The sequence below is a fragment of the Deinococcus marmoris DSM 12784 genome (assembly GCF_000701405.1).
In the GTDB taxonomy this organism is placed as follows: domain Bacteria; phylum Deinococcota; class Deinococci; order Deinococcales; family Deinococcaceae; genus Deinococcus; species Deinococcus marmoris.
Genome location: NZ_JNIV01000021.1, coordinates 1 through 53,497, shown reverse-complemented (window position 1 = coordinate 53,497; position 53,497 = coordinate 1). Strand labels below are relative to the sequence as shown.

The window sequence follows — 53,497 nt, the reverse complement described above, 5'->3', positions numbered from 1 at the left end:
TTTCCCGCACCAGGACGCGATTGATCGCCTCCCATGAACCGTCAGCTTCAAAACGGCGAAAGTACGAATACACCGTCTGCCACGCTGGAAAGTCATGCGGCAGGTTTCTCCAGGCAATGCCGCCCTGCAAGACGTACATGATCGCGCACAGCACCTCGTAGAGATCGACCGTGCGTGGCCGCCCTCCTGGCTTGGCAGAGGGGAGGAGTGGTTCGAGCCGCTTAAACTGGGCTTGGGTCAGGTCCGACGAGTAAGGCTTGCGTTTCACACCTCAAGCTTGCCACCGGGTCTGACCCTTTATAAACGCGCTCTGAGAGGAAGTTCTGGCCATCGCTCAGGACCTGCCCCTTCACGCTGGACGCGGCAACGGGCGAGGACCAGTCGTACTTGCGCCCCTTCGCGTAGGGATCAGTGCCTGGGGCGTCCAGGCGGTCTGTCCAGGGGTACTGCTTGCCGCCCGCATACGGACTGCCAGCGGGCAGGCTGCCATCAGGAGCGGTTACGGGTGTGTGCGTCTGGGAACAGGCGGCCAGCAACAGGGCGGTGCAACCGAGGGCAAAGGGAATGAACTTTCCAGTCATGGGTCTCCAGATCAGCCGGGCAATACGCAGATTTTGGGTCAGGGATGTAGGAGGGACGCCGCAGTATGACAGTTTTCTTACATGTGGAACGTTTAAGAACAGGGTCCGATTTCATGAGAACTGCCCACTTCCCCGTCGCGGCCTGACCGCTCGTTCGGGGTCATCCCGCCCCCGGAGGTAGTGGCAGAGTGCGGGATATGGAATACCGTGAGTTAAAAGGAACAGACCTGACCGTGAGCGCCGTGGGCTTCGGCGTGTGGACGGTGGGCACAACTTGGTGGGGTGTGAAGGACGAGGGCATGGGCAAACGCCTGCTGCGCGACGCCTTCGATGCGGGCGTGACCTACTTCGACAACGCCGACACCTACGCTTCGGGCCGCGCCGAGGAAATGCAGCGCGAGGCCCTGGGCGACGTGCGCGAGAAGATCGTGATCGGCACCAAGTTCGGCTACGACATCTACAACAACCCGGACCGTCCAGGGCAGCAGGAGCGTCCGCACGACTGGACGCCCGCCTACCTCCGCAAGGCGCTGGAGGGGAGCCTGAAACGGCTGGGCACCGATTACATCGACTTTTATCAGCTTCACAACCCGCGCGTGGACGCCATTGCGCTGGACGATCTGTGGGCCGAACTGGACAAACTGAAGTCCGAGGGCCTGATCCGCGCCTACGGCACCGCCCTAGGTCCGGCCCTGAACGAGCGGCAGATCGAGGAAGGGATTGCCACCGTGCGGGACCGCCACGCCCCCACCCAGATCATCTACAACCTGCTGGAGCAGGTGCTGGGCGAACAGATTCTCCCGGTGGCCGAAGAAGTGGGTGTGAGCATCGTGGCCCGCGTGCCACACGCCTCCGGGCTGCTGGAGGGGTACATGACGCTGGAAACGGAGTTCGAGCCGGGCGATCACCGCAACTGGCGCATGACCACCAATGCGAAGAAGAAGGCGTGGATGGAAGACGGCCTGAAGAAGGTGGAGGACCTGCAACCCTTCGTTAGCGGGCGTACCATCGGCCAGCTCGCCATTCAGTTCGCGCTGCACTCGCAGGCAATGGCGAGCGTCCTGCCCAATATCTACGACGAGAAGGGGCTGAAAGAGTACGTCGCCGCTTTCGATGCCAAGCCGCTGACTGATGATGAATACAGCGCCATCCAAAGCCTGTATCGCGACAACTTTGGCCTGACGCACGATTTACGTGGGCAGGAGGTGGCAAGGTGAGCGACGAAACTCAGACGCCTCAAACGCCCGCCACCCCGCCCGCCGGACGCCCCGCAGCCAGCACCGGATCAGCCAGTGGCCGCCCCAAGATGATGGTGGACCTCGATCCCAGTGGGCAGGTCACGGGGCGCGAGTCGGACCGCAGCAACCGCCAGTTCATGAACTACGCCTTTTTCAAGCTGGACCCCGCCTTCCGCCGATTGCCGCAGGCCGAGCGCGACGAGATCAAGGCCGAGTTCCTGGCCGCCGCCGAGGGTTGGGTCAGTGAAGCCCCGGCCAAAAAGGGCCTGATCCTGCGCCCGTACTCGCTGGTGGGCGTGCGCGGCGACGTGGATTTCATGCTGTGGCGCATCGCCTTCGACGTGCGCGAGTTCACCGAGGCGCAGGCCCGCCTCAACCGCACCCGCCTGATGGGCTACCTGACGCAGCCGTACAACTTCGTGTCCATGAACAAGCGCAGCCAGTACGTGAACCGCGTGGACGGCAGCGGGCACGGGCTGGAAGTGCTGCCGGGGCAGGGACAGTTCCTGTTCATCTACCCCTTCGTGAAAACGCGGGCGTGGTACGACCTGACGCCGCACAGCCGTCAGGGCATGATGGACGAGCATATCCACGCTTCGGTGCCGTTCAAGGGCGTGCGGATCAACACCTCTTACAGCTACGGCATTGACGATCAGGAATTCGTGGTCAGCTTTGACAGCGACTACCCGCAGGAATTCGTGGACCTCGTTCACCGCCTGCGCTACACCGAGGCCAGCATGTACACCTTGCAGGACACGCCGATGTTTACGTGTGTGAAAAAGGATTTGGCGGGGGTTCTGGGGGATCTGGCGTGAACCCCTTGCCTCAGCCCGGAAGTTATCTTAAAATATAACTTATGCACACCACCCATCTCCGCAAAGTTGGCGGCTCGGTCATGCTCACCATCCCCCCGGCACTGCTTGAACTGCTTCAGCTCAGGGCAGGCGAGGCCGTCGGTCTGACCCTGGAGGGCGATCATCTGGTCATCCTTCCCCAGCGGGGGCCGCGCTACAGCCTGAGCGAACTGCTGGCCCAGTGCGACTCCCAGGCTCCGCGCACGGCAGAGGAAGACGAGTGGCTTCAGGCTGCCCCCGTCGGGAATGAACTGCTGTAATGCGGCGCGGTGACATCTACCGGGTGAGCCTCGACCCGACGGCTGGACACGAGCAGCGCGGCACCCGCCCCGTCCTGCTGGTCTCACCCGACGCCTTCAACACGCTGACGCGAACCCCTGTCGTGTTGCCCATCACCACGGGCGGCCAGTTTGTTCGCACGCTGGGCTTCGCCGTTTCGCTGGACGGGGCAGGAACGCAGACCACCGGAATCATTCGCTGCGATCAACCGCGTGTCCTTGATCTGGCGGCACGCGGCGCAACACGGGTAGAGGGGGTGCCACAAGCCGTGATGGATGATGTGCTGGCAAAGCTGTTGACGCTGTTGCAGTGACCCCATCCACGCGGCCATTCAGCGGTTGACCTGAGCTATATCCGCTTACCCCTCTGATCCATCCAGGCTTGCGCTCCCCTGCTTGAGCGCATACAGCGCCGCCTGCCTCCAATCCTCTAGCGAGCGTAGTTCAAAGCCTTACCGGCGCCCCACCCATGTTCCCAGTGCCGCGCCGAGCGAAAAGACCAGCCCTAGCGGATAGAACCAGCCAAACATCCAGTACAAACTCAGGCCGATGTTGGCGTCCCGATTCATTTCGGGATGCAGCAGCATGAAACTGTAAATTGCAGCTCCGCCAGCCGCCGACAGCCCACCCCAGACCGCCCCTACTCGGTTGCGCCTCCGCAACCAGACAGCGAAGGCGGCCAATACTCCGACAGGTACGAGCAGCACAGGCAGCACGACGCTCAGAGAGAGCAGCGAACGCCCCAATCCCAGCCCGTCCATCATGGCAACCCGGACCACACCTGCCAGTATCCCCAGCCCTGCAATGCCTAGCATCAGCAGCGGCAGACGCAGGTCCGGGGCCAACTTCATCCCCCCGCCCCATCCAAACTGGCAATCCCGTGCTTCAAGGCGTACAGCGCCGCCTGCGTCCGGCTGTCCAGTTCCAGCTTGCTCAACAATCGGCTGACATGCGTTTTAACCGTGGCCTCGCTGACCCCCTGATCGGCAGCGATGTCGCGGTTGCTGTGGCCGCGCGCGATCAGTTGCAGCACGATGGTTTCCTTGGGGGTCAGGGTTTCGCGCATATCAATGCTGCGGAAGTCGCGGACCAGACGGCGGGCGGCCTCGGGGTGCAGGCGGACCTCCCCGCGCGCGGCGGCGTGGATGGCGTCGGCCAGCGTGTCGCTGGAAGCGTCCTTGAGCATGTAGGAAATCGCCCCAGCCTCGATTGCGCCGTTGACCTTGTGTTCCTCCAGCGTGCTGGTCAGGGCGATGACCTCGGTGTCGGGCAGGGCGCGGCGCAGGGCCTTGGTGGCCGTAATACCGTCCATCACAGGCATCATCAGGTCCATGACCACCACGTCGGGGTTCAGGCGTTGCGCCTCGGCCAGGGCTTCCTCGCCGTTGCCCGCCTCGCCCACCACTTCAATGTCGGGGTCCAGGCCCAGAAACAGGCGCAGGCCCTGGCGCACGACGGCGTGGTCATCAACGAGCAGAACGCGGACAGTGGGCGTGACTGGATCAGATGTGGACATGGTGATCTCCTTGTGAGGCGTCATTCTGAGAGGGATTCGAGGGTGAAATTGTCGCCTGGCGCGTCGATAAACACGTCCAGATCGGGGGCACTGGCAGGCGGCTGACCGGCAGGCAGACTCAGGGTTTCGCGGTCCGTGAAGCGCACGCGCACCTTCAGGCCGGGGGCGGCGCGCAGCACCACATCGCCGCTCTGAGTGCGGATGTCCAGATTGCCGCGCGTGCCAGCCGGGGCAGTCACCGTGACGTCGCCGCTGGCGGTGGTGACCGTGCCGCGCGAGAAGGCGGCGGGCAGGGTCAGCTTCACGTCGCCGCTGCCCGTTCCGGCCCCCAGCGTGCCCGTTCTGACCCCCGCCAGCGCCAGTTTCAGGTCGCCGCTGACCGTGTTGACGCGCACAGCCTCGGGAGACGCGCCGCCAGGAGCCGTGACGGCGATGGTCCCCGACGTGCTGACCAGCGCGAACGGCCCGCCTGCCTGCGCCGGAAGCGTGACCATCTGATCGCCGCTGACGCTGCGGACATTCAGCGCCCGCAGACGCAGGAACGAGAGGTCCAGCGCCTGATCCCCGCCCAGGGTGCGGGTCCTCAGGGTCAGCGGAATGCTGCGGCTGGCCTTCAAGTCAATGACGTGCTGAACGGGTTCGGGATAGGCCACGGTGACGCCGGGGCGGTCCAGCGACTGCACGCGCAGGATCAGCCCGAAGGTCAATTCTCCCCCCTCCCGGCTGGCGCTGAGCTGCACCGGATTGCGGGCGCGGTGGGTGACCTGTCCGCCCACCACCAGGGCACTTCCGGCGGGCAGCGGTCCCAGATTCAGGCTGGTGCGGTCCCCGTCGATTTTCAGGGTGGCCGTGCGCGCCAGATCGCCCTGGAGGGGGCCGTCCAGCGCCACGCTGACCGGGGTGGTCTCGGCCCCCATGCCTGGCGTCGGCTTGACCGTCACGCCCTGCCAGGCCAGCAGCGCCCCCGCGCCGGCGATCAGCAGTCCCAGCGCCATCCGCGACAGCACCGGGGGCAGGGGCCGGGTGCCGGGGCTGAGGGTCACGCCCCCACCTCTGCGGGTCTGGAGAGGACCGGTTGGGCGGGCAGGCGCAGGGTGACGGTGGTGCCCTCGCCTGCCGCACTCCTGACCTCCAGCGTGCCGCCCGCCCCCGCCGCCCGCTCACGCATGCTGCGCTGGCCCAGCGTGCCGCGCCCGGCAGCCGTGGGGTCAAACCCGCGCCCGTCGTCGCGAATGCTGATGGTCACGGCTGGGCCGTCCTGCCCTGCATCGGCCTGAGAGACAGCCAGCCAGACATTCTGCGCGCGGGCGTGCTTGACCACGTTGTGCAGCGCCTCCTGGGCCACGCGGTAGGCGGCGGCCTGGGCGTCAGGAGTCAGGGACGGTTCAAAATCCAGCCCGGCGTGAACCGTCAGACCGTGGCGGGCTTCCAGCGCGTGGGCGTGCTGCGACAGGGCGGCCACCAGCCCGCCTTCCTCCAGCGCGTCCGGGCGCAGGCTGAACAGCAGGGCCTTCATCTCCGAGACGCCGCCGTCGGCCAGCCGGATGGTGTAATCCAGGCTGGCACGGGTGCGCTCCGGGTCACGGTCCAGGGTGGCGCGGGCCGTTTTTGCGCCCAGCGAGATGCCGTACAGCGCCTGGGCCACGCTGTCGTGCAGTTCGCGGGCCAGCCGGGCGCGTTCCTGCTCCCCGGCCCGCGCCCCGGCCCGTTCGATCAGTTGCGCGGCGTGCTGCGCGGTCCCGGCGTGATCGGCGATGCTTAGAAGGAAAGCCAGTTCGTCCGCGCCGGGGCGCACGCCCGCCGGATACAGGGCGCGCAGGGTACCTCCCTCCAACGCTCCCGCCGAAACGGGCAGCGTGACCGGCAGTGTTGCCAGCGCGCCGCCGCCCTGAACCAGCCGCACATCCGCTTCACCCTGGGACGGCAGGCGGTCCAGCGGGCCAGACAGCCCTCGCCCCTGCGGACCACTCAGGGCACGCAACGTGCCGTCCGGGGCAGTCAGGGCCACCGAGAGCGCCGTGCTGGCGGCCCGCGCCTGTTCGGTCAGATCGGCCAGGGTGGCGTCCAGATCGTCGCCCAGCGCCACCCGCCCGGCAGCGCGGCGCAGGGCCACCACCTCGCGGCGGGCGGCCTCGTAGCCGGGATCGCGCGACAGCAGGGCCACCGCCAGCCGGGTCCACATCCGGCCCATCAGGTTCAGCACCCCGGCCAAGACCAGCAGGCCGCCCAGCCCCAGCGCCACCAACCCGGCAACGGCCAGCGGACTGGGCAGCAGCGTCTGTTCGCCCCAGACCACCGGGAACAGGTCGGGATACAGCGCCCACAGCGGCGACAGCAGGCCCAGCAGCGTTGCGGCAACCAGCATGGCCAGCACCACCCAGCACACCGCCGCCAGTGGCAACTGCACCACATGGAACAGCAGCGTGCGGTAGGTCAGCGGGTCCGCCAGCGTGCCGCGCAGCCACGCCAGCATTCCCCGGTACGCGGGCGGCAGGGGCGGCGGCGCAAAGGTGACACCCAGCACCCCGGCCAGCGCCCGCTGCACGTCGCCCAGACCGCCCACCAGCCACAGCGAACCCAGCAGAAAGGCCGCCCCCACCAGAAAGGCCAGGGTCAGCAGGCCGCCCACCACGCCGCCGGTGATCAGGCCCGCTGTGAACGTGCCCATCGGCAGCGCCAGAAAGATGTACAGCGCCGCGCGGTAGGTGTGGGGGTCCAGCAGATCAGACAGCACGCGCTCGCGCCGCCGTCCCTGAATCTGCCCACCGTCACCTGCCACTGGCCTCATCCGCACCATCATGCGACGAAGGTACGGCGGGCAGCAAAGAAAGGCGTCCGCCGAAAGGGGGAAGGGCAGTCAGGACCGCAGGGAGTGCTGTAGCGCCTGCCCCAACTCGGGCATATGCGTTAGACACACAAGTGTGCCATCAGCAGGGATAAACATGGCTTCAGGCTGGAGTATAGCCAGATTGCCGGGTGCTTCAGGGCAGCAGCAGCCGCGGGTTCCACTCCTGCGGGCCGCTAAACTTCACGCGCTGCTGGGGCTGCGGGCCACCGTCGCAGGGCGGAGTGGCCGCCGTCTTGCGGACCAGCGGCCACACACTGACCACTGCGCGGGCCGAGATGTCCTGCACGCCCACAGGGCCAAAAACGCGGCTGTCCAGACTTCCGCCAGAGCTGCGGTTGTCGCCCATCACGAAGTAGTGGTTAGGAGGCACTTTCACATTGGGCAAGTCCGCCCGTGTGGGCGAGGCCGCGACACTGTTGGCGAGAGAGCTACCCGTGTCGGGGCATAACATATTCCAGTACGCATGTGTTTTCGCCTCTGGCAACGGCTGACCGTTCACGCTGACCTGCCCGGCACGAATGCTGACCGTGTCGCCCGGCACGCCCACCACACGCTTGACCAGATACGGGCGGTAACGCCAGGGCAGCGGCAGCCCCCGGTAGTCACTCTTCCATTCGTAGGCCGCTGCGCGCGGCGGCTTGAACACCACGATGTCGCCCCGGTGATATTCACCCAGACCCAGCCGGTGCGCCCAGCCCTCGGCAGTGGGCAGCAGCAGGCGTTCGCCGTGACGCAGCGCAGGCATCATGCTGGCCCCGTCCACGCCCACCGAACTCGCGCCGAACTGCGTGAACAGCAGCGCAAAGACCACAGGCGCGGCCCACTCACGCCACAACCCCAGCAGCCGGTTGCTCATGGCCGGGCCTCCTGCGCCGTGGGGGCAGCGTGAACCTCTGCACGAACCGCGTAGGCTGCCCCACCCAGCGCCAGTCCCACGAACAACACGCGCAAACCCAGTCCCAGCGTGTACACCCGCGCCAGATTCAGGGCCAGCCACCACGGCGAGCCAGAATCACGCAGGGCGATTGCCCAGGCATCAACTTCATCCAGATCCTTCAATCGGGCGTCCAGCATGGATTGGTGCAGGTTGGCGTGAAGTTCGGCCCGTACATCCCGACGGATCTGGAGCGGCAACAGGCAGACGGCATGGTTCAGATACACCTCAAGCGGGGCGGGTGACTTCACCACAACCGCCGCAACGCACGGTCAAAGGCGGCGTAACCCTCGCGGCGGCGCAGCAACTCCTCGCAGCCCGCGTCGGTTAGCAGGTAAGTCTTGACTGGCGGCCCACCACGCGCAGGCTGAGTCTGAACCGCACTCAGAAATCCAGCGCGTTCCAGGCGGTGCAGGGCCGGGTATAGGCTCCCGGCATTCAATCTGATCTGCCCTTCTGTCAGCGCGTCCACTCGCTTGGCGATGTCCTGCCCGTAGCCGCCCTCCCGCTCCAACACGCTCAGCAAAATCAAATCAAGATTGCCTTTGAAAAGATTCACGTCCATATTTTTGTCCTCCACTCACAATATCAGTCTCTGATATCAGGATACGATAATGGTGGGGAAAGAACAAGCCGCCTCATTTCGGAGGCGGCCCACTTCACCTGACTTGACTCAGCCGGGAATCTTGATTTGCTGGCCCACCTTGATCAGGTCCGGGTTGCTGATGTTGTTGTAGTGGGCGATCTTCTTGTACTCGCCCACGTCGCCGTAGTACTTCTGGGCAATCGCGCCCAGCGTGTCGCCCGCCTGAACGGTGTACACGGTGTCGCCGGTGTCCTGATCCTTTTCCTTGGTCAGTTCCTTGGCACCCTCGGCCACGCGCAGACCGCTGATGTCCACGCCCGACACGCCTTCCACGGCGCGGGCCAGCTTCTCGGCCAGCCGCTGCTCGTGATCGTTGTCCACCACGCCGCGCAGGATCACGCTGTTGCCGCTTTGCAGCACGTCGATGGGATCGTCCTTCAGCTCGCCGTTGTTGCGGATGGCCTGATGGACCGCCTTGGCGATCTTGCTGCGGTCCTCCATCTCCTTGATCTCCGCGTCCATGCTGGAGGTGGCGGGGGCAGCGGTCACACGCTCAGGCTCGTCGCTGCTGCTGGCCGGGCCAGAAGTGACCGTGTTGTCGGAGGCACTGGGGCCTGCATCCTGGGGCGCTGCCGCCTGGGCCTGCTGGGGAGCTTCCTGGGCGATCAGGCCGCTGGTGTCCACCGACTTGACGCCGTTGATGCCCTCGGCCACCACCTTGACCAGACTGCCGTAGCGGTCATTGGGCACCATGCCGCTGACGGTCACGTTGCCGCCCTTCTCCTGCACCTGCAAGCCCAGATCCTTCAGACGGGGCTGCTCGTTGAGGGCGTCGTTGACTCTGTCTGCTGTGCTTTTTCCGAATGGCCACATGCCAGAAAGATTAGCGCAAGCCACAGTCTGACCGTGAAAAAATCTACGTTAGTAAAGGAACGCTCAGGACGTGGCTGCGTCAGGTTCAGGTGAGTTGCCCCGCCCCTCAGCCATCACTGGGCGTGCGCTTCTTGGGCTTGCTGGCGGCAAATTTCGCCAGCTTGGCAATCAATACGGGCGGCGTTCCGGTGAGCAGGTCACGCGAGATGGGACGGCGCTTTGCAAAGCTGTCCACCCGGTCAAACATGGTGTCAAACAGGTCACGGGGCATGTCCAGCGCCGGGGTCAGGCGCACGGTGCGCTTGCTGCTCAGGCTCAGGTTGGCCATCACGCCGGATTCGTGCAGTTCGCGCAGGGCCAGCAGGGCGGTGGCCTCGAAGACCAGTTCCTTCAACACGCCGGGCAGCGGTACGCCCAGCATCGGCTGGAACTGCATCGCCAGCAACAGACCCTGACCGCGCACGTTTTCCAGCAGGCGGGGATATTTGAGCTGGGTGGCCCGCAAACGCTCCAGGCCCACGCGCCCCAGTTCCAGGCTGCGGGCGGGCAGATCATTCTCGATCAGGTATTCCAGCGATTTCAGACCCACCGCCATCGACAGCGCGCCGCCGCCAAAGGTGTTGCTGTGGCGTTTGCTGCTCAGGCCGCCCAGCATCTTTTTATAGATGTCGTGCCGGGCAATCGTCGCGCCCACCGCCGTCATCCCGCCGCCCAGCGGCTTGGCCAGGGTGATGATATCGGGGTCCAGGCCCTGCGCCGCCGACTCGAACCAGTGGCCCGTGCGCCCCAGCCCGGTCTGAATCTCGTCGGCAATAACGATGATGCCGTGTTTGCGGCAGTATTCGCCCAGCCCGCTGAGGAAGCCGGGTGGGGGAATGTTCACGCCGCCCTCGCCCTGAATGGGTTCCACGATCACGCAGGTAATTTTATCGGGGCCGACACGCCGGATCAGCACCTTGAAAGCGTCCAGATCGCCGTAGGGCACGGTCAGCGCCCCCGGCACCAGCGGGCGGAAGATGTCCTGATATTCCGGGTTGGGCGTCAGGCTCAGGCTGCCCAGGGTCTTGCCGTGGTAGGCGCTGCCAAACGAAATCTGAAACTGCGAGCTGGGGCGGAACGCCTTGGCAAACTTGAGCGCGCCCTCCACCGCCTCGGTGCCACTGGAGCAGAAGAAGACCTGAGAATCGGCGTGGCTGGGCAGTTCGCGGGCCAGCAGACGGATCAGGTTGGCCTCCAGCGCCGCGCGCCACGGGGCGCTGGACTGCTGGGGCAGGCCCATCGAGCGGTTCAGGTCCAGAAATTGATGCAAAAATTCGGTCAGCACCGGGGGCATCTCGCCAAACGGGGTGGCCGCGTACCCGCTGGCGTTGATGCGGCGCACGCCGTCCTCGTCTTCCAGTTCCCAGGGGGTCACGCGCGCGAACGGCCCGGCCACGCCCAGGATGCCCAGCCCGTACAGCAACTCGGCATTCCCGTATTCCAGCTCCAGACGGCGGGTGTCCGGGGCGCTCAGGCGTTCGTGCAGGACATCGTCGGCGGAGATGAAGCCAGGGGGCAATTTTTGAGGCTGGTTTGAAGAAGGCGCAGACATGGGAGTCAGTGTAGACGGTGGGTGGACGCTGGACTTAACCGCTTCCCACTTCTCGCAGCAGCGCCGGAACCCCGCCCGGATAGGCAACGGCCTCCAGCCCATCGGCGCGCAGATACTTCGCCGCCAGGCCGGAACGCACCCCGCGTTCGCAGATCACCAGCAGCGGCCCCGTCTGCGGGGTCAGGCCATGCGCGCCGTCCTCGATCTGCTGCAATGAGACGGCCAGAACGGGCAACACCGTCAGCCTGTCCAGCGGCTGGGCAAAGCGCAGTTCGGGGGGGCGCAGGTCGATGACGGTCACGCCTTCGGGCAGGGGCATGGGCGCAGGATAGGCCACAGCTTCTGGCAAGGGGCACATTCCGCCCGGAGGACTCGGTTATGCTGCTCTTTATGGAAGAAGTGACCCCACAGGAAGGACAGAGTCGCGTGCAACAGGGCGCGGTGCTGGTGGATGTACGTGAGCAGGGCGAGTACGATCAGATTCATGCCGAGGGCGCGGCGCTGTTGCCCCTCAGCGAGCTGGAAAGCCGTTTCTCGGAACTGCCGAAAGACAGGGAACTGGTCATGATCTGCCGCAGCGGCGCACGCAGCAAGCAGGCGGGCGAGTACCTGATGCAAAACGGCTACAGCAAGGTGGTCAATCTGAGCGGCGGCACGATGGCCTGGGCCGAAGCGGGCCTGCCCACCGAAGGAGAGTCGAGTTAATGGACACTGAACAGAATATCTCTGCCACCCCCGCCCCGGTGGGCGGCCTGCCCACCGAGGAGCAGGTCCGCGAGGCCCTGAAGATCGTCAAGGACCCCGAGATCCCCGTCAACGTGGTGGACCTGGGCCTGATCTACGGCGTGGACGTGCAGGAAGGCGGTCTGGTGGACATCACCATGACCCTGACCAGCGTGGGCTGCCCGGTGCAGGACCTGATCCGCGCCGACGCCGAGATGGCCGTCAGCCGTCTGGACGGCGTGACCGACGTGAACGTGGAATTCGTGTGGACGCCGCCGTGGGGACCGGACAAGATGACCGAGGACGGCAAGCGCCAGATGCGGATGTTCGGCTTCAACGTCTAGCGACTCGGATTGAAAAGAGGCGGCCCCATCTAAAGGCCGCCTCGTCTTTGTCTCGCTCCCTGGCCGAGCCGACTACCGGCGGGCAATCCCCAGGATGTTCAGAAACTGCACCAGGGCCATCGCGAATCCGGCCACGTAGGTCAGGGCGGCGGCGGTCAGCACGTTCTTTGCACCGTTCTGGCCTTCCACCGTGCCGTTCAGGCCCCGGCTGTCCAGATACACCAGCGCGCGGCGGCTGGCATCGAATTCCACGGGCAGCGTGACCACATGAAAGATCAGCGCCGCACCGAACAGGATGACGCCCAGCCACAGCAGGCCGGACAGCTTCAATAAGATGCCTGCCAGCAGCAGCCAGGGGGCAATATTCATGCCCAGGCTCAGCGGCACGGCCATCTTGCCGCGCAGCACCAGTGCGGGCATCCGCACCTTGTCCTGCATGGCGTGGCCGACTTCATGGGCCGCCACCGCCATCGCGCCGACGCTGGCGACGCCAAACACGCTCTCGCTGAGGTTGACGGTCTTCTTGCCGGGATCGTAGTGATCGGTCAGGTTGCCGGGGACAGCCTGCACTGGCACGCCCTGCAAGCCGTTCTCGTCGAGCATCATGCGGGCCACTTCCGCGCCGGTCAGGCCACGGGCGTTGCGGACCTGACCCCACTTTTTATAGGTGCGGCCCAGGTAGCCCTGGATCAGCAGGGACGCCACGAACACGATAATGATCGGAATGGTGTAGGGGCCAAGAAACATAGGGAACTTCCTCCGGGAAGTGGGGCGCGGCCCTGAAACGGGTCCGGCCAGTCCGTCGGTAACGGCGTGGGCGTCCACTCCAATCGGAGGTTTCGCCTCCCATATCTTAGCGTCCCCCACTCAGGTTTCATGAGAGGAGAGGGGCGCTGAATTGATGTGGCCCTGGGCCTACTTTGCGCCGGGGACGGGCAGTGGAACCGCCAGAGGTTGCGCCATCACACTGAACTTCAGTGCGGTGCGCTCCTCGTGCTGAACGTCCAGCTTGACGAATTCTGGCTGGGCGCACAGGTCCAGACCGTCGTTCACCAGATAGCCGCGCGCGATCGCCAGCGCCTTGACTGTCTGGTTGACGGCGGCGGGACCGATGGCCTGAATTTCCACGCTGCCCTGGGACCGCAGCAGGGCAGCAATGGCTCCGGCGATGGCGTTGGGGCGGGAAGTGGCAGAGACGCGCAGGGTTTCCAAGGCTGGGGTTCCTCCAGGAACTGAATCGCCCCGAGTCTAGGCGAAGGTGTCCTGCGGGGCAATTCCCCCGGTGGGTGCCTGCTGCATTCGCCGCCAGCCTCCGCCTTTGGAGGGACGCTGGAGCAGGGGGCGGGCAGGTAGCGTGAACCCCAACCGACAGGAGGTTAAACCCGTGGAAGAAGTTCTGGTCCCTCTATTTTTCTTTGGCAGCCTGTTCGCCTTTCCCCTGCTGCGCCGCCAGATGATCCACCGCCACCGACTGGAGCTTCTGCGTCTGGATGTCCTGGAGACCACTGCGCCCGACACTTCAGCCACGGCTCCCGACAGCGCCGCCGAACTGGCCCTGCGCCTGCCCGAACCGCACCGCCTGTACGCGCTGGCGTTGCTGTGCCGCCTTCAGGACGCCCCGGCCCATGCTCCAGAGCAGCAACCACTGGACGCCCACAGCGCCTACCTGATCCGGCAGGCCCGCAACGAGTACCTGCCCGCCACCCTGCGCGCCTACCTGAACCTGACCCCCGCTGCCCGCACCCAACTGAACGGGCGGGGCCAGGACGCCGAGGAACTGCTGCGCGAACAGTTGGAACTGATCAGCAGCGGCGTGGCCGGGGCACTGGCCCAGCACCACGCCCCCGCAGACCGGATGCTGACGCAGGGGCATTTTCTGGGAGAGCGCTTCGAGAAAGTTGCGGACCGAGTCCGGGCTTAGGCTCCCGCATCCAGCTCTTCCACCCGCACGCCCAGCAGGTGCGCCAGATCGAGAAGCTGCACCAGTTCGACGGTCACCCCTGCCAACTCACGCAAGCCCAACCGAATGCCCGCCAGCGCCGAGGCCCGCAGGTCTGCCCCGTCCATCTCTGCGCCGTGAAACTCGGTCTTGCCCAGCGTGCAGCCCCGGAAGATTGCGCCGGGCAATTTGGCGTCCATGAACACGGCCTCGGTCAGGTCACAGTCCTCCAGCCACAGATGCTTTGCTTCGACATCCGGCCACAGGGACAGCGGGGCCAGCGCGCGGGTCAGGCGGACGTGACGCAGCACCGCGCCCGGCAGTTGCAGGCCCGTCAGGCGGCAATCGGTGAACTGTACGCGTTCCAGCGCCGCTTCGGTCCATTTCGCGCCGCTGAGGTCACAGCCCTCGAAACGCACGTCCTTGAGCCGAATCAGGTTCCATTCCACGCCGCTCAGATTGACCTCGCGGAACACGACGCCCTCGAAGGAGACGGTTTGCAGCGTCCCCGCGTCCAGCGAAACACCCTCCATGACGCCGCCCCGGTACACCGATTCATCCTCTAAATCGGACGGCACCAGGGTTCGCAGCCCGCCACGCGGAAACCTGGGTGGGCTGGGAGGCTTGATTTTTAACGGCTGCCCGGTCACAGAATCAGATCCTAGAGGGTCAGGATTTCATGGCCCCTCGCCGTGACCACCAGCGTATGTTCAAACTGGGCGCTGGGTTTCCTGTCCTCGGTGATCACGGTCCAGCCGTCGGCCAGCAAGCGGGTCTCGGGGCGGCCCAGGTTGACCATCGGCTCGATGGTAAAGACCATGCCCGCCTGCAACTTGAGGCCGGTGTAGCGCGCCCCGGTGTGGTAGATGGTGGGTTCCTCGTGCAGCCGTTTGCCGATGCCGTGGCCGGTGTATTCGCGCACCACGCCGTAGCCCCGGCCTTCCGCCAGGGTCTGGATGGCGTGGCCGATGTCGCCGACGCGGGCGTTGGGGCACACCACTTCCAGGCCCGCCGCCAGCGCCTCGCGGGTGGTGTCCACCAGACCCTGAACCTCCGGGCTGACCGCGCCCACCGTGTAGGTGTAGCAGGCGTCGCCGTACATGCCTCCCAACAGCACGCCGATGTCCACACCGATGATGTCGCCGTCCTCCAGCACGCGCCCGTCGGGGATGCCGTGGCAGATCACCTCGTTGACGCTGGCGCAGATGGTGCCTGGAAAGGGATTGGTGCGCGGTCCGTAGCCCAGGTAGGCGGGAACGGCCCCTGCCTTGCGAATGTGTTCCTCGGCAATGCGGTCCAGTTCGGCCAGGGTCACGCCGGGTTTCACGAAGGGGTCAAGAACCCGGAAGGTCTCGGCCACCAGCGCCCCCGCGCGGCGCATGGTCTCGATCTCGCGGGCGGATTTCAGGGCAACGCGGCTCATAGCGAAAGAGGCTAGCACGGGGTAGGCGGGGGCTTTGGGGCGAGGAATCACGGTGGAAAGCCTGAGCGATTTGATCGCCCCTCCGGCCTGTGCGGTGGCCTGCGGGTCCGCATGGGTTCATCTGCTGGCCCCGCCTCCCCTACACTGCGCCACATGAGGCAAACCCTGTGAAAGTGGTCATCAGCGTGGACATGGAGGGCGTGTGCGGGGTGGCGTCGTGGGTGCAGGTCAGCCCGCCGGAATTCGGGGGACTGGTCAGCGGCACGGAGTATCAGGCCGCCCGCGAGCGCATGACCCGTGAGGCCGCCGCCGCCGCCGAGGGCGCGATCATGGGCGGCGCAACGGGCGTGCTGATCAACGACAGCCACGACACCATGCGGAACCTGATCCCCGAACTGCTGCCCCATGAGGTGCGCTTCACCAGCGGCAACGACAAACCGCTGAGCATGGTGCAGGGCGTGCAGGAAGAGGGCGTGGGCGCGCTGCTGTTCGTGGGCTACCACGCCCGCGCCGGAAGCCCGCTGGGGCCGCTGGCCCACACCTGGAACGGCTTTATCCGCAACGTGCGGGTGGGCGGCATCGACACCGGGGAATACGGAATCAATGCACTGCTGGCCGGGCACTACGACGTTCCGGTGGTCTTTGCCAGCGGCGACGACGTGGCGATGGCCGAGATCAGCGCCGAACTGGGCGAGGGGGTGGTCACGGTGGCGGTCAAGGAGGGGCTGAGTACCTACGCGGCCATCCACCTGCACCCCGCCGAAGCACAGAAGCGGATCCGTGAGGGGGCCGAACAGGCCGTGCGGGCGGCCAAAAATGCCCAGCCCTACACCACCCGCTGGCCCGCGCCGTGCCAGATCTCTTTCGACCATCAGGCCCGCGCCGACGCCTGCGCCCGCGTTCCCGGCGTGACGCGGGTGGACGGGGTGACGGTGGGCTGGAGCAGCGAGAATGCCTATCACCTGTTTCAGACCTTCAGGATGCTGGCGACGGTGGCGGGCGTGCGGCTGAACGGGTAGAGCCGGGGAGGGAGTAGCGCGGTGAGAACGCCGCATCCACCCCCCTCATGCCCACCCGTTACTCTGCAACCATGACCCTGCGCCCCCTGCTGACCCTCGCCGCCCTCGCCCTGACCGCCAGCGCTTCGGCAGCCACCGCCTGGGCCGGGGTGGACGCCACTACGAAGGGCTACGGCCTGCACGCAGGTCTTTCGGTGTTCCAGGTGCCCATTGTGGGGACGCTGGGGGTGGAATCGGCGGCAGAAAAAGCCTGGCGCAACACCAACGCCAACCGTTACGCGGTGGGCGCAACCCTGCGGGACATCAACGTGCCGATCACGCGGGTAGACGCCTTCGCCACGGCGGGCGCGGAATACGTGAACCGCTTCGGTGTCTACGCCGAGGGTGGGCTGCGCGGGCCGCTGCTGGGGCCAGCCGGATGGCGGGCCTTCGTGCGGACGGGCACGGCTTCTGGCTTTGGCGGGGGCGTGGGGCTGGAACTGCGCTTCTGAGCGACAGGGCAGCCATCTGACAGCAGGTTTACCCTGCCCCGAACGCCCCCAGAGCCGCCTCCAGCGTTCCCAGCCGCGCGGCGATCAATTGCCCCGGATCGCGGTTGTAGCCTCCGGCCATGACCGTCACCAGGGGAATCCGGGCGCGGGCGGCCCAGTTCAGCACCCGTTCGTCCCGCTGGCGCACCCCGCCGACGCTGAGGGCCAGTTTGCCCAACTGATCGCCCGCTAGCACGTCCGCCCCCGCCAGATAGAAGACGAAATCCGGGCGAAAGGCAGCGACGGCGGGGGCCACCTGAGAGTCCAGCACGGCCAGATACGCCGCGTCCCCGGTGCCGTCGGGCAGGGCGATATTCAGGCCCGCCGTCTCCTTGGTAAAGGGGTAATTGTTCGCGCCGTGCAGGCTGACGGTCAGCGCCCGCGCCTCGCGTTCCAGCATGGCCGCCGTGCCGTTGCCCTGATGGACGTCCAGATCGAGGATCAGAATTCGGCGGGCATGTCCGGCGTCCAGCAGCCACTGGGCGCTAATGACCACATCGTTGAGGAAGGAAAAGCCCTCGGCGTGATCGGCGTAGGCGTGGTGGGTGCCGCCGCCGAAATTGATGCCCAGACCCCTTTTCAGGGCGTCCTGTGTGGCGGCCAGGGTTGCGCCGCTGCTGCCCAGGCCGCGCTCCACCACCGCCGGAGTCCAGGGAAAGCCCAGCGCGCGTTCCTCGGTGCGGGTGACCTCTCCGTTTCGCCACCTTTCCAGATACGCCGGGTCATGCACCCGCTCGGCCAGCGCCCAGGGCAGGTCTGGGGCCTCCACCAGTGGCAGCAGTTCGCCCACCCTGGCCAGCAGTTCCAGCATGGATTCGCGCGCCATGAACTGCCGCCGGGGCGCGGGCTGCCCGGCGTAGGCAGCGCGGCGGTAGGCGGTAAAGGCGCGGAACGGATGGGCAAAGGCGGCCAAGGTGCTGACAGGCTACAGTCTGGGCATGTCCACGCTCACACAGCGCCTCGGCCTGCGCCTGCCCATCGTCCTCGCACCGATGGCGGGCGGGATCAGCACGCCAGAACTGGTGGCCGCCGTCAGCAACGCGGGCGGGCTGGGCAGCCTGGGCGCAGCGTATCTGACGCCCGCGCAGATCAGGGAGGCGGGTGCGGCAGTGCGGCGGCTGACGCAAGCGGCTTTCGCCGTGAATCTGTTCGCGCCGCACCCCACCGTGGCAACAACAGGATCAGAGGTGGAGCGGGCCGCCGCCGAACTTGCCCCCTTCCACGCTTCCCTGGGCCTGCCACCACCTGAACTGACGGCGCAGGCGAACCCAGACTTCGGCTTGCAGCTAGAGGCCGTGCTGGAGGTCTGTCCCGCCGTCCTCTCCTTTACCTTTGGGCGGCTGGACAGGCATCATCTGGACGAGTTGCGCTCACGTGGGATTCTGACGGTAGGCACCGCGACAGGGCTGGAGGAAGCGCGGCAGCTCGAAGGGGACGGCGTGGACGCCATCGTGATGCAGGGCGGCGCGGCGGGCGGCCACCGGGGCGGCTGGTCAGAAGATGAACTGGCCGACACGCTGACGCTGACCTGTGCAGCGGCGCAGAGCATTCGCATTCCCGTGATTGCAGCGGGCGGCCTGATGAGCGCGGCAGATGTGCGGGCCGTGCTAGCCGCCGGAGCCAGTCTCGCGCAGTGTGGAACGGCGTTTCTGCGGGCAGCAGAGGCCGGGACTTCCGCGCCGTACCGGGCCGCGCTGGCATCAGCGAAAACGGGCGACACCGTGCTGACCCGCGCCTTCAGCGGACGAACTGCACGGGGGCTGAGAAACGCCGTGACGGAAAGCGTGCAGCAGCCTCTTCCCTACCCGTTCCAGAACGCCCTGACCCGTTCCATGCGGGCGGCGGGAGCCAGAGCGGGCCGCGCGGACGTGCTGAGCCTGTGGGCCGGGGAGGGCGTGGCGCGCGGGCGGGCAGGTTCGGCGGCAGAGATTCTGGACTCGTTGTGCAACTGATACGGATTCCGTCTGTAACGCTCTCAAACTGGGAAAGCGCCAGTCTTTCAACTCCACGCCCGGAACCCGTTCTTCTCATTCTCGCGTCTGCTCGGATGTTCGTCGTCTTGCAAACGATTCAATCGGAGTCCTTATGAAGCTGCGTCCGCTGCGTCCCGGCGACGAGGAAAGCGCCGTGCGCTGGGGCGCGGACGAGGAATTCTGTCTCGCCATCGATTGGGAGGTCAACCTGCCACCCCAGCGCATCCGCCAGCACTGGCAGGGCATCATCAACGCATCCGAACCAGATTTTCTGCGTCTGGGAATCACGTTGGATGACCTGCTGGTGGGCTACACCGATCTGGCGCAGATCACCGCCGACAGCGCCGAGTTCGGGATCGCCATAGGTGAACGGGCGCTGTGGGGCCACGGCCTAGGCTTACAGGCTGGACGGCTGACACTGACGCACGCCTTCACCGAACTGGGAGTCCAGACCATGACCGCCGAGGCCCACGCGCCGAACTCGCGTTCGCGGGCGCTGATGGGACGGCTGGGCTTCACCCAAACGGGTCTCGGCGGTCTGGAGGAATACAGGGGCGAGCTGGTCCCCGTGGTGCGCTTCGTGCTGGAACGCGAGAACTTTGGGGGTTAAACACGGCCTATCTGTTTCCGGGACAGGATTTCTGAGAAAGTGAAGACATGAACAACCCCAAAACGAACAGGACCGCGCTGACATTGGGCCTGATCTGCGCCCTCTCGGTGTCCTGTGCGGCGTGGGCCACCCAGCCGCTTTCCAGCGCGGCCCTGCCCATTCCGGCCACGCCACCCGACCCCCGCTGGACGCTGATCTGGCAGGATGAATTCAGCGGCGCAGCGGGCACGCAGCCGGACGAACGCACCTGGAATTACGACTACGGCAACGCCGACGCGAACGGCTGGGGCAACCAGGAACTTCAGTTCTACACGCGAGACGCGGCCAACGTGCGTCTGGACGGGCAGGGGCATCTGGAAATCCGGGCGCTGAAGAACACGGCAGACCTCGCGTGCTGGCACGGCGATCCGTGCGCTTACACCTCGGCGCGGCTGACCACCAGAAACAAGGTGACGTTCACGAACGGCAGGATCGAGGCGCGCATTCAGGTGCCGCCCGGAGCCGGGTACTGGCCTGCCTTCTGGAGCCTGGGCCAGAGTGGAAAGTGGCCGGACGGCGGCGAGATCGACATCATGGAATGGCTGGGCCGCGAGCCGAACACGGTCTACGGCACCCTGCACGGTCCCGGCTATTCCGGTGCGCAGGGCCTCAGCCAGAGCAAAACGCTGGGTAGGGCCGCCTCGGACGGCTATCACACCTTCGCCGTCATCAAACGGCCACGGGAAATCGTGTGGTTGCTGGACGGCGTGCCGTATCACCGCGTCACCCCGGATGACCTGCCAGCGGGCCGCGCCTGGGTCTTTGAACAGCCGTTTTATCTGCTGCTGAATCTGGCGGTGGGCGGTCAGTGGCCTGGCCCACCAAACGCCAGCACGGTCTTTCCCGGCGTGATGAAAGTGGATTACGTGCGCGTGTGGAAGGAGAACGCTACTCCCTGACCGTGTGCCCCGCCACCCGTAAAGCGCTCACCGCGTCGCCCAGCCGCGCCCCGGACACCAGCACGTAATCGGTATCAAAGGTAGACAGGGCAAAGATGCCCACGCCCGCGTCCCGCAGCGGGTTCAGCACGCGGGCCAGAATGCCGGTCAACGTGAACTCGAAGGGACCGTGCAGCCGTAACGTCGCCCAGCCCTTCTCGACCTTCACGCCGTCTGGCACGTTCGCCGCCGCGCACACCACCGACAGTTCACCCGGCGCGCGGGTCACGCTCCAGAACTCGCCTTCAAAAGCCCAGGCAGGCGGCGCAGCGTCGGATGGAAGCTGGCACACGGCGTATTCGCCACTCAGGACAGAGAGGGTCAGAGACATGGGGAGATGCTAGCGGGGCGGAGCTGGAAGACGAACCCCTCCCCCATTCGGCCAGGGTCAGGCCCCCGCCATTCACCCGGCGCGCATTTTTAGCCCGGAGCGCACCATATGGGCATGACGAACTTCACTGATTTATCAAACACTATGGCGGACGCGGTTGAGGCCGTTTCCACAAGCATCATTTCTGTCCGTGCCGGGCGGCCCATCAGCGGCACGGTGATCGGTGACGGCCTCATCCTGACCGTGGCCCATGTGCTGCACGGCGAGGAGGTCACAGTGGTCACCCCCGACGGGCGCGAACTGAGCGCGGCGGTGGCGGGCCGTGACCCTTCCAGTGATCTGGCATTGCTGAAGGTGGAGGAGCTGGATTTACCTGCCCTGAGCGCCAGTAGCGGCGTACGCGTGGGCGAACTGCTGCTGGCGGTGGGCAGGCCACAGCACGGCGTCCAGGCCACCCTGGGGATGATGGAACGTCAACCCACGGAGGATGGCCGCTCCAGGGGGTGGCTGCCCAGCGGCGCGGCCCCCTTCCGGGGCGTCAGCGGCGGGGCGCTGGTGGACGCGCGTGGCAGTCTGGTGGGCGTGCTGAACGCGGGCGTATCGCGCGGCGAGTTGCTGGCCGTGCCTGTAGGGCTTGCCCTGAAAGTGGCTGGCCTGCTGGGCAGCACCGGGCGCGTGCCACGCGGGTATCTGGGCATTGCCACCCAGCCCGTGATGTTCCCGCAGGCAGAGGGATCAGAGTCCGAGAACGAGACCCCCACCCGTGGCCCACGCGGAGGCCGGGGCCGCGAAGGCTGGGGCGGTGGACGTGGGCGCGGCGGCTGGGGACCGGGCGGACAGGGCCGCTGGGGTCAGGGGGGAAAAGTCGGTCTGACCATCGTAAGCGTTGAAGCCGGGAGTCCCGCCGCACAGGCCGGACTGCTGGTGGGCGACGTGCTGCTGTCGCTGGACGGGGAAACCGTGCGCCGTCCACCGGAACTGCTGTGGCGCGTCCGCGAACGGGCCGGGCAGAGCGTCAGCGCCCGCATCCTGCGCGGCGGCCAGGAACAGGACGTGACGCTGGTGGTCGGCGAGCGCTGATCATGGACAAGCGCCGGTCACCCTTAGCATGGGGAATGACCGCGCCCCTGACCCTGCTGCCCAGCGTGCGGATCGCGGTGGCAAACGCGGTAATGGCCGCAGGACTGGCGGCCCTGCTGACTTCCGCAGGCTTCCCGGTCACGCCTGAGCCAGAGGAAGACGTGCTGCTCGTGGACGACTCCTGGCTGGCCGATCCCGAGGCACTGACCGATGCGCCCGCCGTGGTGGCGCTGGGATCGCCAGACTGGGCCGCGCTGCTGCCGGAACTCGTGGCCGGAGGCTGGGCGGCGTTGACCGCAGATGCCACACCCGCCGAGCTGCTGGCGGGCGTGCTGGGCGCGGCGGCGGGGCTGGCGGTGTTGCCACCGGGTCAGGTGGGCGTTCTCGAAAACCCCGATGATGCCGGGGAACCGCAGCCCCCGGACATCGCCCTGACGCCGCGCGAACTGGACGTGCTGAACCTGCTGGCCCTGGGCCTGAGCAACAAGCGGGCCGCGCGTGATCTGGGCGTGTCCGAAAGCACGGTCAAGTTTCACGTCGCCTCGCTGTATTCCAAACTGGGCGTCCAGAGCCGCGCCGGGGCAGTGGCTCGGGGCATCGGGCTGGGTCTGGTCAGCGTGTAAAGAATGCAGAGGGCGGAGGACTTTCTGTCATCTGCATTCTGCAATCTTCTAGCTTCGAGGCTGCGCGTACCGTCCGCCCGTCGCCACACCAGCGGGAAATGTGGCGTCGATGCGGGCCAGATCATCGGAGGTCAGCGTCACCTCCAGCGCGCCCAGATTCTCCTCCAGGTATTTCACGCGCTTGGTACCGGGGATGGGCACGATATTGCGCCCCCGCGCCAGCACCCAGGCCAGCGCCAGTTGCGCGGGCGTGCAGCCCTTGTCGCGCGCCATCTCCTGAACCTCGGCCACCAGATCGAGGTTTTTCTGGAAGTTCTCGCCCTGAAAGCGTGGGCTGGTACTGCGGAAGTCGTCGGGGCCGAAGTCGTCGGGGGACTTGAGCTGCCCGGTCAGGAAACCACGTCCCAGTGGGCTGTAGGGCACCAGCCCGACATTCAGGTCACGGCAGGCGGCCAGCACGCTCTCGCCAGATTCGCTGTCTTCCGGATCACGCGTCCACAGCGAATACTCGCTTTGCAGGGCAGTGATCGGGTGGGTGGCGTCGGCGCGGCGCAGCGTTTCGGCGTCCACTTCCGAAAGGCCCAGGTAGCGCACCATGCCGCGTTCCACCAGTTCACCCATCGCGCCCACGGTGTCCTCGATGGGCGTCCCCGGATCGAGGCGGTGCAGGTAGTACAGGTCCACATGATCAGTCTTCAGGCGTTTGAGGCTGGCCTCGATGGACTTGCGGACATATTCGGGCCGCCCGGACAGGGTGCGCTGCATCGGATAACCCGGCTCGCGCACGATGCCGAACTTGGTGGCCAGCACCACGCGGTCCCGCTTGCCCTTGATCTTCAGCCAGCGCCCCAGCAGTTCCTCGTTGGTGTACGGGCCGTAGATGTCGGCGGTGTCGAAAAAAGTGACGCCCAGATCCAGCGCACGGTCCAGCGTGCGGATGTTCTCGGCCTCGTCGGCATCGCCGTAGAACTCGCTCATGCCCATGCAGCCCAGGCCCAGGGCGGACACGCTCAGGTCACGGAGTTTGCGGGCGGGAAGGTCAGTGGAGGGCGGCATGGCTTCACTCTAGTCCAGCTCCCTTCTCTCCTCTGCGTATGCTGCCCCCATGCGGCTGGCCCTCTTTGGCGACATCCACGACAACCTCCCCGCGCTGGAGGCGGCGCTGACCGACATGGACATGCAGTCCCCCGACGCGCGCATCTGCCTGGGAGACGTGACGGCGGGCGGCGCGTGGCCGCGCGAGTGCCTTCAGGTGGTGGCCGCGCTGGGCTGCCCGGTGGTGTGTGGCAACGCGGACCGGGAAGCGTTTGAAGCGCCCCAGCCCCTCAAAGTGCGCGGCCTGCCCGATGAGCAGGAAATCCACGACATCGGCCAGTGGGGCGCGGCCCAGTTGACCGGAACCGAGCGCGACATCCTCCGCAGCTTTGCCCCGACAGTGGCGCTGGACGATCTGCTGTGTTTCCACGGCAGCCCGGCAAGAGACAATGAGGTGCTGGACGCCGGAACACCGTCCGAACGGCTGGAGGAACTCCGCGCAACCCACGGTCAGCAAGCCGTCTGGATCGGCGGCCACACGCACCAACCTCTGCTGCGGACACTGGACGGCTGGCGACTGCTCAACCCTGGTAGTGTGGGTCTGCCTTTCCAGAAACGTGGTGGGAAATATGTCAATCTAGCCTACGCCGAATACCTGCTGCTGGACAGCATTTCAGGTGGATGGATACCCACTTTCCGCCGCGTTTCCTATGATCTGGCCGCACTCAAAGCGGGCATCCTCGCTTCTGGGATACCCCATGCGGGGTGGCTGGCCGAGGAATGGGTAATGGGCTAATCCCCGGTCTCTAGCAACAGCTTCGGCGTGAATTTCAGGCCGTCCGCCGCCACCAGGTGCGCGGGAATGCCGCCCACATGGCGCATGGATTTCTCGACGGGAACGCCGTGCAGGTGGCCGTAGGCGATCAGCTCGGGCCGCGCCGCCTCGATCACGTCGGTCAGGGGATTGGGCGGATAGGGCGCGGAGGCGGGCGGGTAGTGCAGCATCATCAGAAAGTGGTCGCCCGGCTGCCGCAACCTGCCCGCCGCCTCCACGCTGAGGGTCAGGCGCTGGGCCTCGCGGCTGAGCAGGCGCGTGTCCTCGTCGTTCAGGGCCTGATAGCCCGGCGTGGTCCAGCCGCGCGTGCCGCACACCACCACGTTCCCGACCCGCACGGCGTCGTTGTGGACGGCCAGCATACCAGGGGGCAGCGCCGCACGCAGCTTTGAAGGCGTGGGCCACCAGTAGTCGTGGTTGCCGCGCAGCAGGATTTTCGTGCCGGGCAACTCGGCCACTTTTCCCAGATCGGTCATCGCGTCGGGCAATCGCATGGCCCACGACAGGTCACCGGGCAGCAAAACCAGATCACCGGGGCGCACCGTCTCGTGCCAGCGCTCGTAAATGGCCTCGGGATGCCCGGCCCACTGGGGACCGAAGACCGTCATGGGTTTGGGGGTCACGTAGGCCAGATGCAGATCGGCGATGGCAAAGACGCGCATGGATGGCTCCAGAAGAAGGGGCGAGGTGGCAGGGCAAAAAGAAGACCTCCCGCAGTGGGGAGGTCACCTTCTCGCGTGGTCGGGGCGAAAGGATTCGAACCTTCGACCCCGTCGTCCCGAACGACGTGCGCTACCAGGCTGCGCTACGCCCCGCCACGGCTCCTGTCCTGCTGAGGCCACGGGGGACCGCACAGCATTTCAAGTGCGTCCGGCAGTTTATCCGCCGCCCTGTGGGGTGTCAAGGCAAAACGTCGGAGGCTGCTTCACTCCTCCCCGTCATCCAGTTCCTGCTGTGCCGCCTGCTCGCTCAGTTCGCGGATGGCCGGCCAGATGGCGTCACCGCCGAAGCCCCGGCGGGCCAGGAAGGCGTATGCACTGGCCCTCGGGTCTTTCTTGCGGGAAAGCGCAGGCCAGCGGCGCTCCAGGAGTTCCAGCGCCCCGGCACGCTCGTCGTCGGGATCACGGGCCTCCAGGGTGTCCTGAATCAGGTCCTCGGCCACGCCCCGGCGTTTGAGGGTCTGGCGTACGCGAAAGCCGCCCACGCCTCGCCGGGTTCCCTCGACGCGGGCCACCTGTTCATCGTCCTGATAGCCCAGCTCCTGCACGCGCTTCAGAACCTCCTCGATCAGTTCGGGGCTGTCGCTGCGGCGTTCCAGCTTGCTGCGCAACTCGGCCTCGGTCAGCGCGCGGCCCCCCAGCGCCCGGAAAGCGTAAGCCAGCAGGGCATCGCGCAGTTCCTCCGGGGTTTTGGGGCGCACCGGACGCGCGGGCGCATCGCCTTCGGGCGGGTGGGGGCGGCGACTTCGCATCCATCCATTTTAAGGCTTGCCCAGCACCCCCAGAGCGCGTATAGTCACGAGGTTGTCTTTGCAAAGAGGCAGCCCGGCGGCAGCGGTCCAGCGTGACCCCACCCCGGTGCGTGTAGCAGGGTCAAGCCCTCTGGACGCCACGAGTTCCCCAGTGGGGGGACCGCCCCGCAGAGCGGGAGAACAAGGAGAACCAACATGGCTTTACGTCACAAATCTGCCCAGAAGCGCCACCGCCAGAGCCTCAAGCGCCGCATGATCAACCGCAGCCGCAAGAGCACCATCAAGACCTTTACCAAGAAGGCGCTGGCCGCCATCACCAACGGTGAGGACCTGAACGCCGCCCAGAGCAAGGCCGAGAGCCTGATCGACAAGGCCGCCAAGGGCAGCACCATGCACAAGAACACCGCCGCGCGCAAGAAGAGCCGTCTGGCCAAGGCCATCAACAAGGCCAAAGCCGCCCAGGAAGGCGCAGCGCAGAGCTAAGCCCCACAACAGAAGATCGGTAGGCCAGTTGGGCGGCCTACCGATCTTTTTTATGTTCCGGCGGCTCTACTTGCGCGCTTCCTTGACGTCGATGGTGCCGCTGAACTTCTCCAGATCGATGGTCAATTCGTAGTTGCCAGCGTCCCCAGTGCCCATCACGTTCAGGCCCCACTGGCCCTGGGGACACACCTGTCCAGCGATCTGCGTTCCTTTGGGATCGGTCAGACGGAAGGTGGCCTTGCCGCTGCTGACCTTGCACGAGCCGCGCACGCCGATCTCCTGGTTCTGGTCATAGACCCGGAAGTTATATTTGTTCTCTCCCGTCGCGTTGAACATGTATGTGGGGGTCAGCGTCACGTAACCCAGCCGCAGACCAAAGGTGAAAGACAACGCGGCCAGGACCAGCAGCAACACCACGACGAGCAGACGCATCGGCCCAGTCTAACGCGAAAGCCCACGCCTTTGAAAGGGAGGTCACACTCTGCCGGGGGAGCCTGCTGGGGGGGGCGCTCAGGTGGCGGCGGCCAGCAGGCGCACGCCGCGCCGGATGTCGTCGGGCGGCAGGTGCGCGAAGGCCAGCAGCACGGCAGGCTCTCCCCCGACTGCCGAGAGGGGCGCGACGGCTGACAGCGCAACGCCGCGCCGCGCCGCCGCCCCCACGGCCTGCGTTTCGCCCAGGCCAGCGGGCAGGCGGACATGAACATGCAGCCCGGAGGCCACGCCCCGGACCTCCCAGTCGGGCAGCCACTCGGCCAGGGCAGCGAGCAGCACCTCGTGCCGGTGGGCGATCAGTTGCCGCGCCCGGCGCAGATGCCGCGCGTAGGCACCACTGGCCAGCACATCGGCCAGCGCCAAGGCGTCCAGCGTACCGGGGGCGCGGTCCGTCAGCGGGCGGGTGCGGGCCAGCACGCGCAGGACCGGGGGCGGGGCCACCAGAAAACCGCTGCGGGTGGCGGGGGCCAGGCTCTTGCTGAAGCTGCCCAGCAGGATCACGCGGTCCGGGGCCAGACCCTGCATGACGGGCAGCGGGCGGCCCGTGTGGTGCAGGTCGGCGGCGTAGTCGTCTTCCAGGATAAAGGCGTTGCCGCGCCGCGCCCACACGATCAGTTCGGCGCGGCGGGCGGCCCCCAGGGTCACGCCGGTGGGGTACTGGCAGCCGGGGGTCAGGTACAGCAGGGTGGCGTCATGGGGCAGAAGCTGAGGCTGGAGTCCCCCCGCGTCCACGGCCACCGGGACCACCGCCGCCCCGGTGGCCGCCAGCGCCGCACGCGCGCCGGGATAGGTGGGGTCTTCCACCGCCGCCACCCGCCCCAGTTCCAGAAACACGCGGGCCAGGGCGTCCAGCGCGGACTGCGTGCCGCCCGTGAGCATCACCATCTCAGGCGTGACCCGCGCGCCACGCGCCGCATTCAGGTAGGCGGACAGGGCGCGGCGGGTCTCCAGCGGTCCCAGCGGATCAGAGAGCCGTCCCTCCTGCGTCCGCCTGCCCAGTCGCCCCGCCTGCCGGGCCAGCGCCGCCGTCCAGGCCGCCTCCGGGTACAGTTCCGGCACCGGCTGGCCCACGCGGAAATCCACGGTGTATTCACCCCCCGCGTCGTCCACGCCGCCCGACAGCGCGCGGGTGGCCCAGGCGCTCAGGGGCAGGTCATTCAGGTCCGGTTCGGCGGCACTCAGGGGTGCGGGCAGGCAGACCACCGTGCCGCTGCGGCCCTGCACGCGCAGATAACCCTCGGCCTCCAGACCCGCCAGCGCGTCTACCAGCGTGTTGCGCGACACGCCCAGCGCCCCGGCCAGACGGCGGTGACCGGGCAGGCGGGTTCCCCCTGGCAGCAGGCCGCCTGTTATGGCGTCGCGCAGGGTGCGGGCCACGCGGACATGCAGCGCCTCGCCGGGCAGCGGAGGGGACAGCGTCAGTTCGCCCCCCACCTCAGCCGCTTCCCGCCCGCCCAACGCCTTTATATTCAGCGCCTTCACCTTCAGCGCGAGAACTCCCGCTCCAGCCAGCGCTGGTCCCCACCCTCGGCCTCCAGCGCCTGCCCGGCCAGTTCCAGAAAACGGTCCCGCGCGGCTTGCGCCTCTATCAGGGTCAGACCGTGGACCGCCGGATCGGCCAGCAACTCGCGGATCAGTGGGTAAAGGGGCTGCTCGGGGTAGACCTTGCCTTTCACGCTCAGTTCGGCGGGCCACTTCAGCAGGTAATCCAGCGCGTAGGGACCGGGTTCCAGCACGCAGCCGCCAGGGTAGGGAATGCGGCGGGGGGCGGGGAAAGTAACGGCGGCGGGATCAGACATGGAGAAAGGGTAGCGCGGGGCGGTTGGAATGGACGGTCTGGGTGTCTTGATGATTTCCGTGGTGCGTGAGGCGGCCCCCTCCCCGGTGCCTCCGCCGCGCCCCTTACCGCAAGGGGAAATCGAGCCTCCCAGACCTCCCCGCGCTAGCCTGTCGCCCATGAAGAAGTCCGCCTCTGTCACCCTTGAACCTGCCGCCGTCCGGCGCATCGCGGGCCGCTACCCCTTTGGACATTCCGGCGATATTGCCGACGCCGACGCTGGAATTACGCCCGGCGAGGTGGTGGACGTGAAAGGCCCCGGCGGCAAGATCATCGCACGCGGCTATTTCAACCCGGACGGCGCGACGCCGCTGCGCCTGCTGACCTGGGAACGGGAGGAAATAGATCTCAAGTTCTACCGCGCCCGCGTGAGAGCCGCCCTCAAGCGCCGAGAGGGCCGGATTCTGAACACCAACGCCATGCGGGCCGTCTACGCCGAGGCCGATGACCTGCCGGGAGTGGTGGCCGACAGGTTTGGCGACGTGCTGGCCGTGCAGCTTCGCAACGCCGGGGCCGAGCGTCACCGTGACCTCATCCTCAAAGCACTCAAGGAGGTCATCGGGGCCAGCAGCGCCTACGAGCGCAGCGACACGGGCGAACGCCGCCGCGAGGGGCTGGGCATGGTGGCCGGGCCGCTGTGGGGCGAGGTGCCGGAGCGCGTGGAATTCCACGAGGACGATCTGACCCTGCACTTCGCCCCGATGGACGCACAGAAGACCGGCTTTTTTCTGGACCAGCGCGACAACCGCCGCCTGATGCGCTCGCTGGTGCGGCCCGGCGCGGGCTTTCTGGACGTGTATTCATATACCGGGGGCTTCAGCCTGCACGCGGCCAAGGCAGGGGCAAAGAGCGTGGCGGTGGACAAGGATCAGGTGGCGCTGGCCGCGCTGGAAGGGGCCGCGCGGGACAACGGCGTGAACGGCAATGTGGGCGTGCGCTGGGGCGACGCGCTGGAAATTCTGGCGGCGCTGGAACGCGAGAAACGCACCTTCGGGGCCGCCGTGCTGGACCCGCCCACCCTCGCCAAGCGGCGCGACGACGTGCCACGCGCCAAGCGCATTTTCACCGATGGCGCGGCCCACGCCCTGCGAATGCTGGAAAACGGCGGCCACCTGATGATCAGCGCCTGCGCCCATTACATCCGGGTGGATGACCTGCTGGACGCCGCCCGCGTGGCCGCCGCCGAGGCCGACTGCGACGCCGAGGTGGTGGCCGTGACGTACCAGCCCGCCGATCACCCGCACCTGCTGAGCGTGCCCGAGAGTCTGTACCTCAAGAGCATTCTGCTGAGAAAGCAAGCGTGAGCGGCCCTTTTCCCGTATGCTGATCCGTACATGAGCGCCGTGATTCATCTGCAAGCGCTGGGCCTGACCGAATACGAGGCCCGCGCGTATACCGCATTGCTGGCGCTGGGCCGCGCCGTCCCCGCCCGTGTGGCGCGGCAGGCCGGCATTCCCAGGCCCAAGATCTACGAGACGCTGGAGCGGCTGGAGGGCCGGGGGCTGGCCGCCAAGATGGGCCAGAACCCGCTGGAATACGCCCCCCTCAGCGCCCGCGAGTATCTGGCCCGCGCCCGCCGCAGCTTCGATGACCGTCTGGGCGCACTGGACCGGGACCTGTCGCGCCTGGCCCCCGATCCAGCCCCGGAAGCGGTGTATCACCTGTACGGCGAGGCGGCCATCCGCAGCCTGTGCGAGGACCTGACCCTGAACGCCCGGCGCAGCCTGTTCATGGCCGGTGAAACCAGCTTCGCGCAGGACCTGGAACGCCTGACCCCACGCGGCGTGGAACTGCGCCGCACCCACCTGACGGGCCTGCCCGGCGTCGCCGCCGAGGGCCAGCGCGCCTTTCTGCTCGCCCGCGACGGCGAGGCCGCGTTGATCGCCCATTTCATCGAGGAAGGCGGCGTGGGGCAGGCGCACGGCGTCCACACCCACAACCCGGTCATCATCCATCTGATCGAGGGTTACGTGAATCTGGCATCCCAGCAAACGGCGTCCGGCTAGGGCGTCTGGCCGGTTGGCGGCCCTGACCGTTGACAAGCTGGAAAGGCGCTGTTAAGATTGCTGAGCCTTGAAAGAGGCGAGCAGGAAAGTTCCAACAAAGATTCAACAAGAGGGGCTGTGGCGCAGTTGGGAGCGCGTCTGAATGGCATTCAGAAGGTCAGCGGTTCGAACCCGCTCAGCTCCACCAAGAAGCCCCCGCCACCGTGCGGGGCTGCTTTTTTCCTAGGTTTCCAGCAAAAACATAAGGCGATGTAGCTCAGTTGGTTAGAGCGAACGACTCATAATCGTTAGGTCCGCGGTTCAAGTCCGCGCATCGCCACCAAAGACAATAAACCCCGTCCAGTACGGGGCTTTTTTGTTTTGTGCCAGAGACTTGGGTGAGATAAAAAATGATGGACTGTGGGCTGTCCAGCATCGACTTGTGGAGCGCGATTCGCAGAACGGACCGGCAGGGGGTTTCCTGCCGAAAGAGCCAGACCCGCACCTCAACCGACTCTGAGAACGCCACATGCGCCGCCTCTGGGTTACCGGGGTTGGCCCATGAAAAGGTGAGACTCTGTCTTCGCCAGCAGCATCCGGTTCGTTTCTTCACAGGCAGCAGCTCATGTATTCCTTGACCTGGACGCCACTCGCCTACATGTCACGCTCTGTCAGAAGCCCGCAAGAGCGGTACTGACAACCTGCCCCCCATGACCATGATCGGTGCGCCTTCACCTCCCGATGAATACGCCCGCCTGCTGGACCTGGCGCACTACGAGATCCTGGATACGCCCGCCGAGGACGTCTTTGACCGGATCGCCCGGCTGGCTGCCCACCTGCTGCGCACCCCGCTGGCCTGCATCAACTTCATCGACGGGTCCCGCCAGTGGAGCAAGGCGGTCTACGGCCCCGGCCCTGGCAGCGCGCCGCGCCATGATTCGTTCTGCGCCTGGACGATCCTGGGGACAGACCCGGTGGTCATCGAGAACACCCGCGCCGATCCACGCTTCGCCCAGCACCCGGCAGTCACGGGGGAGCCGCACCTGCGGATGTATGCCGGGGCACCGCTGATCACCCCGACTGGTCACTGCATCGGGACACTGTGCGTCGCGGACTCCGGGCCGCACGCCCTGACTGCGGCTGACCTGCAAGATCTGCGTGATCTGGCCGCGCTGGTGGTAGACGAGCTGGAGCTGCGTGCCCACCACCTGGAAACGGGACGCAGACCGCACACCCAGCACCGCCGCAACGGCGAGGTGCAACGCGGACCGGACCAGACCTGGGTGCTGGACGGTCTCACGGGCCTGATGAACCTGGAGCTGTCCCCGGAAGACATGACCCTGAAAGCTGCGGCGCTGCTGGGCAACGCCCTGAACGCCGACTACATCGGTCTGCTGCTCTTTGAAGGCGAGGAACTGAGGGAGGAGGCCGCGTACCAGACCCCCCAGTTGGCCCCGGCGATGGCCGCCCTGCCCACCCCACTGCCCGAATGGTCCAGCTCGGTCACCAGAACCCTGAAAGACCTGCACCAGCCGCTGTATCTCGACGACTACCCGCTGATCCCCGGCGCGATGGGTGCGCTGGTGGCCGCCGGGGTCCAGCAGGCCGCGTGGCTGCCCCTGGGCACCCGCAACGGCGTGACCGCGATGCTGGTGGCCATGCGGCTCCGGGACAACCCGGTCATGCGCTGGCGGGGCAGTGACCAGGGGCTGCTGACAGCGGCGGGGCGCAGTGTCCGCAGCTCCCTGGACCGGCAACTGGAAGCCGAACTGGCCCACCAGCACGCAAGGCACGACGCGCTGACCGGCATCCTCAACCGCCGGGCAATGTACCAGGACCTGATCCAGCGCCACCTGAACGGGCAGCCCTTTTTGCTGGCAGAGCTGGATCTGGACGGTCTAAAGGCCCTCAATGCCCAGGAAGGCCGCGCCCAGGGCGACAAGCTGCTTCAGGTGTTTGCCCGCACGTTGAAGGTGGAACTGGGCCGGGAGGGAGAGGTCTACCGGACAGGCGGCGACGCGTTCGTGGTGCTGGCCGACACCGACGAGGAAGCGGTCCATGACGCGGTGGACGTGGCAGTGCTGGCCGCGCGCCAGGTGGGCGCACTTCGCGGGGCCAGCGTGGGAACCGCCCGCAGCAGCGAGGGCGTGGGCGAAACGCTGCTGGGCCTGGCCGAAGAGCGCCTGTACGCCGTGAAGTGTCGGCGGCTGGCCGCGCGCCAGGCGAGTGTTGCGCCAGGACTGCATTGAGACGCACTCCAGCCAACCTGTGAGCTTCCGGGAAAGCGCCGAAAGCGAAGGCCATTCTGGAATCCATCCTTTGCCCTGCTCTGGTTTCTCCACCTCGCCGTTCTGCGGGTCCCGTTGGCCGGGTTTTGCGGTGGTTGCATCACGGGTCAGCCACAGTCCGTATCAGCCGCACCGGGCCGCCTGAGCGTCTACACTGCCCGGTATCCATGACCGACGTCCCTTCACCGAGTCTGTCCCCCTCAGCGGCGATGCAGGCGACGCGACTTCTCGTCCACCTCCAGCGCGTGACGCAGGATCTGGCGGCACTTCGCCAGCCGGATGCGGTCTCCGGGATCGTCCTGCGCGACGTGCTGGAGGCCCTCGGCGGTCTCGGCGGGACGGTCCTGCTGGTCCAGGGTGACCACCTGACCGTCGCCGCCAGACGGGGCCAGACCGACGACAGCGTCTGGCAGGACCGGAGTCTGGAGGGGCCGGGTCCCAGCGTCGACGCGCTGCGCACCAACACACCGCTGTACTTTGAACACGCAGGTACGCTGGGGCCGCCTACCCGGACCTCGAAAGCCGCACAGGCGGTGTGGCCGCCGTGGCCAGCGCGGTGCTGCCCCTGGTGGAAGGTGGCCGCCCACTGGGCGTGATCGTGCTGGACTTCCGTGAACCGCACCACTTCACGCCGGACGAACGGCACTTTTTACAGACATTGGCCGTTCACTGCGCCCTGGCCCTGGACCGCGCCCAGCTCGCCAGCAACCTGGAAAAGCAGGTGCAGGACCGCACCGCCGAACTCGAAGCCTTCGTGCGTTTCGCGGAAGCTGCGGACGGCGAGACCAACGTGCTGGCGCTGGCCCGGCGGGCGATGGACGTCCTGACCCTGCTGTTCCCCGGCTGCACCAGCGCCTACTACGATCTGGAAGACGGCCAGTGGCGCGTCAAGGTCTACACCAGCGATCTGGAAGCCCAGCCGGACCTCCTGGCCAGCATCAAGGCCGGTATGCCGCTGGACACCCCGGTCTTCGCCCAGCCCATGCAGACGGGTCAGCCCGTCTTCGTCGACGGCTGGGACCCCCAGAAAGAACACTTCGCCCACACCGAGAGCTACCAGAGTGTCGCCACCTTCCCCCTGATGGTGGGCGGCACCATCCAGGCGATGTTCGCGCTGGGGATCAAGGACATCCCGCGCTGGTCCGGGCACCATCAGGCGGTGTTCCGTTCGGTGGGACGCAGCCTCCGGCTGGCCCTGGAACGCACCGAGACGGCCCGGCAACTCGCCGCCCAGAACGCCGAACTGCTGGCCCGCACCCAGGCGCTGGAGGGTTTCGCGGCGCTGACCCACGAACTGGGGCTGACCAGCGATCCTGGCGTTCTGATCGGGCAGGCCGTCGCCCTGGTGCGCTCCCTGCTGCCGCCGGGCTACGTCATCTTCTGGCAGGTCCAGGGTGGGCAGTGGCGGGCCACGGCGCAGCGGGGTGACGTGGGCAACCCCGAGTTGCAGGCGGCCATCGACGCGGGCTTCCCCGTGGGTCAAGTTCCCAGCCTGGACCTGCCGTACCAGACCCGCGAGCCGCTGTTCCAGGACCATTACGATCCCGCCCGTGACGTCGCCCCAGAACTTGTCGAACATGTCTCGACGGTGGCCACCCTGCCCGTGCTGGTCAACGGTGAGGTGATGGGGATCTTCAACGCGCCTCTGTTCGGGCTGCGTCCGTGGAGCGCCGCCGATCAGGCCGTCCTGAAGACGACGGTTCACAGCCTCGGCCTGGCCCTGGAACGCGCCGAGCAGGCCCGTCAGGTCACCGCACAGCGCGATCTGCTCCAGGCGTCGAACGAGGAACTCGAAGCCTTCACGTACTCGGTCTCGCATGACCTGCGGACCCCGGTGCGGCACATCGTCAGCTTTGGTGACCTGCTGCGCCGCTCTCTGCCAGAGCCGCTGGATGACAAGGCCGAGCGGTACCTCGGGATCATCAGGACTGCCGCCGATACCCTGAACACCCTGATCGACGGCATGCTGGACGTCTCGCGCGCTTCACGCCAGTTGCTGAAAGCCGAGCAGGTGGAACTGGACCGGGTGTTCGGTGCCGTGCGCCATGAGGTGGGCGTGGCCCTGCCGCAACGTCAGATCGACTGGCAGGTGGGCGCGCTGCCCACCGTCACCGGGGACGCGGGGTTGCTGCGCCGGGTGGTCACGGCCCTGGTGGACAACGCGGTGAAGTACACCCGTGGCCGGGACAGGGCCGTAATCGAGGTCTGGGCCGAGGACCGGGGGCAGAGCTGGGCGGTGCTGGTGCGCGACAACGGCGTGGGCTTCAATCCGCAGTACGGCGACAGGCTGTTCACGATGTTCCAGCGGCTGCACCGTCAGGAGGACTTCGAGGGGCCGGCAGTCAGTCTGGCCAACGCGCGGCGCATCGTGGCCCGGCACGGCGGAACGATGACGGCGGAAGGGCAACCTGGGGTGGGGGCCACTTTCGGCTTCGTCCTGCCCAAAGCGTCTCCCTGATCAAGGGCACCGGCAAGTCTGGGGCCGTGGGCCGGGGCCGCTCGCTGAGTCAAGTGCAGCTCACCCACCGAGAACGTGCGGACGGTGATGAACCGCCTCGGAGCAGGCCCTCATGCGAATTCCGTCTGTCATCAATAGTTCGGACATTTTTTGACCAGGAGTTTGGAAAATATCCGAAAAGTGGCTCTGGGACGCCGTTCCCGTTCCCACCTCTCGCGGTGGAGAAGCGGAAAACCTCGTGTAAATCGCTGGACATGCCTCAAATCCGGAAACTGTCCGAACCACTGGTCATACGGCTTCCGTTCGTAACGCGGCAGGAATCGGAACAGCGCCGATCTCTGCACTCCATGCCCGGAACTCATTTTCTCTTTCTCGCTCTCCTCGGATTGCAGATGTTTTCAACACCTTTCCACCGGAGCCCGTATCAGCGCGGCAGCGTGAAGCCGAAGGTGGCTCCCTCACCCGTCACGCTGGAGGCGCTGACGGTTCCCCCATGCCGCGTGACGATGCGCCGCACATTCGCCAGCCCCACCCCGGTTCCCTCGAACTCGCGTTCCAGATGCAGCCGCTGGAACACGCCGAACAGCCGGTCCTGATAGCGGGGATCAAAGCCCACCCCGTTGTCGCGCACGAACACCGCCCACTCTCCTGCGCGCTCCTCGGCCCAGACCTCAATCACCGCCGTCTGCCGTGGCCGGGTGTACTTCACGGCGTTGCTCAGCAGGTTGGTGATCACCTGTTGCAGGGTGTCGTGATCTCCAGTCACCAGCGGCAGCGGGGAAACCTGCCACTGCACGTTACGGTCATACGCGTCCACTTCCAGCTCCTGCCGCCCCCGGATCACCAGCGCTTCCAAGTCCACCGGCCCGGAGCGCAGCGGCAGCCGCGCGGCGCGGGACAGCTCCAGCATCGCGTCGATCAGCACGTTCATCCGCCCCGCCGCCTCATCGATCACCGTCAGGTAGTGCGTGGCCTTGAGACCCAGACCCGTGCCCACGTCTCTGCGGAGCAGCTCGCTGAAGCCCTTGATGTGCCGCACCGGGGTCCGCAGATCGTGCGAGACGCTGTAACTGAAGGCTTCGAGTTCCTCGTTGGCCTCCTGCAAGGCCGCCTGCTGCTGCTCGACCTGCTGGATCTTCGCGGCGCGTTCCAGGGCCAGACTCAGGCTGCGCTCCACGGTGGCGAGGACCGCGTGGTCTGCCGGGGTCCACGTCCGCGCGCTGGGCAGCGCGAAGACCAGCACGCCCTGCATCTGTCCACTGACCCGGACCGGCAGCGCCACAGTGGCGAAGGGGATGGCCTCGCTGTGGGGCAGCCCATCTGCCGGCGGCGCATAGACATCCTGATAGTCCGCCGCGCCACGGTGCCAGACATTCTGCAAAGTGGGAGCTTTCTCGAAGGGGACGCCAGCGTCCAGAGCGGCCTGCAAGGCGGGCGTCTGGACATGCCCCACCTGGGAGCGGACATACCAGCGTCCGGCCACCGGCTCGTAATACTGCGAGAAGTGGGTGTCCAGCAGCGGGAGAACCGCCTGCTGGGCGTGGTGGATTAGCGTCAGCGGATCGGTGTCCAGCGCCAGGTCACGGGTCAACACGGCAAAGACCTCCAGCGCCGCATTGACCCGCTCCATCTCGCGGCGGTGCGTTTGTGCAGCCTGTTCGGCCTGCACCCGCCGGGTGGTCTCGATGACAGTCACCAGCACGCCGCCCACCGCGCCGTCGTCACCGCAGACCGGGCTGTATGTCAGGTTGAGAAACACCCGTTCGTCGTGGCCGTGTCGGCGCAGGGTCAGGGGCTGGTCCATGAACTTGAAGGTCTCGCCGCGCGCCAGGACGCCGTCGTAGATCGGCGCGGTGACGGGCCAGTCTTCTGACCAGCTCGTGCGGTTGGGCTGTCCCAGCCCGCCGGGGTGTTTGTCGCCCATGAGGACGCGGCAGGGATCGTTGTAAAGCTGGATCAGCTCGCTGCCCCACAGCAGGGTCATGGCCAGGGGATGGCAGAGCAGCATGTCGGTCAGCACGCGCAGGCTGACTGGCCAGTTGGCGCGGGGACCCAGCGGTGTGGCGGCCCAGTCGAAGTCGCGGATCAGGGCGGCCATCTCGGATTCGGCGGGTTGGGAAACAGGATCAGTACGGGTCATGGCCGTCTCCTGCGGTGCAGAGCGCCTTCTGTGGGCGACTGTCAGCGTTGAACGACGTGAATGGACAGATGGAAGAGTATGGCCCAGTCTATGTCGCCACAGTCGGGAACGACCCTCTGCCTGCATAGGCGAACCCGCTGGAGCGCTGTCCGGGAGGTGATGAATGCGTATCGGACACGGTCTTCACAGCGTCCTCCTTCAGACCCATGGTGCCGCGCGGCGCTCAGTCACGGCACTGAATGATGGCCCTGGATTGAACGCCGCTGACCAATACCCGGCAACGGAAAAAGCGGCCCGAAGGCCGCCTTGATTTCTTCAATATAGCCCGGAATGCAGGGGCTGTCAATGTATGCAAGCCGGATGCCGGCCCGTTCGGATCAAGACGCGCCTGGGACGCTGTTCAGCGCAACTTCCAGAGCCTCAGAGTCTTCACCCTGAGTGGCAATGACGCCGCGCTGCACGCCAGCAAACGACTCTTCATTCCGGCCTGGATGCGCGCGCGAGTGCGTTTCTACCGTTTGACCTTTCGCAGCGCCAGTGCCAGCGTCTTTAGAGCCTCTGCCGGGTCGCCCGGCGCATAACGTGCAGCGTGGTAAGCGCGGACCACCTCGTTCAGCGCGGGGGCCAGATGGGGGCGGGCGGCGGTGGCGCGGGCGGCATAGGCGCTGGGGGTTTCGCCGGGGGCGCGGGGCAGGCGCAGGCGCACGGTCAGGTCATGCAGCGCGCGGGCGGCAGGATCACGCGGGCGTGCCCCCTGCCGCAGCCACCACAGCGCAGGCAGCAGCGCCAGCGCCAGCAGCAGGGGCAGCACCGCCAGATACCCCGCCGAACCGACGCCGCCCAGCCCCACCCGCGACAGCAGCGCCTGCTGCTGGGAGCCGTCATAGCCCACCACCAGATCGTTCCAGCGGTTTTGCAGGGCGTCCAGCCGCAGGCCCAGGCGACCCAGCGAGGTAGGTGCGGCGGCGGCAGCGGCCTGCGGGCGGCTCAATGCGGTGGACAGCCCGGCACTCACGCGGGCGGGGGCTACCACGGCGGTGGGGTCCACGCGCTGCCAGCCCTGGCCCGCCACCCAGACCTCGGCCCAGGCGTGGGCGTCCTGCTGGCGCACGATCAGGTAGCCGCCGTCGGGGTTGACCTCTCCGCCCAGGTAGCCGCCGACGATGCGGGCGGGCAGTCCGGCGGCGCGCATCAGGAACACGAAGGACTGCGCGTAGTGTTCGCAAAAACCCTGTTTCGTGCCGAACAGAAAGGCGTCCACCCGGTCCTGCGCGGGCAGCAGCGGCGGCGAGAGGGTGTACGAGAAGCTACCCCGGCGCAGGTAATCCAGTCCCGCCTCGATGCGCTCCTGCGGCAACAGGCCCCGCCAGCTTTCGCCCAGCGCGGCGGCGCGTGGACTCTGTCCGGCGGGGAGCAACAGATCAAATTGCAGCCGTTCCGGGTTCTCGCTGACGCCCAGGCGGGCCGGACGGCTTTCCAGGGTCACGCGGCGGCGGGCATTGACGGGGCGAAAGGTCACGGCCTGAAACGCGGTGGTCAGGACCGCCCCCTGCGGCAGTTCCAGGGGGGCGTCCAGCGCCAGCAGCCAGGGATTGCCGGACGGCTCCAGCGTCAGGGTGTAGTTCCAGGCCGGGGCCGAGGAGAGAGGCTCGGTGCTGGGGGACGGGCCACCGATCCGCACCTGCTTCCAGGACTGGCCGTCATACGCCTCGTAGACCGGGCCGCGCCAGTAGCGCTGATCCGGGGAGGGCATTTCTCCCGTGAAGTCGGCGCGAAAGGCCACCGCGCGGTTCTGCGCCAGATTGCTGTACTCCCCGGCGCGAATCTCATTGGACAGACCCGTGGTGGCCCCGCCCTGAATCGGCAGTTGCCACAGCGGGCTTTCCGGACGGGGAAACAGCACGAACAGCGTCAGCGCCAGCGGCGCGGCCAGAGCCAGCAACCCGCCGCTGCGGATCAGATTGGCTGGCAGATCCGCCTCATTCTCCCGGCTGCTTTCCTTGAGATCAGTGCGTGTAGGAGCGGTCCAGCGCGAGGCCGCCGCCAGCAGCAGTGCCGCGCTGAGAATGGCGTGCAGGGCGGTCAGCGGTCCCTGCCCATGAAAGAAGTGCGTGCTGGCGACGAACAGCCCCAGCAGTACCAGCAGGTGGCCGTCGCGCCTGCCGTGGCTCTCGGCAGTTTTGAGGGCCACCAGCAGCCCCAGCAGCGCGGTCCCGGCGGCACTGCCCAGCAGCGTGCCATACGTGGCGTTCAGGCCCACGGCGGCCAGCCCGGCCACCACGCCCAGCGCCCAGGTGGGAATGGCAGGAAGCGGACGGCGGGTGCGGAGCGCTCCATAGACCAGCAGCCCCGCCACCAGCGCCGAATCCCACAGCGGCTGCCGCAGCACCCCCGGCACGAGGGTGAACGCCAGCGCCAGCAGCGTGACCCGCAAGGCGTCGGTGTCGGTGGCGGCCAGCAGCTTGAGACGGGCCGGGGGCGTGGCCGGGGGAAAGGGAGCAACACCCGCCAGCAGCGTCAGGGCAGCCAGCCGTTGCGTCTCGCCACTGCCTGCCGCCAGCGCCGCACCGGGCAACTTGAGCGCGAAGGGCAGGCCAGCGTGATCCATCTCCCCCACCCAGGTAGCCAGCCGGGAGAGGCGGGCCTCGGGATCTCCCGCCGTATCCTCCCAATCCAGCAGACGCACCTGTCCCTGCGCGGCGTCGGTCTCGCGGGTCAGCAGGTTGCCGGTGCGGGCCACATGCCGCCAGGAAATCTGCCGGGGCGAGTCGCCGGGGGTGTACGGGCGCAGGCCAGCGAATTCCTCGTCGCCGCGCGTGCGGCTGTGGCCACCCTCCAGACCCGGTACCGTGCGCGGGGGCGCGGGGGGCGCGTTCGTCTCCGGGACCGGGGCGACGTTGACCGTGACTGGCGAGGGCGCAGCCAGACCCGCCGCCCACAGCCCCAGAAAATCTAGCGCGGCGGGAGCAGAGGCCGTCAGCGTCAGCGGGCCGCGTGTGCGGGCGGGAACCGGCACGATCAGGGTGCGGACCTCGCCCGCCGCCACGCGCAGGGTGGCGGTCCGGGTGTCGCCCGCGCTGCTTTTCAGATTGACCGTGACCGCACCCGCCACCGTTGAAGTGACCGACAGGGTGAACAGCGCTTCACCACCAGCACTGGCTTCAATGGGCGCGCTCAGGCTCAGGCGCACCTGCCGCGCGGCGCGGGCCACCCCGGTAGACGCCATGACCCACACGCCGCCCAGCAGAAAAGTCAGGCCATAGCCCAGGCTCAGGCCGTAGTTGATGCAGCCCACCAGGGTCAGCGTGACCAGCAGCAGAAACGCGAGGCCAAAACGGGTGGGCCGCAGGGAAAGAGCCGGGCCTGAGTTGCGTGGAGTGGCAAGAGGTGGTGCCGGGCGCTCTGCTTTCCGGGCCTGATTGGTGGTCATGGGGCGGAGAAAGCCGACTGGCGCGAGGCTCCTTGCACTGTCTGCACGGTGCGCCTCACGGGATCGGCGTGTCCGCCAGCATCCGGGAGATCAACCCCGCCACATCTACACCCGGACCGCGCACGGGTAGGCGGTGGGCGGCCAGCGCGGGAAAAACGGCCTGCACATCTTCGGGCAGGGCCATCGGGCGGCCTGCCAGATAGGCCCAGGCACGGGCGGCAGACAGCAGCGCCAGCAGGGCGCGCGGGCTGAGGCCCACCGACAGCCCCGGATGCTCACGGGTGGCGCGGGCCAGCAGTTGCAGGTAATCCAGCAGCGGGCCTGCCGCGTGAATGCCGTCCACCTCGCGCTGCATCTGGAGCAGGGTGGGGGCGTCCAGCACGGCCCCCAGATCACGAACGCTCTGGCTGCGGCCCCCGGTTTCCAGCAGGGTGCGCTCGGCGCGTGGGTCCGGGTAACCCAGCGTGATGGTCATCAGAAAGCGGTCCAGTTGCGCCTCGGGCAGCGGCGAGGTGCCCACAAAGGCCGCCGGGTTCTGCGTGGCGATCACGAAAAAGGGATCGGGCAGGGGCCGGGTCACGCCGCCCTCGCTGACCTGCCGCTCCTCCATCGCCTCCAGCAGTGCGCCCTGTGTGCGGGGGGTGGCGCGGTTGATCTCGTCGGCCAGCAGGACCTCGCTGAAGACTGGTCCCGGATGGAAACGGAAGGCCGAATTGGGAGCGTCCCACACGCTGATGCCGGTCAGATCGGCGGGCAGCAGATCGGCGGTGAACTGCACGCGCCGGAAGTCCAGGCCGAAGGTGCGGGCCAGCGCCCCGGCCAGCGTGGTCTTGCCCACCCCCGGCTGGTCCTCGATCAGCAGATGCCCACGCGCCAGCAGGCAGGCCACCGCCAGCCGGATCTGCCCCGGCTTGCCCAGAATCACGCCGTCGAGCTGCGCCAGCGCGGCCCTTAAGGTCTCTGCGTGCGAGAGGGACTGGGGGGCGGAGGTCACGGCGCGCATCATCTGGGTCTCAGCCTAGCGGGCGGGGTCTGACAGAACTGCGACGGGGCTGACGGGGGAGCCAGGGGACCTCCTGATCTCGACAACCCAGCTCAGCCAGCCCACACTCTGTTCTCCGGGTCTCTACCAGCTCTGATTGCGAACCGTCTCCGCTTCTCCCTCTTCCCGCGCGCCCCTGCGCCGTGTCGCCCAGCGCGAGCCGATCCACGCCCCGGCCAGATCGAACAGCCAGTCGGTGACGCCCGCGTCGCGGCCCGGCACGAACGCCTGATGCACCTCGTCCAGCGCGCCCCACCACACCGCGATCAACAGGGCAATGTCCCGCCGCCCCGTCGCCCGGCCCAGCGCGTAGGCCAGCGCAAAATACGCGGTGAAATGGGCGATCCAGTCCAGAGGATGCACCAGCGGCGGCCCCGGCGTATCGGGAGAACTACTCAGCCACCAGATCGCGGCCATGATGCCCAGAGAGATCAGCCACCACACGGCCCGGAAGCGGGAAGAGGTTGCGGGCGGCGTCAAGCCCAGTCCGGGTCGCGGGGGTGTTCCACCAGTTCGATCAGCGTTCCCGCGCCCCATTTGGGATGCAGGAAGGCCACCCGCGTTCCGGCCCGGCCCGGCGTGGGCGCGTCGCTCAGGAAACGTGCGCCCTCGCCGCGCAGGCGGGCCATTTCGGCGTCCAGATCGGCCACGCGGTAGGCGGTGTGGTGCAGGCCCGGTCCGCGTTTCTCCAGGTAGGCGGCAATCGGGCTGTCGGGGCGGGTGGGCATCAGCAACTCGATCAGGGTTTCGCCCACCTGAAAGGCACGCACACGCACACCCTGGGTTTCCACTTCCTCGTCCGGCCCCTCGGGGTGCAGGCCCAGCGCCAGATACGGGACACTCGCGGTGTCCAGATCGGGGGTGGCGACGGCGACATGATCCAACTGCGTGACAGACATCGCCCCAGCCTACGCCAGCCGCCGGAAGAGTGGGAGACGCAGGTTCAGGAGCCAGTCCGTTTCCGGCTCCAGCTCAGGCCGCAGCAACAATGTCAGGATCGGCGGCAGCGCGAATGGATGCAGGCTGGGTCAGGACAGGCCTTGTCCCCGTCCCTCACGCGCGTGGCACACTGCGGCCATGTCCCGCTCCATCGCGCCGTCGCTGCTGCCACTGCTGGAACAACATCTGGGAGGCCCGATTCTGGAATCCACACCCCTGAGCGGCGGGGACATCAACCACGTGTACCGGCTCAGGACCGGGCGTGGAGATTTCGTGCTGAAGGCCAAGCGCCGCGCCCTGCCACACGTCTTTTTTGCGGAGGCTCAGGGGCTGGGGCTGCTGCGCAGGGCCACGTCGCGCCGCCCAGCCGGACTGCTGATGCCAGAGGTGCTGGCCCACGGCGACGCGCCGGGCGGCTGGCAGTACCTGCTCCAGGGTTACCTGCCCCCCGGCGACGAGACGCCGCAGGCACAGGAGGCGCTGGGACGGGGGCTAGCCGCGCTGCACAGCGTTCCTGTTCCCGGTTTCGGCGACACGGCAGACAACTATTTCGGGGCGCTGCCACAGTTCAATCCACCCTTCCAGAACGCCGCCGACTTCTTCTGGAATGCCCGCCTGCGGCCCCAGTTGCGGCTGGCCCAGGAGCATCTATCGGAAGACGACACGGACAATTTTGAGGCCCTGCACCAGCGGCTGCCCCGGCTGATTCCCACCGGGCCGCCCAGCCTCGTCCACGGCGATCTGTGGCACGGCAACCTGCTGTACACGGCGGCGGGGCCAGCCCTGATCGATCCAGCCGCCACCCACAGCCACCGCGAGGTCGATCTGGCGGCGATGCGGCTGTTCGGCGGGGTGGCTGAGCGGGTCTTTGACGCCTATGCCGAAGCCTTTCCACCCGCACCCGGCTGGCAGGAGCGTACTGATCTGTGGAATCTGTATCCCCTTTTGTGCCACGTCAATATGTTTGGCAGCGGCTATCTGGGCCGCACCCGCGCCGCATTGAAGACGATTCTTGATTTATAAACCAGTTGACTTTTTAAAGCATTTGCAAGAGGATGAGGCCATGATTACACCTCCCCAGATCCTGCCTGCCACCACCAGTGTCGGCACAGTCACGCTGCTGACCGCCGATCTGCCACGCCTGCAAGCGTTCTATAAGGGCCTGCTGGGTCTGGGTCTCCTGGCCGAAACGGCTGAGGAAGTCACGCTGGGCGCGCACGGGACGCCGCTGCTGCGGCTGCGGGCCGCCGAATTTCCGCCCGCCTCCGTATCGCGTCCGGGGCTGTACCACACGGCGTTCCTGCTGCCCACGCGGGCCGATCTGGGGCGCTGGCTGGCGCATGCCGCACAGATGGGGGCACAGATGGGCCTCCGCATCGGCAGCGGCGATCATCTGGTCAGCGAGGCGTTCTACCTGAACGATCCCGACGGCAATGGCATTGAGGTCTACGCGGACCGCCCGCGCGACACCTGGACTTTCCAGAACGGGCAGGTGCAGATGGACACCGTGGCGGTGGATTCAGGAGCCGTGCTTGGCAGCGCCGGATTAAATGCAGACACCCTGGCCGACGCGCCTGCCTACGCTGGAGCGCCCGCTGGAACCGTGCTGGGCCACGTCCACCTGAAAGTCGGCAGCGCCGAACAGGCTGCCCGGTTCTACCGCGACACGCTGGGGCTGGACCTGATGGCGGACCTGGGCAGCGCCATGTTCATGTCGTGGGGCGGTTACCACCACCACATCGGCCTGAACGAGTGGCACACGCGCGGGCAGGCGGCCCCGCAAACGCCCGCGCTGGGGCTAGCTGAAGTCGAGTTCCTGGCTCCCGATCTGGCAGGGCTGCGGGCGCATCTGGCAGGCCACACGGATGTACAGGACGGCGGCGACTGCCTGAGTCTGCGCGATCCGTGGGGCAACCGCATCATGGTGCGGCAGACGGTCTGAACAGGTACGCTGGAGCATGAACCGTATTTTGTGGCGAACGCTGCTGCTCGGCGCACTTCTGACCACCGGGGCCAGGGGCCAGGGCGCTGCGCCTGACGGGTTCTTTCCAGTGCTGGTTCAGGCTCCCGGCAGCGAAAGCCCCACAGAGTTGCTGGGCGCAGTGGCGGGTGGGCGCTGGCTGACCGTGAAAGACACCGTGCCGCGCCTGAAAGGGCAGGAAAAATATCTGCGCCGCAGTCTGGGCGGCCCGTCCGTACCCGTCGTGGGCGGCAAGCCCGAATCCTTCGGTGAGCCGTGCCCGGACGCCTATGCTGTACCGGTCAACCCTGGCCGGACCTCTGACCAGTTTCAACTGTTCACCGCCAGCGCCCTGAATGCCTGGCCCCGGCCCGTCACGGCGCTGCCCACCGCCAACGAGACCTACCGCCAGATCGTGCGCGCAGAGCTGATCAAACGTGGCATCAGGAATCCGAATGTGCAGCTCGTGGGCCTGACCCGGACCGATCTGGACGGCGACGGCACGCAGGAAGTGATCATCGAGGCGACGCATTACAGCGAACGCTCCGGCATTTTTCCGCCGTCCATCGGGCAGCCGGGCGATTACTCCATCGTGCTGCTGCGCCATGTGGTGCGCGGGCAGGTCCTGACCCTCACGCTGGGCGCGGACATCGCGCCGCAAACGCCCCTGAAACCCGGCGACACCTTCGAGACCCGTCCGCTGGCGACGGTGATCCGGCTGGCCGGGGTCGCGGACCTGAACGGCGACGGCCAGATGGAGCTGGTTCTTTTCGGGGCCTATTACGAGGGATCGTCCTACAACGTGCAGGAATGGACGCCCGCACGCGGGCTGACAGACACGCCGCTGGAAACAGGCTGCGGGGTCTAGCCGCCTTGAACCCTCTGCGGACGGTCTGGAAAGTTGAGGCTGGGACAGCCCCCCCGCTTAAGCTGGACGCCCCGTTACCCGGCTGACGCCTTCACCTGCCGGACCTCTACCCGGTTGCGGCCCGCATTCTTGGCGGCATACAGGGCGTCGTCTGCGGCCTGCACCACGTCTTGTACCGCCAGCGTGCCAGGGTTCAACTGCGCGACGGCGGCCCCCAGACTGATGGTCAGGCTCAGGCCGGGGCGCACCGTGGACCAGTCGTGGTTCTCGGTGGCCCGGCGCAGGTTCTCGCACAGTTCCAGCGTGGCCGCCTCGCTGGCCCCGGTCAGCAGCAGCACGAATTCCTCACCGCCGTAGCGGGCCAGCAGATCGCCCCGGTGCAACTGCCCCCGCAGGAGCGCGGCCACATGTCGCAGCACCTCATCCCCAACCAGATGCGAGAACCGGTCATTCACGATCTTGAAGTGATCGATGTCGCACAGCACGACACTGATCTGCTGTGACGGCGACACCCTCTCCAGCGCCGCATCAAAGGCCCGCCGATTGGGCAGCCCGGTCAGCGCGTCCTCGTTGGCGTGCTGTTCCAGGCGGGCCATCAGGTCGGCAGTCCGGGTCTGGGCCGCCGTCAGGTCACGGTTGCTGGCTTCCAGGCGGGCGTTCAGCTCTGTCAGCTCTGCATTCTGTCGCTGGGCGGCCAGCCGCTCACGTTCGGCCTGCTCTAACTCGAACTGTACCCTCAGACTCTGGAGCCGTTGATCGGACGCGGCGTTGAACAATTCTCCGTTGAGCTGAAGATGCTGTTCCAGATGGGTTAGCGCCTCCTGGGGGCGGCCCGAATCCCGGTACAGTTTCGACAGTGCCAGATCAACCTTGCACAGCTCGTTGCGAATTTGCCCGGCTTCCGCCAGGGACCGCGCACGGTGCAGGGCGCTTAAGGCGTCCTCTACATGACCTGTCATGCCCAGTAACTCGCCCAGATGCCGTAGACTCTCGACCTGTCCAATCTCATCTCCAATTTTCTGAAAGGTTTCCATGCTCTGTTCAAAGAGGTGCCGCGCCTCGTCTAGGTTTCCCTGCTGCTGCGCCACCTGCCCCAGAAGCAGATCGAGACTGGCACTTTCGGACTGATCTCCAACGCGCTCGATCAGTTCACTGGCTTCCATATACATGGCCCTGGCCTGCGTGAACTGCTTCAGACCAAAATAGGCCTGGCCCACGGTCTGGAGGGCAATAATGTTCTGCATGGGGTCATCCACTGACGGCACATTCAAACAGGCCAGGGCCGCCTCCAGCGCGTCTTCATAGAGCTGCATCTCGTAATAGGTCGTGCTGAGATTATTCAGTGCGACCCGTTCTACGAACGGCAGATCATGCTCCCGGCTGAGGCCCAGAACCAGCAGATGGTGCTTGAGTGCATTGGGATGATCACCCATGGTGCCGTAGACCACGCCCAGGTTGAGCAGCGCATTGATCTCGCCCTGAACATGGCCCAGCGTCACACTCAACTGCCTAACCTGCAAGAAGAGTTCCAGGGCTTCAACGTGTCGGGCCTGCCGACTCTGCACGCCAGCCAGCGCATTCAGGCTGAGGCGTTGGCCCTCCTGATCGGCCAGCTCGCCGTAAAGGTGCAGTGCGCGGCGAAGTTCCGGTTCCGCCGCGATGAACTCTCCTTGCCTCATCAGTCCGAGTCCCAGGTAATGGGTCGCGCGGGCCAGCTCAGCTTCTTCCAGCGGCTGCTCCAGCACCAGACGCGAGAGACGCACGCATTCCTGTGGATCGCTTTGCCAGCAGTCCCAGGCCGCGTCCAGCAGCGCCCGGATCTGGTCCAGAGAAAGTGGATGGGGATCAGGCTTTGGCATAGGCATATCTGGTCAGGGACGGCAGCCCCACTCGAATGGGCCACAGAGAGGAACATGAGAGAGATTGTGTAATATATCTTACCAAGATTTCCCTCCTCTGTGTGACGGTATTGATTGACAGTCCTTCGAGAGAAAGTGAACAGGCCCCGGCAGGATGAATCCCGGCTCAGAGCCTACCCGTCTTCTTCTCACCGCACCCTTTCAACCGTCCAATTGACCGTCCAGAACGCAGACCCTACCAATTCACCAGCGTTGATTGGACGGCGAAGCCGCACTACTCGTCGGTACTCAACACCGCCAGGAAGGCTTCCTGCGGCACTTCCACCGTGCCGATCTGTTTCATGCGGGCGCGGCCCTTCTTCTGCTTGTTCAGCAGCTTCTTCTTGCGCGAAATATCGCCGCCGTAACACTTGGCCAGCACGTCCTTGCGGTACGCCTTGACGGTGGCGCGGGCGATGATCTTCGCGCCGATGGTGGCCTGAACGGGCACCGGGAACATCTGGCGCGGAATGACCTCGGCCATCTTGTCCACGATCTTGCGGCCCAGCGCGTAGGCCCGGCTCTCATGGACGATCACGGCCAGTGCGTCGACGATCTCGTTGTTAACCATGATGTCCACCTTGCGGAGATCTCCGTCGCGGTAGCCCAGTTGTTCGTAGTCCATGCTGGCATAGCCGCGAGAGATGCTCTTGAGGCGGTCATGGAAGTCGTAGAGGATCTCCGCGAAGGGCACTTCGTAGACCAGCTCCACGCGCTTGCCCACGTAGTTCATGGTGACCATCGAGCCGCGCCGCTCCTGAAGCAGGCCCATGACTGGCCCCACGTAATCCTCGGGCAGCATCACCGAGAGCTTGATGTACGGCTCCTCGACGTTTTCGATCCGGTCACGCGTGGGGAACTGCGCCGGGTTCTGGGTTTCAAACACGTCGCCGTTGGTCAGGCTGATGCGGTACACCACGGCGGGCGCAGTGGCGATCAGGTCCAGATCGTATTCGCGTTCCAGACGTTCCTGAATGATCTCGGCGTGCAGCAGACCCAGGAAGCCGCAGCGGAAGCCGAAGCCCAGCGCCTCGGACGTTTCGGGATCGAAGGAGAAGGCCGCGTCGTTGAGCTTGAGCTTTTCCAGCGCGTCACGCAGCTTGCGGTAGTCCTCGGTGTCGGTGGGGTACAGGCCCGAGAACACCACGGGCTGCGCGGGCTTGAAGCCGGGGAACGCCTCGGGGGTCTTGCGCTCCCGGCCCGTCAGGGTATCGCCCACCTGCGCGTCGGCAATGTCCTTGATCCCCGCCGCCACCCAGCCCACGGCTCCGGCCTGAAGCTCGTCGCCCACCACCAGACCGGGGGTGAAGGTCCCCACCTTATCCACCTCGAAGGACCTGTCCGCGTTCATCAGCGTGATCTGGTCCTTGGCGCTGATCCGGCCTTCCAGCACGCGCACGAACAGGATCACGCCCTGGTAGGCGTCGTAGAACGAGTCGAAAACCAGAGCCTTCAGGGGGGCCTCGGGATCGCCAGGGGGCGGTGGAATGCGGGCCACCACCGCTTCCAGAATCTCGTCGATGCCGATCCCCGCCTTGGCCGAGGCGAACACGGCGTCCTCGGCGGGAATGCCGATCACCTCTTCCAGCTCCCTGGCCGCACCTTCCGGGTCGGCGGCGGGCAGATCGATCTTGTTGATCACCGGCACGATTTCCAGATTGTTGTCGATGGCAAGGTACGCGTTGACAATCGTCTGCGCCTCCACACCCTGCGAGGCGTCCACCAGCAGCAGCACGCCCTCGCAGGCGGCCAGTGAGCGGCTGACCTCGTAATTGAAATCCACGTGGCCGGGGGTGTCGATCAGGTTCAATACGTAAGTCTCGCCGCCGCTACCGTCCTCGAACATGGGGCGGGTGTATTCCAGCCGGATCGGGGTGGACTTGATGGTGATGCCGCGCTCGCGCTCCAGCTCCAGCGTGTCCAGGGTCTGGTTGCGCCTGTCACGCTCGCCCATCGCGCCCAGGCGCTCCAGAATGCGGTCCGCCAGCGTGGATTTGCCGTGGTCCACATGGGCGATGATCGAAAAATTCCTTGTGGCTGTGGTGGGCAGGGAGGGGAGGGGCTTGACGCTCATTATCCCGCAGTGTAGCCGGGCGCGGCGCGAATGACAGCGGTGGGGGGCACAGGGGCGGGCATGGACCGGGGCTTACGGAAACCTTCGCGCGCTGAGAACCGTAATTCACTCCATGTACGCCCGACGCCGCCGTCTGCCCACCAAACCCGCCGCGCCCGCCTGGAAATGGGGCGTGGCCGTGCTGTCGGTCGTGCTGCTGATGGGAGGAGGCTGGCTGGCCGCTGGTTCGCCGCGCAACCCGGCAGCTCAGCCAGCGGCCACGGCGCGCACCGTGGAGCAGGACTGGGCCACCTTAAAAGGCTTTGGCCCGCGCCCCGTCGAAACGCCCGGCCACGGCGGGGCAGTGGCGTGGCTGGAAACGCAGTTCACGGCGCTGGGCTACCGCGTGACCCGGCAACCCGTCACCCTGGAGCGCCCCTTCGACGGGGGCGGCACGGTCAGAGTGGGGGAACTGAGCGTGCCTGCCGCCGCCCTGTACGGGGCGGGGGGCGGCGAGCAGTCGGGGCGGCTGGTGCGCGTCTCCCCCACCGATTCCCGCCAGCAGATGGAGGCGGCGGACCTGCGCGGGCAGATCGCCCTGGTGGCGCTGGACGCGGCCAGTTGCGGCGCGGTGTCATGGCGCGATCTGGCGGACCGGGCCACCTCTGCCGGGGCCTTTGGGCTGGTGGTGGTGGACGGTTGCCCGCGCCAGCAATCCAGTCGGGTGACCACCATGCCGCTTCCGCTGGTCCGGGTGAATGCGGCGGACGGGCAGAAGGTGCTGAAACTGGCGGGGCAGACCGCCACCGTCACCTCCAGCGTTGAAGTTCGCAAGGTCACCGGCCACAACCTGATCGCCGCCCGCGTGGAAGCCGCACCCGAGATCGTTTTCGGGGCACACCTGGACAGCGTGAACGCCAGCCCCGGCGCGAACGACAACGCCAGCGGCGTGCTGGCCGTGCTGGACATGGCGCGTCAGGCCGCCGGAACCCCGCTGGCAGACCGCGCATGGTTCGTGCTGTTCGACGCCGAGGAGGACGGGCTGCACGGCAGCTCTGCCTTTGCCCGCGATCCCTCTTACCCGGTCCGCGAGACCCGCGCCATGCTCAACATGGACATGGTGGGCGTGGCCGCCGAACCGCTGGGCTTCGCCGGCAACGCTGAAGTGCTGGCGCTGGCCCGGCAGCTCCGCCCAGACCTGCGGGTGTTCCGGGATGACGACCAACCCAGGCGCATCACGTTCGGGCGCACCAGCAACATCAGGGGCAGCAGCGATCACGTCTCGTTCATCCGCTGGGGCGTCCGCACGGGCTACCTGTACCGGGGCGAGGACGCCAATTACCACGGTCCCGGCGACAAAGTACTGGACCCGGATCTGGTCAGGGACACTGCCGACTTTGCCCTGAAGCTGGCGAACCGTGTCCTGGAAGCACCCTGGACACCGCGCGAGACCTGCGGCATCACCGGGCGGGACTGCCGGGAATAAGCTTGCCGTAGGCCAACGAGCCGATGCGTGGCCCTCAGACCAGGCGCTAGCCTCGGCGTATGTCCCCTTCCCTGGCCTACCACACCGATCTGGCCCTGCGCCGTCAGGAGGGCGCGGCGGTCACGCGCACGGCTGACCTGAGAGTGGTCCGCTCGCCGGGCAATCCGACGTTCTGGTGGGGCAATTTTTTGCTGATGCCGCGCCCGCCCGCAACAGGGGAGCTACAGCGCTGGCTGAGGGCATTCGAGGAACACTTTCCGCAGGCAGCCCACCGCGCATTCGGCGTGGACACAGCAGACGGCAAGGCGGGCGCAGTGGACGAGTTCAGGGCGGCAGGTTTTGAGATCTACCGCGACACCGTACTGACCGCCGGGCAAACGGTTGCGCCGCCCAGAATGAACAACGACGCTCTTTTCCGCCCACTGGCGGGGGACGCCGACTGGCGGGCGGCCCTGGACCTGCGTCTGGCCGTCAACCAGGCCTCTCCCGAACCGATGAAGTCAGAAGATTACCAGACCTTTGCCACCCGCAAGCTGGCCGACTACCGCGCCGTACAGGACGCCGGAGCAGGCGCGATGTGGGGCGCATTCGACGGTTCAGGGCAGATGCTGTCGGGCCTGGGGATTTTCGACGCCGGGCAGGGCGTGGCACGTTATCAGAGCGTGGAAACACGTCCAGACGCGAGGTCACGCGGGCTGGCAGGAACGCTGGTCCATGCGGCGGGTCAGTGGGCGCACACGGTCTTGGGCACGCGAACGCTGGTCATCGTGGCCGATCCCGAATACCACGCCCAGCACCTTTACGAGCGCGTCGGCTTTCGCCCCACCGAGATTCAACTGGGCTTCCAGAAGCGTCCGGCAGAGGGTTAGACGCGTTCCAACGGTCTATGCGGCGGCGGCGGCAACTCCACCCGGATTTCATCCCCTGAGCTGACTGTTCCGCCCACCAGCACCACACCCATGATTCCGGCCTTGCGGATCAATTTGCCGTCTTCATCCTCGTCCAGCACGGCTTTCAGCAGACCCGGTTGAAAGTTGTCGATCTGGCCACAGGGATTTCGCAGCCCCGTGATCTCGACGACTGCGTCTGCACCGATGTGCAGGCGGGTGCCACGCGGCAGGACCAGCAATTCCAGGCCACGCGTCAGCACATTCTCCCCCAGATCGCCGGGGCGCACCGTGAAGCCCTGGCCTGCCAGTTCGTCCAGCAGTTCGGCATGAATCAGGTGAACCTGCCGCAAGTTGGGTTGGTCCGGGTTTTGCCGCACGCGCGACAGGTGCTGGACGGTCACGCCCGCGTGTGAATCACCCTCCACGCCAAGACCCGCCAACAGACGAATCTGAGGCTGGCGGGTCTTGCTGAACCCATGCTGTGGGCTGGCGCTGACGCTATAGACCGTGCCGTTTATACGGCCAGTCTACGCAGGTCAGTTTTAGAGCCTATTCCGGAAGCCGAAGGTGAGTATCAGATTTAATGTGACTCAGACAGTGTTTCTGCTCCCTCCCTCTTTATGGGGGAGGGTTGGGGAGGGGGTGAACCGCAGACGCCCTCCCAGCGCACCTTAATCAAAACAAACGCTCCACTTTCCGAATAGGCTCTTAGTTGGTAACTACTCAGCGCGAGAAGTCGGGCATGAGGATGTCACCGCGAAATACACTCACGAGGCCCTGCCAGACATGTATGCCCTGCTTGCGAAGTGTGGAGATATAGCTGCGAATCCGGCAGAACGCCGCTCCACCAGTCAGAGACCGAAACCCACCTGACACTTTGCGCTTGATACAGAACATCCGAATATCCCGTTCCGCCTGGTTGTTGTCGAAGGGAACGTCGTCCCGTTCGAGAAACAGAAGCACCGCATCTCGGTGCTTCTGACACCGCAAGGCCAAATTCCGGCCCGGAGTTTGCCTGGGTTTTCCCCGGCGGCCT

58 protein-coding genes and 3 tRNA genes are annotated in these 53,497 nt (G+C 66.6%); 28 read left to right on the top strand and 33 right to left on the bottom strand.

The features are described 5' to 3' along the window. On the bottom strand, positions 1-268 hold a 268-nt coding region (locus tag Q319_RS26915; protein WP_156039205.1), incomplete at its 3' end, for a transposase. A gap of 510 nt (positions 269-778) precedes the next feature. On the opposite strand from Q319_RS26915, the gene Q319_RS0106985 reads away from it, so the two are divergent. The 4 genes from Q319_RS0106985 to Q319_RS0106970 all read left to right on the top strand — a co-directional run bounded on the left by Q319_RS0106985 (position 779) and on the right by Q319_RS0106970 (position 3,265). After that, a complete protein-coding gene (locus Q319_RS0106985; RefSeq protein WP_029481406.1) occupies positions 779-1,798 on the top strand; it encodes an aldo/keto reductase in 1,020 nt (339 codons plus the stop codon). An 89-nt stretch (positions 1,799-1,887) separates the two neighbouring features. Next, entirely contained in the window at positions 1,888-2,634 is a 747-nt protein-coding gene (locus Q319_RS0106980; RefSeq protein ID WP_029481404.1) for a chlorite dismutase family protein, read from the top strand. A 41-nt stretch (positions 2,635-2,675) separates the two neighbouring features. Further along, positions 2,676-2,933 carry an AbrB/MazE/SpoVT family DNA-binding domain-containing protein gene (locus Q319_RS0106975; protein WP_029481403.1) on the top strand — a complete coding sequence of 86 codons (258 nt, stop codon included), beginning with the start codon at positions 2,676-2,678 and terminating at the stop codon, positions 2,931-2,933. Continuing rightward, positions 2,933-3,265, top strand: coding sequence for a type II toxin-antitoxin system PemK/MazF family toxin (locus Q319_RS0106970; RefSeq protein WP_029481402.1), 333 nt, complete (start codon positions 2,933-2,935; stop codon positions 3,263-3,265). Before Q319_RS0106975 ends, Q319_RS0106970 begins: the two co-directional genes overlap by 1 nt. 138 nt (positions 3,266-3,403) lie before the next feature. Here the strand turns inward: Q319_RS0106970 and Q319_RS0106965 are convergent, their stop codons facing one another. From Q319_RS0106965 to Q319_RS0106915, 10 genes are all read right to left on the bottom strand, one after another. Continuing rightward, entirely contained in the window at positions 3,404-3,802 is a 399-nt protein-coding gene (locus Q319_RS0106965) for a hypothetical protein (RefSeq protein ID WP_051655178.1), read from the bottom strand. Further along, on the bottom strand, positions 3,799-4,467 hold the full coding sequence (locus tag Q319_RS0106960) for a response regulator (protein ID WP_034414150.1): 669 nt from the start codon (positions 4,465-4,467) through the stop codon (positions 3,799-3,801). Before Q319_RS0106960 ends, Q319_RS0106965 begins: the two co-directional genes overlap by 4 nt. A 20-nt stretch (positions 4,468-4,487) precedes the next feature. Continuing rightward, complete coding sequence (locus Q319_RS0106955; RefSeq protein ID WP_029481399.1) at positions 4,488-5,510, bottom strand: DUF4097 family beta strand repeat-containing protein; 1,023 nt, start codon at positions 5,508-5,510, stop codon at positions 4,488-4,490. Next, entirely contained in the window at positions 5,507-7,264 is a 1,758-nt protein-coding gene (locus Q319_RS0106950) for a sensor histidine kinase (protein WP_415813529.1), read from the bottom strand. The genes Q319_RS0106955 and Q319_RS0106950 overlap by 4 nt, the downstream gene beginning before the upstream one ends. 184 nt (positions 7,265-7,448) lie before the next feature. Further along, positions 7,449-8,171 carry a signal peptidase I gene (gene lepB / locus Q319_RS0106945; protein WP_029481397.1) on the bottom strand — a complete coding sequence of 241 codons (723 nt, stop codon included), beginning with the start codon at positions 8,169-8,171 and terminating at the stop codon, positions 7,449-7,451. Further along, positions 8,168-8,500: a hypothetical protein gene (locus Q319_RS0106940; RefSeq protein WP_156039204.1), complete on the bottom strand. Its 333-nt coding sequence runs from the start codon at positions 8,498-8,500 to the stop codon at positions 8,168-8,170. The genes lepB and Q319_RS0106940 overlap by 4 nt, the downstream gene beginning before the upstream one ends. Beyond that, on the bottom strand, positions 8,497-8,814 hold the full coding sequence (locus tag Q319_RS0106930; RefSeq protein ID WP_029481395.1) for a PadR family transcriptional regulator: 318 nt from the start codon (positions 8,812-8,814) through the stop codon (positions 8,497-8,499). Before Q319_RS0106930 ends, Q319_RS0106940 begins: the two co-directional genes overlap by 4 nt. Positions 8,815-8,922: 108 nt before the next feature. Beyond that, positions 8,923-9,708, bottom strand: coding sequence for a BON domain-containing protein (locus Q319_RS0106925; RefSeq protein WP_029481394.1), 786 nt, complete (start codon positions 9,706-9,708; stop codon positions 8,923-8,925). A 106-nt stretch (positions 9,709-9,814) separates the two neighbouring features. Continuing rightward, positions 9,815-11,299, bottom strand: coding sequence for a class-III pyridoxal-phosphate-dependent aminotransferase (locus tag Q319_RS0106920; protein WP_051655177.1), 1,485 nt, complete (start codon positions 11,297-11,299; stop codon positions 9,815-9,817). Between the two features lie 34 nt (positions 11,300-11,333). Further along, positions 11,334-11,618: a rhodanese-like domain-containing protein gene (locus Q319_RS0106915; RefSeq protein WP_029481392.1), complete on the bottom strand. Its 285-nt coding sequence runs from the start codon at positions 11,616-11,618 to the stop codon at positions 11,334-11,336. Positions 11,619-11,677: 59 nt separating this feature from the next. On the opposite strand from Q319_RS0106915, the gene Q319_RS0106910 reads away from it, so the two are divergent. Beyond that, positions 11,678-12,004 carry a rhodanese-like domain-containing protein gene (locus Q319_RS0106910; RefSeq protein WP_029481391.1) on the top strand — a complete coding sequence of 109 codons (327 nt, stop codon included), beginning with the start codon at positions 11,678-11,680 and terminating at the stop codon, positions 12,002-12,004. Beyond that, entirely contained in the window at positions 12,004-12,366 is a 363-nt protein-coding gene (locus tag Q319_RS0106905; RefSeq protein ID WP_051655176.1) for a metal-sulfur cluster assembly factor, read from the top strand. The genes Q319_RS0106910 and Q319_RS0106905 overlap by 1 nt, the downstream gene beginning before the upstream one ends. Before the next feature lie 72 nt (positions 12,367-12,438). Here Q319_RS0106905 and Q319_RS0106900 read toward each other — a convergent pair whose 3' ends face one another. Both Q319_RS0106900 and Q319_RS0106895 read right to left on the bottom strand, forming a co-directional pair. Continuing rightward, positions 12,439-13,113, bottom strand: coding sequence for a zinc metallopeptidase (locus tag Q319_RS0106900; RefSeq protein ID WP_029481389.1), 675 nt, complete (start codon positions 13,111-13,113; stop codon positions 12,439-12,441). Positions 13,114-13,281: 168 nt separating this feature from the next. Next, positions 13,282-13,578 (bottom strand): stage V sporulation protein S, encoded by a 297-nt coding sequence (locus tag Q319_RS0106895; protein ID WP_029481388.1) that lies wholly within the window; start codon positions 13,576-13,578, stop codon positions 13,282-13,284. Between the two features lie 142 nt (positions 13,579-13,720). Between Q319_RS0106895 and Q319_RS0106890 the strand changes: the two genes are divergently transcribed. After that, on the top strand, positions 13,721-14,287 hold the full coding sequence (locus Q319_RS0106890) for a hypothetical protein (protein WP_245619026.1): 567 nt from the start codon (positions 13,721-13,723) through the stop codon (positions 14,285-14,287). On the opposite strand, the gene Q319_RS0106885 is transcribed toward Q319_RS0106890, so the two are convergent. Together Q319_RS0106885 and map are read right to left on the bottom strand one after the other, a co-directional pair. Continuing rightward, positions 14,284-14,955: a pentapeptide repeat-containing protein gene (locus tag Q319_RS0106885; protein WP_156039202.1), complete on the bottom strand. Its 672-nt coding sequence runs from the start codon at positions 14,953-14,955 to the stop codon at positions 14,284-14,286. The genes Q319_RS0106890 and Q319_RS0106885 overlap by 4 nt on opposite strands. Before the next feature lie 11 nt (positions 14,956-14,966). After that, a complete protein-coding gene (gene map, locus Q319_RS0106880) occupies positions 14,967-15,728 on the bottom strand; it encodes a type I methionyl aminopeptidase (RefSeq protein ID WP_029481382.1) in 762 nt (253 codons plus the stop codon). Positions 15,729-15,895: 167 nt separating this feature from the next. Between map and Q319_RS0106875 the strand changes: the two genes are divergently transcribed. Next, complete coding sequence (locus Q319_RS0106875; protein WP_029481381.1) at positions 15,896-16,747, top strand: M55 family metallopeptidase; 852 nt, start codon at positions 15,896-15,898, stop codon at positions 16,745-16,747. A gap of 71 nt (positions 16,748-16,818) precedes the next feature. Then, positions 16,819-17,238: a hypothetical protein gene (locus Q319_RS0106870; RefSeq protein ID WP_029481380.1), complete on the top strand. Its 420-nt coding sequence runs from the start codon at positions 16,819-16,821 to the stop codon at positions 17,236-17,238. A gap of 28 nt (positions 17,239-17,266) precedes the next feature. Here the strand turns inward: Q319_RS0106870 and Q319_RS0106865 are convergent, their stop codons facing one another. After that, positions 17,267-18,190 (bottom strand): histone deacetylase family protein, encoded by a 924-nt coding sequence (locus Q319_RS0106865; RefSeq protein WP_029481379.1) that lies wholly within the window; start codon positions 18,188-18,190, stop codon positions 17,267-17,269. Positions 18,191-18,215: 25 nt separating this feature from the next. On the opposite strand from Q319_RS0106865, the gene Q319_RS0106860 reads away from it, so the two are divergent. From Q319_RS0106860 to Q319_RS0106850, 3 genes are all read left to right on the top strand, one after another. Continuing rightward, positions 18,216-19,229 (top strand): NAD(P)H-dependent flavin oxidoreductase, encoded by a 1,014-nt coding sequence (locus tag Q319_RS0106860; RefSeq protein ID WP_029481378.1) that lies wholly within the window; start codon positions 18,216-18,218, stop codon positions 19,227-19,229. Positions 19,230-19,362: 133 nt separating this feature from the next. After that, a complete protein-coding gene (locus tag Q319_RS0106855) occupies positions 19,363-19,860 on the top strand; it encodes a GNAT family N-acetyltransferase (protein WP_029481377.1) in 498 nt (165 codons plus the stop codon). Positions 19,861-19,907: 47 nt separating this feature from the next. Next, positions 19,908-20,798, top strand: coding sequence for a glycoside hydrolase family 16 protein (locus Q319_RS0106850; RefSeq protein ID WP_034414128.1), 891 nt, complete (start codon positions 19,908-19,910; stop codon positions 20,796-20,798). Here the strand turns inward: Q319_RS0106850 and Q319_RS0106845 are convergent. Then, the gene (locus tag Q319_RS0106845; protein ID WP_029481375.1) at positions 20,788-21,168 is read right to left on the bottom strand and encodes an ACT domain-containing protein; all 381 of its coding nucleotides are present in this window, start codon (positions 21,166-21,168) and stop codon (positions 20,788-20,790) included. The genes Q319_RS0106850 and Q319_RS0106845 overlap by 11 nt on opposite strands. 114 nt (positions 21,169-21,282) lie before the next feature. Between Q319_RS0106845 and Q319_RS0106840 the strand changes: the two genes are divergently transcribed. Both Q319_RS0106840 and Q319_RS0106835 read left to right on the top strand, forming a co-directional pair. After that, a complete protein-coding gene (locus Q319_RS0106840; RefSeq protein ID WP_245619024.1) occupies positions 21,283-22,248 on the top strand; it encodes a S1C family serine protease in 966 nt (321 codons plus the stop codon). A gap of 35 nt (positions 22,249-22,283) precedes the next feature. Further along, positions 22,284-22,871 (top strand): response regulator transcription factor, encoded by a 588-nt coding sequence (locus tag Q319_RS0106835; RefSeq protein WP_029481373.1) that lies wholly within the window; start codon positions 22,284-22,286, stop codon positions 22,869-22,871. A 48-nt stretch (positions 22,872-22,919) separates the two neighbouring features. On the opposite strand, the gene Q319_RS0106830 is transcribed toward Q319_RS0106835, so the two are convergent. Then, positions 22,920-23,927 carry an aldo/keto reductase gene (locus tag Q319_RS0106830; RefSeq protein ID WP_029481372.1) on the bottom strand — a complete coding sequence of 336 codons (1,008 nt, stop codon included), beginning with the start codon at positions 23,925-23,927 and terminating at the stop codon, positions 22,920-22,922. Between the two features lie 49 nt (positions 23,928-23,976). Between Q319_RS0106830 and Q319_RS0106825 the strand changes: the two genes are divergently transcribed. After that, the gene (locus Q319_RS0106825; protein ID WP_029481371.1) at positions 23,977-24,702 is read left to right on the top strand and encodes a metallophosphoesterase family protein; all 726 of its coding nucleotides are present in this window, start codon (positions 23,977-23,979) and stop codon (positions 24,700-24,702) included. On the opposite strand, the gene Q319_RS0106820 is transcribed toward Q319_RS0106825, so the two are convergent. The 3 genes from Q319_RS0106820 to Q319_RS0106810 form a co-directional block, all read right to left on the bottom strand. Further along, positions 24,699-25,403, bottom strand: coding sequence for a metallophosphoesterase (locus tag Q319_RS0106820; protein ID WP_029481370.1), 705 nt, complete (start codon positions 25,401-25,403; stop codon positions 24,699-24,701). The two genes, Q319_RS0106825 and Q319_RS0106820, sit on opposite strands and share 4 nt — an antisense overlap. A 76-nt stretch (positions 25,404-25,479) precedes the next feature. Continuing rightward, positions 25,480-25,556 (bottom strand) — tRNA-Pro (locus Q319_RS0106815). A gap of 110 nt (positions 25,557-25,666) precedes the next feature. After that, positions 25,667-26,212, bottom strand: a complete 546-nt coding sequence (locus Q319_RS0106810; RefSeq protein ID WP_029481369.1) for a regulatory protein RecX — start codon at positions 26,210-26,212, stop codon at positions 25,667-25,669. 195 nt (positions 26,213-26,407) lie between these two features. On the opposite strand from Q319_RS0106810, the gene rpsT reads away from it, so the two are divergent. Then, positions 26,408-26,695: a 30S ribosomal protein S20 gene (gene rpsT, locus Q319_RS0106805; protein ID WP_029481368.1), complete on the top strand. Its 288-nt coding sequence runs from the start codon at positions 26,408-26,410 to the stop codon at positions 26,693-26,695. 66 nt (positions 26,696-26,761) lie between these two features. Here the strand turns inward: rpsT and Q319_RS0106800 are convergent, their stop codons facing one another. The 3 genes from Q319_RS0106800 to Q319_RS0106790 form a co-directional block, all read right to left on the bottom strand. Next, positions 26,762-27,127: a hypothetical protein gene (locus Q319_RS0106800; protein ID WP_029481367.1), complete on the bottom strand. Its 366-nt coding sequence runs from the start codon at positions 27,125-27,127 to the stop codon at positions 26,762-26,764. Positions 27,128-27,205: 78 nt separating this feature from the next. After that, entirely contained in the window at positions 27,206-28,660 is a 1,455-nt protein-coding gene (pdxR, locus tag Q319_RS0106795) for a MocR-like pyridoxine biosynthesis transcription factor PdxR (protein WP_245619028.1), read from the bottom strand. Positions 28,661-28,671: 11 nt separating this feature from the next. Beyond that, the gene (locus Q319_RS0106790; protein WP_029481365.1) at positions 28,672-28,986 is read right to left on the bottom strand and encodes a hypothetical protein; all 315 of its coding nucleotides are present in this window, start codon (positions 28,984-28,986) and stop codon (positions 28,672-28,674) included. A gap of 157 nt (positions 28,987-29,143) precedes the next feature. On the opposite strand from Q319_RS0106790, the gene Q319_RS0106785 reads away from it, so the two are divergent. From Q319_RS0106785 to Q319_RS25415, 7 genes are all read left to right on the top strand, one after another. Next, positions 29,144-30,328 (top strand): class I SAM-dependent rRNA methyltransferase, encoded by a 1,185-nt coding sequence (locus tag Q319_RS0106785; RefSeq protein WP_029481364.1) that lies wholly within the window; start codon positions 29,144-29,146, stop codon positions 30,326-30,328. Between the two features lie 30 nt (positions 30,329-30,358). Continuing rightward, positions 30,359-31,030, top strand: coding sequence for a TrmB family transcriptional regulator (locus tag Q319_RS0106780; RefSeq protein WP_029481362.1), 672 nt, complete (start codon positions 30,359-30,361; stop codon positions 31,028-31,030). A 111-nt stretch (positions 31,031-31,141) separates the two neighbouring features. Continuing rightward, positions 31,142-31,217: transfer RNA gene (locus Q319_RS0106775), tRNA-Ala, on the top strand. 58 nt (positions 31,218-31,275) lie between these two features. Next, positions 31,276-31,352: transfer RNA gene (locus tag Q319_RS0106770), tRNA-Met, on the top strand. A 367-nt stretch (positions 31,353-31,719) separates the two neighbouring features. After that, on the top strand, positions 31,720-33,258 hold the full coding sequence (locus Q319_RS0106765) for a sensor domain-containing diguanylate cyclase (protein ID WP_051655173.1): 1,539 nt from the start codon (positions 31,720-31,722) through the stop codon (positions 33,256-33,258). A gap of 206 nt (positions 33,259-33,464) precedes the next feature. Next, positions 33,465-33,893 (top strand): hypothetical protein, encoded by a 429-nt coding sequence (locus tag Q319_RS0106760; protein WP_156039201.1) that lies wholly within the window; start codon positions 33,465-33,467, stop codon positions 33,891-33,893. Beyond that, positions 33,833-35,755, top strand: coding sequence for a GAF domain-containing protein (locus tag Q319_RS25415; RefSeq protein WP_051655172.1), 1,923 nt, complete (start codon positions 33,833-33,835; stop codon positions 35,753-35,755). The genes Q319_RS0106760 and Q319_RS25415 overlap by 61 nt, the downstream gene beginning before the upstream one ends. Positions 35,756-36,179: 424 nt before the next feature. Here Q319_RS25415 and Q319_RS0106750 read toward each other — a convergent pair whose 3' ends face one another. The 5 genes from Q319_RS0106750 to mce all read right to left on the bottom strand — a co-directional run bounded on the left by Q319_RS0106750 (position 36,180) and on the right by mce (position 43,266). Then, on the bottom strand, positions 36,180-37,895 hold the full coding sequence (locus Q319_RS0106750) for a sensor histidine kinase (protein WP_051655171.1): 1,716 nt from the start codon (positions 37,893-37,895) through the stop codon (positions 36,180-36,182). Positions 37,896-38,406: 511 nt separating this feature from the next. Then, positions 38,407-41,325, bottom strand: coding sequence for a transglutaminaseTgpA domain-containing protein (locus Q319_RS0106745; RefSeq protein WP_029481354.1), 2,919 nt, complete (start codon positions 41,323-41,325; stop codon positions 38,407-38,409). A 55-nt stretch (positions 41,326-41,380) separates the two neighbouring features. Beyond that, positions 41,381-42,331 (bottom strand): AAA family ATPase, encoded by a 951-nt coding sequence (locus tag Q319_RS0106740; RefSeq protein ID WP_029481353.1) that lies wholly within the window; start codon positions 42,329-42,331, stop codon positions 41,381-41,383. Positions 42,332-42,451: 120 nt separating this feature from the next. Further along, on the bottom strand, positions 42,452-42,847 hold the full coding sequence (locus Q319_RS0106735; protein WP_029481351.1) for a VanZ family protein: 396 nt from the start codon (positions 42,845-42,847) through the stop codon (positions 42,452-42,454). Further along, positions 42,844-43,266 carry a methylmalonyl-CoA epimerase gene (gene mce / locus Q319_RS0106730; protein ID WP_029481349.1) on the bottom strand — a complete coding sequence of 141 codons (423 nt, stop codon included), beginning with the start codon at positions 43,264-43,266 and terminating at the stop codon, positions 42,844-42,846. Before mce ends, Q319_RS0106735 begins: the two co-directional genes overlap by 4 nt. A gap of 178 nt (positions 43,267-43,444) precedes the next feature. Here mce and Q319_RS0106725 point away from each other — a divergent pair, with 178 nt between their 5' ends. Genes Q319_RS0106725 through Q319_RS0106715 form a run of 3 tightly spaced genes read left to right on the top strand, consistent with a single transcriptional unit; the run spans position 43,445 to position 46,134 of the window. Then, the gene (locus tag Q319_RS0106725; RefSeq protein ID WP_051655170.1) at positions 43,445-44,329 is read left to right on the top strand and encodes a fructosamine kinase family protein; all 885 of its coding nucleotides are present in this window, start codon (positions 43,445-43,447) and stop codon (positions 44,327-44,329) included. Positions 44,330-44,369: 40 nt separating this feature from the next. Continuing rightward, entirely contained in the window at positions 44,370-45,248 is an 879-nt protein-coding gene (locus Q319_RS0106720; RefSeq protein WP_245619022.1) for a VOC family protein, read from the top strand. Between the two features lie 16 nt (positions 45,249-45,264). Next, positions 45,265-46,134: a hypothetical protein gene (locus tag Q319_RS0106715; protein WP_029481346.1), complete on the top strand. Its 870-nt coding sequence runs from the start codon at positions 45,265-45,267 to the stop codon at positions 46,132-46,134. 74 nt (positions 46,135-46,208) lie between these two features. Here Q319_RS0106715 and Q319_RS0106710 read toward each other — a convergent pair whose 3' ends face one another. Together Q319_RS0106710 and lepA are read right to left on the bottom strand one after the other, a co-directional pair. Continuing rightward, positions 46,209-47,993, bottom strand: a complete 1,785-nt coding sequence (locus Q319_RS0106710) for a tetratricopeptide repeat-containing diguanylate cyclase (protein ID WP_162178626.1) — start codon at positions 47,991-47,993, stop codon at positions 46,209-46,211. 274 nt (positions 47,994-48,267) lie between these two features. Continuing rightward, on the bottom strand, positions 48,268-50,106 hold the full coding sequence (gene lepA / locus Q319_RS0106700; protein WP_034414124.1) for a translation elongation factor 4: 1,839 nt from the start codon (positions 50,104-50,106) through the stop codon (positions 48,268-48,270). Positions 50,107-50,218: 112 nt separating this feature from the next. Here lepA and Q319_RS0106695 point away from each other — a divergent pair, with 112 nt between their 5' ends. Together Q319_RS0106695 and Q319_RS0106690 are read left to right on the top strand one after the other, a co-directional pair. Continuing rightward, positions 50,219-51,571, top strand: a complete 1,353-nt coding sequence (locus tag Q319_RS0106695) for a M28 family metallopeptidase (RefSeq protein ID WP_029481340.1) — start codon at positions 50,219-50,221, stop codon at positions 51,569-51,571. A gap of 59 nt (positions 51,572-51,630) precedes the next feature. After that, a complete protein-coding gene (locus Q319_RS0106690) occupies positions 51,631-52,440 on the top strand; it encodes a GNAT family N-acetyltransferase (RefSeq protein WP_029481339.1) in 810 nt (269 codons plus the stop codon). Here the strand turns inward: Q319_RS0106690 and Q319_RS0106685 are convergent. Both Q319_RS0106685 and Q319_RS24285 read right to left on the bottom strand, forming a co-directional pair. Then, positions 52,437-52,901 carry an MOSC domain-containing protein gene (locus tag Q319_RS0106685; protein ID WP_245619020.1) on the bottom strand — a complete coding sequence of 155 codons (465 nt, stop codon included), beginning with the start codon at positions 52,899-52,901 and terminating at the stop codon, positions 52,437-52,439. The genes Q319_RS0106690 and Q319_RS0106685 overlap by 4 nt on opposite strands. A gap of 283 nt (positions 52,902-53,184) precedes the next feature. Beyond that, positions 53,185-53,497 (bottom strand): IS66 family transposase (locus Q319_RS24285; protein ID WP_029481335.1); only part of this gene is annotated, 313 nt, incomplete at its 5' end.

Coding starts and splice junctions, on each gene's coding strand:
- Q319_RS0106690 (WP_029481339.1), top strand. CDS start 51,631: ATGTCCCCTTCCCTGGCCTACCACACCGATCTGGCCCTGCGCCGTCAG.
- Q319_RS0106750 (WP_051655171.1), bottom strand. CDS start 37,895: ATGACCCGTACTGATCCTGTTTCCCAACCCGCCGAATCCGAGATGGCC.
- Q319_RS0106760 (WP_156039201.1), top strand. CDS start 33,465: ATGACCGACGTCCCTTCACCGAGTCTGTCCCCCTCAGCGGCGATGCAG.
- Q319_RS0106905 (WP_051655176.1), top strand. CDS start 12,004: ATGGACACTGAACAGAATATCTCTGCCACCCCCGCCCCGGTGGGCGGC.
- Q319_RS0106970 (WP_029481402.1), top strand. CDS start 2,933: ATGCGGCGCGGTGACATCTACCGGGTGAGCCTCGACCCGACGGCTGGA.
- Q319_RS0106950 (WP_415813529.1), bottom strand. CDS start 7,264: ATGGTGCGGATGAGGCCAGTGGCAGGTGACGGTGGGCAGATTCAGGGA.
- Q319_RS0106840 (WP_245619024.1), top strand. CDS start 21,283: ATGACGAACTTCACTGATTTATCAAACACTATGGCGGACGCGGTTGAG.
- Q319_RS0106745 (WP_029481354.1), bottom strand. CDS start 41,325: ATGACCACCAATCAGGCCCGGAAAGCAGAGCGCCCGGCACCACCTCTT.
- Q319_RS0106820 (WP_029481370.1), bottom strand. CDS start 25,403: ATGCGCGTCTTTGCCATCGCCGATCTGCATCTGGCCTACGTGACCCCC.
- Q319_RS0106860 (WP_029481378.1), top strand. CDS start 18,216: ATGTCCACGCTCACACAGCGCCTCGGCCTGCGCCTGCCCATCGTCCTC.
- Q319_RS0106930 (WP_029481395.1), bottom strand. CDS start 8,814: ATGGACGTGAATCTTTTCAAAGGCAATCTTGATTTGATTTTGCTGAGC.
- Q319_RS0106765 (WP_051655173.1), top strand. CDS start 31,720: ATGACCATGATCGGTGCGCCTTCACCTCCCGATGAATACGCCCGCCTG.
- Q319_RS0106715 (WP_029481346.1), top strand. CDS start 45,265: ATGAACCGTATTTTGTGGCGAACGCTGCTGCTCGGCGCACTTCTGACC.
- lepA (WP_034414124.1), bottom strand. CDS start 50,106: ATGAGCGTCAAGCCCCTCCCCTCCCTGCCCACCACAGCCACAAGGAAT.
- Q319_RS0106780 (WP_029481362.1), top strand. CDS start 30,359: ATGAGCGCCGTGATTCATCTGCAAGCGCTGGGCCTGACCGAATACGAG.
- Q319_RS0106830 (WP_029481372.1), bottom strand. CDS start 23,927: ATGCCGCCCTCCACTGACCTTCCCGCCCGCAAACTCCGTGACCTGAGC.
- Q319_RS0106835 (WP_029481373.1), top strand. CDS start 22,284: ATGACCGCGCCCCTGACCCTGCTGCCCAGCGTGCGGATCGCGGTGGCA.
- Q319_RS0106825 (WP_029481371.1), top strand. CDS start 23,977: ATGCGGCTGGCCCTCTTTGGCGACATCCACGACAACCTCCCCGCGCTG.
- Q319_RS0106925 (WP_029481394.1), bottom strand. CDS start 9,708: ATGTGGCCATTCGGAAAAAGCACAGCAGACAGAGTCAACGACGCCCTC.
- Q319_RS0106910 (WP_029481391.1), top strand. CDS start 11,678: ATGCTGCTCTTTATGGAAGAAGTGACCCCACAGGAAGGACAGAGTCGC.
- rpsT (WP_029481368.1), top strand. CDS start 26,408: ATGGCTTTACGTCACAAATCTGCCCAGAAGCGCCACCGCCAGAGCCTC.
- Q319_RS0106725 (WP_051655170.1), top strand. CDS start 43,445: ATGTCCCGCTCCATCGCGCCGTCGCTGCTGCCACTGCTGGAACAACAT.
- Q319_RS0106845 (WP_029481375.1), bottom strand. CDS start 21,168: ATGTCTCTGACCCTCTCTGTCCTGAGTGGCGAATACGCCGTGTGCCAG.
- Q319_RS0106710 (WP_162178626.1), bottom strand. CDS start 47,993: ATGCCAAAGCCTGATCCCCATCCACTTTCTCTGGACCAGATCCGGGCG.
- Q319_RS0106810 (WP_029481369.1), bottom strand. CDS start 26,212: ATGCGAAGTCGCCGCCCCCACCCGCCCGAAGGCGATGCGCCCGCGCGT.
- Q319_RS0106740 (WP_029481353.1), bottom strand. CDS start 42,331: ATGATGCGCGCCGTGACCTCCGCCCCCCAGTCCCTCTCGCACGCAGAG.
- Q319_RS0106920 (WP_051655177.1), bottom strand. CDS start 11,299: ATGTCTGCGCCTTCTTCAAACCAGCCTCAAAAATTGCCCCCTGGCTTC.
- Q319_RS0106790 (WP_029481365.1), bottom strand. CDS start 28,986: ATGTCTGATCCCGCCGCCGTTACTTTCCCCGCCCCCCGCCGCATTCCC.
- Q319_RS0106800 (WP_029481367.1), bottom strand. CDS start 27,127: ATGCGTCTGCTCGTCGTGGTGTTGCTGCTGGTCCTGGCCGCGTTGTCT.
- lepB (WP_029481397.1), bottom strand. CDS start 8,171: ATGAGCAACCGGCTGCTGGGGTTGTGGCGTGAGTGGGCCGCGCCTGTG.
- Q319_RS0106855 (WP_029481377.1), top strand. CDS start 19,363: ATGAAGCTGCGTCCGCTGCGTCCCGGCGACGAGGAAAGCGCCGTGCGC.
- Q319_RS0106785 (WP_029481364.1), top strand. CDS start 29,144: ATGAAGAAGTCCGCCTCTGTCACCCTTGAACCTGCCGCCGTCCGGCGC.
- Q319_RS0106965 (WP_051655178.1), bottom strand. CDS start 3,802: ATGAAGTTGGCCCCGGACCTGCGTCTGCCGCTGCTGATGCTAGGCATT.
- Q319_RS0106985 (WP_029481406.1), top strand. CDS start 779: ATGGAATACCGTGAGTTAAAAGGAACAGACCTGACCGTGAGCGCCGTG.
- Q319_RS0106900 (WP_029481389.1), bottom strand. CDS start 13,113: ATGTTTCTTGGCCCCTACACCATTCCGATCATTATCGTGTTCGTGGCG.
- Q319_RS0106870 (WP_029481380.1), top strand. CDS start 16,819: ATGACCCTGCGCCCCCTGCTGACCCTCGCCGCCCTCGCCCTGACCGCC.
- Q319_RS0106915 (WP_029481392.1), bottom strand. CDS start 11,618: ATGCCCCTGCCCGAAGGCGTGACCGTCATCGACCTGCGCCCCCCCGAA.
- Q319_RS0106975 (WP_029481403.1), top strand. CDS start 2,676: ATGCACACCACCCATCTCCGCAAAGTTGGCGGCTCGGTCATGCTCACC.
- Q319_RS0106695 (WP_029481340.1), top strand. CDS start 50,219: ATGTACGCCCGACGCCGCCGTCTGCCCACCAAACCCGCCGCGCCCGCC.
- Q319_RS0106960 (WP_034414150.1), bottom strand. CDS start 4,467: ATGTCCACATCTGATCCAGTCACGCCCACTGTCCGCGTTCTGCTCGTT.
- map (WP_029481382.1), bottom strand. CDS start 15,728: ATGAGCCGCGTTGCCCTGAAATCCGCCCGCGAGATCGAGACCATGCGC.
- Q319_RS0106720 (WP_245619022.1), top strand. CDS start 44,370: ATGATTACACCTCCCCAGATCCTGCCTGCCACCACCAGTGTCGGCACA.
- Q319_RS0106850 (WP_034414128.1), top strand. CDS start 19,908: ATGAACAACCCCAAAACGAACAGGACCGCGCTGACATTGGGCCTGATC.
- Q319_RS0106980 (WP_029481404.1), top strand. CDS start 1,888: ATGATGGTGGACCTCGATCCCAGTGGGCAGGTCACGGGGCGCGAGTCG.
- mce (WP_029481349.1), bottom strand. CDS start 43,266: ATGTCTGTCACGCAGTTGGATCATGTCGCCGTCGCCACCCCCGATCTG.